The sequence below is a fragment of the Bacteroides stercorirosoris genome (assembly GCF_900142015.1).
GTDB lineage: Bacteria > Bacteroidota > Bacteroidia > Bacteroidales > Bacteroidaceae > Bacteroides > Bacteroides stercorirosoris.
This window is the reverse complement of the sequence record NZ_FQZN01000004.1, coordinates 115,344-173,014: the sequence shown is the minus strand read 5'-3', so window position 1 is coordinate 173,014 and position 57,671 is coordinate 115,344. Positions and strand designations below refer to the sequence as shown.

General features: G+C 43.6%; 45 protein-coding genes, 1 tRNA gene and 1 pseudogene (2 of these 47 cut by a window edge). 13 read left to right on the top strand and 34 right to left on the bottom strand.

All coding sequences use genetic code 11. The features are described from left to right. From BUC01_RS04880 to BUC01_RS04855, 6 genes are all read right to left on the bottom strand, one after another. Nucleotides 1-130 carry the 5' end (the start) of a hypothetical protein gene (locus tag BUC01_RS04880; protein ID WP_025831110.1) on the bottom strand. Its footprint begins 326 nt before the window's first position, so the window shows 130 of its 456 coding nt (coding positions 1-130); its start codon is at nt 128-130; its stop codon lies off the left edge, out of view. After that, on the bottom strand, nt 120-809 hold the full coding sequence (locus BUC01_RS04875; RefSeq protein ID WP_025831111.1) for a GTPase domain-containing protein: 690 nt from the start codon (nt 807-809) through the stop codon (nt 120-122). Before BUC01_RS04875 ends, BUC01_RS04880 begins: the two co-directional genes overlap by 11 nt. A 24-nt stretch (nt 810-833) precedes the next feature. Continuing rightward, nucleotides 834-1,052: a DUF6140 family protein gene (locus BUC01_RS04870; RefSeq protein ID WP_025831112.1), complete on the bottom strand. Its 219-nt coding sequence runs from the start codon at nt 1,050-1,052 to the stop codon at nt 834-836. Between the two features lie 25 nt (nt 1,053-1,077). After that, nucleotides 1,078-1,371 carry a hypothetical protein gene (locus BUC01_RS04865; RefSeq protein ID WP_025831113.1) on the bottom strand — a complete coding sequence of 98 codons (294 nt, stop codon included), beginning with the start codon at nt 1,369-1,371 and terminating at the stop codon, nt 1,078-1,080. Nucleotides 1,372-1,486: 115 nt separating this feature from the next. After that, the gene (locus BUC01_RS04860) at nt 1,487-3,046 is read right to left on the bottom strand and encodes a hypothetical protein (protein WP_148304413.1); all 1,560 of its coding nucleotides are present in this window, start codon (nt 3,044-3,046) and stop codon (nt 1,487-1,489) included. 547 nt (nt 3,047-3,593) lie between these two features. Further along, entirely contained in the window at nt 3,594-4,610 is a 1,017-nt protein-coding gene (locus BUC01_RS04855) for a helix-turn-helix transcriptional regulator (protein WP_073312925.1), read from the bottom strand. Nucleotides 4,611-4,713: 103 nt separating this feature from the next. Here BUC01_RS04855 and BUC01_RS04850 point away from each other — a divergent pair, with 103 nt between their 5' ends. After that, the gene (locus BUC01_RS04850; protein WP_025831115.1) at nt 4,714-5,886 is read left to right on the top strand and encodes an RtcB family protein; all 1,173 of its coding nucleotides are present in this window, start codon (nt 4,714-4,716) and stop codon (nt 5,884-5,886) included. 6 nt (nt 5,887-5,892) lie between these two features. On the opposite strand, the gene BUC01_RS04845 is transcribed toward BUC01_RS04850, so the two are convergent. Together BUC01_RS04845 and BUC01_RS04840 are read right to left on the bottom strand one after the other, a co-directional pair. Then, the gene (locus tag BUC01_RS04845; RefSeq protein WP_025831116.1) at nt 5,893-6,573 is read right to left on the bottom strand and encodes a response regulator transcription factor; all 681 of its coding nucleotides are present in this window, start codon (nt 6,571-6,573) and stop codon (nt 5,893-5,895) included. Between the two features lie 45 nt (nt 6,574-6,618). Continuing rightward, complete coding sequence (locus tag BUC01_RS04840; RefSeq protein WP_025831117.1) at nt 6,619-8,169, bottom strand: sensor histidine kinase; 1,551 nt, start codon at nt 8,167-8,169, stop codon at nt 6,619-6,621. 184 nt (nt 8,170-8,353) lie between these two features. Here BUC01_RS04840 and BUC01_RS04835 point away from each other — a divergent pair, with 184 nt between their 5' ends. Then, nucleotides 8,354-9,223, top strand: coding sequence for a GLPGLI family protein (locus BUC01_RS04835; RefSeq protein ID WP_025831118.1), 870 nt, complete (start codon nt 8,354-8,356; stop codon nt 9,221-9,223). 201 nt (nt 9,224-9,424) lie between these two features. Then, the gene (locus BUC01_RS04830; protein ID WP_025831119.1) at nt 9,425-11,953 is read left to right on the top strand and encodes a carboxypeptidase-like regulatory domain-containing protein; all 2,529 of its coding nucleotides are present in this window, start codon (nt 9,425-9,427) and stop codon (nt 11,951-11,953) included. Nucleotides 11,954-11,977: 24 nt separating this feature from the next. Here BUC01_RS04830 and BUC01_RS04825 read toward each other — a convergent pair whose 3' ends face one another. From BUC01_RS04825 to BUC01_RS04775, 11 genes are all read right to left on the bottom strand, one after another. Continuing rightward, the gene (locus tag BUC01_RS04825; protein WP_073312892.1) at nt 11,978-12,646 is read right to left on the bottom strand and encodes a phosphatase PAP2 family protein; all 669 of its coding nucleotides are present in this window, start codon (nt 12,644-12,646) and stop codon (nt 11,978-11,980) included. 8 nt (nt 12,647-12,654) lie between these two features. Then, nucleotides 12,655-14,532, bottom strand: coding sequence for an LTA synthase family protein (locus BUC01_RS04820; protein WP_073312891.1), 1,878 nt, complete (start codon nt 14,530-14,532; stop codon nt 12,655-12,657). A gap of 113 nt (nt 14,533-14,645) precedes the next feature. Continuing rightward, entirely contained in the window at nt 14,646-15,302 is a 657-nt protein-coding gene (gene fsa, locus BUC01_RS04815) for a fructose-6-phosphate aldolase (RefSeq protein WP_025831120.1), read from the bottom strand. 229 nt (nt 15,303-15,531) lie between these two features. Beyond that, the gene (locus BUC01_RS04810) at nt 15,532-16,164 is read right to left on the bottom strand and encodes a DedA family protein (protein WP_025831121.1); all 633 of its coding nucleotides are present in this window, start codon (nt 16,162-16,164) and stop codon (nt 15,532-15,534) included. Between the two features lie 155 nt (nt 16,165-16,319). Then, complete coding sequence (locus BUC01_RS04805; protein WP_073312890.1) at nt 16,320-16,733, bottom strand: hypothetical protein; 414 nt, start codon at nt 16,731-16,733, stop codon at nt 16,320-16,322. Between the two features lie 166 nt (nt 16,734-16,899). Then, nucleotides 16,900-18,102, bottom strand: coding sequence for a 6-bladed beta-propeller (locus tag BUC01_RS04800; RefSeq protein WP_073312889.1), 1,203 nt, complete (start codon nt 18,100-18,102; stop codon nt 16,900-16,902). A gap of 82 nt (nt 18,103-18,184) precedes the next feature. Then, nucleotides 18,185-19,510 carry a tetratricopeptide repeat protein gene (locus BUC01_RS04795; RefSeq protein ID WP_073312888.1) on the bottom strand — a complete coding sequence of 442 codons (1,326 nt, stop codon included), beginning with the start codon at nt 19,508-19,510 and terminating at the stop codon, nt 18,185-18,187. 15 nt (nt 19,511-19,525) lie between these two features. After that, the gene (locus BUC01_RS04790; protein ID WP_025831122.1) at nt 19,526-20,977 is read right to left on the bottom strand and encodes an ATP-binding cassette domain-containing protein; all 1,452 of its coding nucleotides are present in this window, start codon (nt 20,975-20,977) and stop codon (nt 19,526-19,528) included. A 613-nt stretch (nt 20,978-21,590) separates the two neighbouring features. After that, nucleotides 21,591-23,588: a type I pullulanase gene (pulA, locus tag BUC01_RS04785; protein WP_025831123.1), complete on the bottom strand. Its 1,998-nt coding sequence runs from the start codon at nt 23,586-23,588 to the stop codon at nt 21,591-21,593. Nucleotides 23,589-23,635: 47 nt separating this feature from the next. Beyond that, nucleotides 23,636-24,205, bottom strand: coding sequence for a crossover junction endodeoxyribonuclease RuvC (gene ruvC / locus BUC01_RS04780; RefSeq protein ID WP_025831124.1), 570 nt, complete (start codon nt 24,203-24,205; stop codon nt 23,636-23,638). Continuing rightward, on the bottom strand, nt 24,202-24,507 hold the full coding sequence (locus tag BUC01_RS04775; protein ID WP_025831125.1) for a DUF4286 family protein: 306 nt from the start codon (nt 24,505-24,507) through the stop codon (nt 24,202-24,204). Before BUC01_RS04775 ends, ruvC begins: the two co-directional genes overlap by 4 nt. Nucleotides 24,508-24,619: 112 nt before the next feature. Here BUC01_RS04775 and BUC01_RS04770 point away from each other — a divergent pair. After that, a tRNA-Ala gene (locus tag BUC01_RS04770) sits at nt 24,620-24,693 on the top strand. Between the two features lie 93 nt (nt 24,694-24,786). Here BUC01_RS04770 and BUC01_RS04765 read toward each other — a convergent pair. Then, nucleotides 24,787-25,473 carry an energy transducer TonB gene (locus BUC01_RS04765; protein WP_025831126.1) on the bottom strand — a complete coding sequence of 229 codons (687 nt, stop codon included), beginning with the start codon at nt 25,471-25,473 and terminating at the stop codon, nt 24,787-24,789. A gap of 732 nt (nt 25,474-26,205) precedes the next feature. Between BUC01_RS04765 and pheS the strand changes: the two genes are divergently transcribed. The 7 genes from pheS to BUC01_RS04730 all read left to right on the top strand — a co-directional run bounded on the left by pheS (nt 26,206) and on the right by BUC01_RS04730 (nt 34,877). Further along, on the top strand, nt 26,206-27,225 hold the full coding sequence (gene pheS / locus BUC01_RS04760; protein ID WP_025831127.1) for a phenylalanine--tRNA ligase subunit alpha: 1,020 nt from the start codon (nt 26,206-26,208) through the stop codon (nt 27,223-27,225). A gap of 150 nt (nt 27,226-27,375) precedes the next feature. After that, nucleotides 27,376-28,572 carry an MFS transporter gene (locus BUC01_RS04755; RefSeq protein ID WP_073312887.1) on the top strand — a complete coding sequence of 399 codons (1,197 nt, stop codon included), beginning with the start codon at nt 27,376-27,378 and terminating at the stop codon, nt 28,570-28,572. Further along, nucleotides 28,569-29,243: an endonuclease III gene (gene nth / locus BUC01_RS04750; protein WP_025831128.1), complete on the top strand. Its 675-nt coding sequence runs from the start codon at nt 28,569-28,571 to the stop codon at nt 29,241-29,243. The genes BUC01_RS04755 and nth overlap by 4 nt, the downstream gene beginning before the upstream one ends. Before the next feature lie 88 nt (nt 29,244-29,331). Further along, a complete protein-coding gene (locus BUC01_RS04745) occupies nt 29,332-30,591 on the top strand; it encodes a phosphoglycerate kinase (protein WP_025831129.1) in 1,260 nt (419 codons plus the stop codon). A 73-nt stretch (nt 30,592-30,664) separates the two neighbouring features. Next, on the top strand, nt 30,665-31,687 hold the full coding sequence (locus BUC01_RS04740) for a porin (RefSeq protein WP_025831130.1): 1,023 nt from the start codon (nt 30,665-30,667) through the stop codon (nt 31,685-31,687). An 18-nt stretch (nt 31,688-31,705) separates the two neighbouring features. Next, on the top strand, nt 31,706-32,620 hold the full coding sequence (locus BUC01_RS04735; RefSeq protein WP_073312886.1) for a glutaminase: 915 nt from the start codon (nt 31,706-31,708) through the stop codon (nt 32,618-32,620). A gap of 67 nt (nt 32,621-32,687) precedes the next feature. Then, complete coding sequence (locus BUC01_RS04730) at nt 32,688-34,877, top strand: tetratricopeptide repeat protein (RefSeq protein ID WP_025831131.1); 2,190 nt, start codon at nt 32,688-32,690, stop codon at nt 34,875-34,877. 21 nt (nt 34,878-34,898) lie between these two features. Here BUC01_RS04730 and BUC01_RS04725 read toward each other — a convergent pair whose 3' ends face one another. The 5 genes from BUC01_RS04725 to BUC01_RS04705 form a co-directional block, all read right to left on the bottom strand. Beyond that, entirely contained in the window at nt 34,899-35,480 is a 582-nt protein-coding gene (locus tag BUC01_RS04725) for a Maf-like protein (RefSeq protein WP_025831132.1), read from the bottom strand. Between the two features lie 45 nt (nt 35,481-35,525). After that, a complete protein-coding gene (locus BUC01_RS04720; RefSeq protein ID WP_025831133.1) occupies nt 35,526-36,053 on the bottom strand; it encodes a KdsC family phosphatase in 528 nt (175 codons plus the stop codon). A 100-nt stretch (nt 36,054-36,153) separates the two neighbouring features. Next, on the bottom strand, nt 36,154-36,951 hold the full coding sequence (locus BUC01_RS04715) for a Rossmann-like and DUF2520 domain-containing protein (protein WP_025831134.1): 798 nt from the start codon (nt 36,949-36,951) through the stop codon (nt 36,154-36,156). After that, entirely contained in the window at nt 36,948-37,283 is a 336-nt protein-coding gene (locus tag BUC01_RS04710; RefSeq protein ID WP_025831135.1) for a hypothetical protein, read from the bottom strand. The genes BUC01_RS04715 and BUC01_RS04710 overlap by 4 nt, the downstream gene beginning before the upstream one ends. Before the next feature lie 2 nt (nt 37,284-37,285). Beyond that, the gene (locus tag BUC01_RS04705; RefSeq protein WP_073312885.1) at nt 37,286-37,822 is read right to left on the bottom strand and encodes a nitroreductase family protein; all 537 of its coding nucleotides are present in this window, start codon (nt 37,820-37,822) and stop codon (nt 37,286-37,288) included. A 142-nt stretch (nt 37,823-37,964) separates the two neighbouring features. On the opposite strand from BUC01_RS04705, the gene BUC01_RS04700 reads away from it, so the two are divergent. Next, nucleotides 37,965-38,948, top strand: coding sequence for a GNAT family N-acetyltransferase (locus tag BUC01_RS04700; protein ID WP_025831136.1), 984 nt, complete (start codon nt 37,965-37,967; stop codon nt 38,946-38,948). Between the two features lie 2 nt (nt 38,949-38,950). Here BUC01_RS04700 and BUC01_RS04695 read toward each other — a convergent pair whose 3' ends face one another. Beyond that, nucleotides 38,951-41,308, bottom strand: a complete 2,358-nt coding sequence (locus BUC01_RS04695) for an amylo-alpha-1,6-glucosidase (protein WP_025831137.1) — start codon at nt 41,306-41,308, stop codon at nt 38,951-38,953. 15 nt (nt 41,309-41,323) lie between these two features. After that, complete coding sequence (locus BUC01_RS04690) at nt 41,324-44,155, bottom strand: DUF4961 domain-containing protein (RefSeq protein WP_025831138.1); 2,832 nt, start codon at nt 44,153-44,155, stop codon at nt 41,324-41,326. A 624-nt stretch (nt 44,156-44,779) separates the two neighbouring features. Here BUC01_RS04690 and BUC01_RS04685 point away from each other — a divergent pair. Next, nucleotides 44,780-45,018: pseudogene (locus BUC01_RS04685) on the top strand (hypothetical protein). Between the two features lie 23 nt (nt 45,019-45,041). On the opposite strand, the gene BUC01_RS04680 reads toward BUC01_RS04685, so the two are convergent. The 7 genes from BUC01_RS04680 to BUC01_RS04650 form a co-directional block, all read right to left on the bottom strand. Further along, nucleotides 45,042-45,473 (bottom strand): hypothetical protein, encoded by a 432-nt coding sequence (locus BUC01_RS04680; RefSeq protein ID WP_139261808.1) that lies wholly within the window; start codon nt 45,471-45,473, stop codon nt 45,042-45,044. A 134-nt stretch (nt 45,474-45,607) separates the two neighbouring features. Next, nucleotides 45,608-47,575, bottom strand: a complete 1,968-nt coding sequence (locus BUC01_RS04675; RefSeq protein WP_025831141.1) for an alpha/beta hydrolase — start codon at nt 47,573-47,575, stop codon at nt 45,608-45,610. Nucleotides 47,576-47,699: 124 nt separating this feature from the next. Beyond that, nucleotides 47,700-49,652 carry a SusE domain-containing protein gene (locus tag BUC01_RS04670; RefSeq protein WP_159106494.1) on the bottom strand — a complete coding sequence of 651 codons (1,953 nt, stop codon included), beginning with the start codon at nt 49,650-49,652 and terminating at the stop codon, nt 47,700-47,702. 28 nt (nt 49,653-49,680) lie between these two features. Then, nucleotides 49,681-50,763 (bottom strand): SusE domain-containing protein, encoded by a 1,083-nt coding sequence (locus BUC01_RS04665; protein WP_083595436.1) that lies wholly within the window; start codon nt 50,761-50,763, stop codon nt 49,681-49,683. Nucleotides 50,764-50,781: 18 nt separating this feature from the next. Beyond that, nucleotides 50,782-52,443, bottom strand: coding sequence for a RagB/SusD family nutrient uptake outer membrane protein (locus tag BUC01_RS04660; protein WP_025831145.1), 1,662 nt, complete (start codon nt 52,441-52,443; stop codon nt 50,782-50,784). 18 nt (nt 52,444-52,461) lie between these two features. Further along, nucleotides 52,462-55,464, bottom strand: a complete 3,003-nt coding sequence (locus tag BUC01_RS04655) for a SusC/RagA family TonB-linked outer membrane protein (protein ID WP_083595435.1) — start codon at nt 55,462-55,464, stop codon at nt 52,462-52,464. An 821-nt stretch (nt 55,465-56,285) separates the two neighbouring features. Continuing rightward, nucleotides 56,286-57,671, bottom strand: partial view of a glycoside hydrolase family 2 TIM barrel-domain containing protein gene (locus BUC01_RS04650; RefSeq protein WP_025831146.1) — the 3' portion only. It continues 1,086 nt past the right edge of the window; the window shows 1,386 of its 2,472 coding nt (coding positions 1,087-2,472); the start codon falls outside the window, past its right edge — the gene reads right to left on this strand; it ends in the stop codon at nt 56,286-56,288.

Below are 57,671 nucleotides of genomic sequence, written 5' to 3'. Positions count from 1 at the left end.
CCACAAGCTTACGATATAATTCCATATAGTTTACATCGTCCTTGTTGATAAGCACACCGTTATGGAACAGCAAATTCACATCATCTACTGATTTCGCCTGAATCCATAATATTATCTTCTCATTTTCCATCTCTAAATATTATTTTTTTCAATTCTTCAAGCTGCTCATTATTAACCATATTAATAGCAGTATACTGCGTAGTTATTGCCGAGAAAGAACGCCCACGCATTCGATTCAGCACTTTTTCTATTGCTTCCTTTGAATTTGAAACTTTATCCGCATGCGTCATTATCAAATAGACAGCCTTAGAAGGATCTTTATCTTCTTTTTTTTCTTTCCATGAAAAATAAATAAAATCCAGCCTAGAGTTTGCGTCTCTTTCATAAGCCATGCTACCCAAATACTTCTCTATATCAAAAAAGAAAAGTACGATATCATTATCCTCTATCATCTTAGAATAATATATCCGAATATTTTCTTCATTACCTCCGATATCTTTCCCTTTTTTGACAATAACACTTTTACCATCTGAAAAAGATATTTTAAATTCATCTATTTCTACAGAATCAACCGTATGCATTCCACTTCTATTCGTTTTCAAAAGATAGTCATACCATGTAGTCTTACCCGACTCAGGCATGCCCAAAACAGCCATTCCTAAATGATCGCCAGAGCCCCAAATAGATGTAATAGTTCCAATAAGAATGGCACTTCCAAGCCCTGCTAATGCGGCCCAAGCAATTATGGGTATAAACCAAAAAACAGCCTCTTGTGTCGCAACCTCACTAATTAATAAAATATCGTCCATATATTTATCTATAAAATTCAAAAACTATCCTATTCTATCCACCCTCAAATATCCCGAATTCAACATCCCCATTTTCTTTAAATCCACTCCGAACGTAGCTTTAAAGATATTATTCACCTGTTCTGCGGTTGGCAGATGGGTAATGGGAGGATACATAGAAGCGATTTCAATACTCATCCCCGGTTCGATAACCATGTTTGCCGAACGCGCATGCATTTTCACTGTGATTCGATAACGTGCCATAAATTCTTATTATTAAGTTATTCAATTAAAAATCCAAATTCAATACTTCATCGTCATTATCCAGAGCCTTGGTAAACTCAGCAAAACTCTCCAACGGATTCTGGGAAACTATAGAACTAATGCCTTTCAGAGAAGCAATAATCAGTTCTCTGTCATCAGAACCCAATGCTTGGTCCAACGTTTTATAGTGAGCCATCAATGCCGTGCTACGTTCTGCAAAAATCTGTGTCAGCACATCACGGCATAACTCATAACGCTGCGTTATCTTTTGAATCTGCACAGCACTCTGAAGTTCCAACTTCTTAATTTCCTTACTCAATTTATTATTCTCTGCCCTATATCCGCGGCCCTATTCACTATTTCAGGATTATTCCGAACATAGGCTGATAACGAACCCGCGGTTCGCAATGCAACATCTTTTGCTCCCATTTTTATTACACTTTTGATTGATTGACTTTATTATATTCACTGCTCACCAAAATAAGATGCTGTAAGTCCTTACGGAAATCAGTAGTCTTAAAAAGTTCTTGCTTTTTCTTTACACCTACCAAATACTTCCAGAACGTCGGCTCACCAAATATCTGCTTACGCAATGGTTCATATGCACAAACAAATGCTTTATTGCACTGAGTCAATGCCACCAGCACTTCCGATTGACGCAATAAGGCAGCCTGATAACTCTGAATAGCTGGTATGGCTTTCTTTATATACTCCAGAGCCTCGTTTATCTGTTGCTGCACTTCTCTGCGAGCCTCTTTGGTCTGTGAATATAAATCAACGATATTAGCAATCCCGTTAATGGCAATGGACAATCCAGCCTCTACGCCTGCCGCTATAAAGTCCCCTTTAGATAAATTGCCTTCTTTTTCTAACCGGCTACCTAAATTCTGAAGCGTAGAATCCATATCCATTCCTACAGATGACAAGAAGTTATCCCCATTAAACTGTATATCTGATGCGCGGAAAGCCACACCGGTAGCCATATTAGCAGGTACCTCTATCAGTTTAAACTCATCAACCAATAGTTTTTGCTGCTCGGAAGATATCTTCGTTTTTATAATACCTATCAACTCTTTCGACAAATAGAGGTTTCGGTATGCAGCCACTCGGGATTTCTGCAAATAGTCATAAAGTTCATCGTTATACATTTCTGTTTCGCTGATGTCCCTACTCAGATCATCACAACAACTTCCCAACAAGCGCAGACGATCCATCTCTTTTTCCAATTTAGAGGAATTGCCTAAGGTCGCAATACTTTTAAAAAAGCGTTTTACACCTCCCCACAGACTATGATCTTTATCCGGATCTTCAATAATATAGTCTTCTTCGACGTATTTATTAATATCTTCCAGTTCCTGAGTCAACGACTTAATATGAGCAGACAACCTATTATAGAATCGATCTGCCTGAACGCTCTTTCCACTCAGTATCTTATCATTCTCATAGTGTTGGCGAAAATAGCGGGCATTATACACATAAGTCCAATAAGGTATGAATATTAATCCACCGACAACATTTATCAAGAATAAATAACGCACCACTTCAACCGAATAGTTTAAAAGATAAGAACTGGGCATTGACCAGCTCCAAGTGGTTACATAAAAAGCAAACAAACCTGGAGTGTCATAGAAATACATGATTGCTGTATAATTGAATATAAACACCAGAAGAACCATTATAAAAGAAAGCCATTTCCAAATAGAAGCCAACGTATTATTGTGTTTATTCCATAAAAAGAAAATATGCCCTCCCCACAAACTTGAATAGAGCCAAACCAAATAGACTTTCCATTTAGACAATGGTTTAGCACGATCCAGATTCTCTTCCGATTCTACATAAGTCACTACCAAAGTGATGATTACATAAGCTATGAATACGAACCAGAACCAATACTTCCCAAAGAAGCCTCTATGGTCATACTTCATTACGTTTTCTCGTGCTTTCTGAAAAGTGACATCAGATATCCGATTTTCCTTTTGCAAATTTTCGAGCATAGTAATTGTTTTTTCCGCTTTCTCGCTTAGTGTTTTATCGGCAGATGAACAAGAACAAAGCAACAGGAGTAATACTCCCAATAAATACATGTTTTTCATATTTACAAACAGCTATTATTTAACCTATAAACAACAAAAAAGAGCGCGAACCCACATCCCAAATTTCTTGAAGGTTCGGCTCTGGTAAGCCTTGGTCAATGAAATAAGCGAAGCAGTTCCACGCCCTATCCGGGTGTGAACAATGCTCAGACTTATATTATTCATGACCAAAAGTTGAATTTACCAGATTTAACCTTCAGAATAATACGTCTTCGACGTTCTACAATATTTTATCTTTCGTTCTCTTTTTCGTTTTCTTTTATATTTTCTTTTTATACATAGGCAAATGTATAAAAGATTTCCGTAAAAGAAATACGAAAGAATAAAAATATTGGGAACTGCCCGCTTTTTCTCTCATTTATGGGGACAAAAATAAGGGAACACACCGCCAATAGCTGGCGGCATATTAAATTACTTTCCATTACTCCTACACCTATCTGATATTTATCTATTTCTTATAATTCTCATATCCTTCCTGATACAACTTCCGCATCTCCTTCACCACCTTCTCAGGCGATAGTACCTTCACTCCCGGTCCGAAGCCCATCAACACCGTATAGAGTTCTGGATTTAGGACTACTGTAATCTCAAAAATCATACTCCCATCTTTGCATTGCTCTATCAATGTTTGCGAAGCATGCAGAGGCTTAGTCAGGATATACGGTGACTGACGGCTATCGGCCTTAAAGCGAATGGTTGCCTTGGACAAACGTTCGTGTTTAGTCACTCCGATCACATCTTCAAAGAATATCTCGGGCCGGAAGTCTTCACTCAGATGATAAGGGATGTCATTTGCCGGAGACAACTCCCATATACGGTCCAGAGCCAGGTTTATCAATTCCCTGTCCCCAGTACGTGCACCGAACACAAACCAACGGTTACGATATTCCTTCAGCAGATAAGGATAAATATAATAGTCCTTAGTAATGCGCGATTTGAAGGAACGGTAACGCACATGCAACGTCTGCCGATACATAATAGCATCATAAATAGGATTCAGATATTCCAAACCTGTCAGATTCCTGTTCCGTTCAAAATCTATCACTGCCGAAGAATGATGTTTAGCTACAGCCACTCTATCCTGCAGACGGCCAATCACATCTGCCATCTCTGAGAAATAGTCGAAATCCAGAAACTGACGCAACAAATTAACGGTTTCCGACAATACCGCTACATCGTTCTGCGAAAGGGGCAGACGCGTAATGGTATAATCAAGGTCGGCATATCGGTAATACTTGTTTTCATACACTTCTATCGGGGCATTATATCCCAACTTCTCACTCCGCATCACCTGAATATCCATCTGCACCGCACGCCGCGAAATACCTTTGTCTATCCCCTCATACTCATACAAAGCCTCTGAACAGGCTTTCACCAAATCGTCCAGTGTCCAGCGACGATAAGGATTGCGCAGGCAAGTGTCTATCGTCTTATACCTTATTAATGCATTTCTATTGGCTGGCATATCTACTTTTTTTTCAAAAGTAGAAAAATAATTCATGCTGCGCAAAAACATTGCGCACCTTCGTACAAATCTTTGCAACATCAACCAATAAAAACTGTAAAACATGAAAGTGATTGAGATGAACAAAGTAACCGTAAAATTGTGGGCAAGCCAATTGGACGCTCACGCTTGGGAAGAGGTAAACAACCTGACTACACTGCCTTTCCTGTTCCGCCACCTTGCCCTGATGCCCGATGCACATGGTGGTAAAGGAATGCCGATAGGCGGTGTACTGGCAACGAAAGGAGTAGTAATCCCCAACGCAGTAGGAGTAGATATCGGTTGCGGTATGTGTGCCGTGAAAACAAATCTTCTTGTTGAAGAAATACCACAGGATGTACTTCGCAAAGAGATTATGCGAGGAATACGTAAACGGATTCCCTTGGGAAGAGAGCATCATAAAACCGCGCAAGATGAACAATACATGCCAACCGGATTTGACACTGACAGCATGACAGTAGTGAAGCGCCAATTAGTATCTGCCCGAAAGCAAGTCGGCACATTGGGAGGTGGTAACCACTTCATCGAACTGCAACGTTGCAATGACGGTTACCTGTGGATTATGCTGCATAGCGGTAGCCGGAACTTAGGAAAGATGGTAGGCGATTACTATAACCAGATGGCCGAAACACTAAATACCCGCTGGTATTCCAGTGTAAAGCCGGATATAAAACTCGCTTTCCTCCCGCTGCGTGCACCGGAATTCAAACAATACTGGGCGGAAATGGAATATTGCGTTGCTTTTGCTCTTGCCAACCGTAAACTTATGATGGAACGCATTGAAGAAATAATAGCCGAAGCATTGCCTAACGCCACTTTCGAACCAATGATCAACATTGCACACAACTATGCTGCATGGGAAAAGCATTTCGGAGAGAATGTCATTGTACACCGGAAGGGCGCCGTACACGCCGGTCTGGGCGAGGTAGGGATTATCCCCGGTTCGCAAAGTACCCATTCATATATAGTAGAAGGATTGGGGAATCCGGAAAGTTTTCTCAGTTCCTCACACGGTGCAGGACGTGCCATGAGTCGTTCCGAGGCAGTGCGTAGCTTGTCATTGGAAGAAGAGATAGCCCGCCTCGAAGCGCAGAATATCGTACATGCCATCCGTGGACAGAAAGATCTGGAAGAAGCGGCCGGTGCCTACAAGAACATCGATGAAGTAATGGCCAACCAGGCAGACCTGGTAAAGATTCGTACCACCTTGTCACCGATTGCAGTTATCAAAGGATGACTTTGGTCATCCTTTCAGCACATACCCTTTCTTCATCAGCGACTCGATCTTCACAGCCGGGTCGTTGCGGAGTGCCTTGCGCAAATAAGTTATCTGCACATTCAAGGCAAGGGAATTGGCGTAAGAAGAGGTTCCCCAGACCGTTGCCAGCAATGTATCCCGCTCCACAGCCAGATTCAGATGCCGGGCAAGCAAACGAAGGATATCCGCCTGACGGGAAGTGATAAGCACCTTATTATTTCCCGTGCGGATTTCATTCGTACTGTAATTAAAGACGGACTGGCCGAAGCGGTAAGTTTCTTCTTCTATTGTATCGGTAAGTTGCGCGTCAAAACGCTCGCGGATGCGGGCTATCAGTTCTTCGGGATAGAAAGGCTTTGCCAGATAATCGTTGGCGCGAAGCTGGAAACCTTGCAGGCGGTCGGCTTTGTCGCTACGGTCGGAAAGGAAGAAGATGAGAACATGCTTGTCCGTTTCGCGAATGCGTTCGGCAACTTCAAAGCCATTACAGCCGGGCATATTGACATCAAGTAATACCAAATCGGGCTTCACAAGCGGGAATTGCTCAAGGGCGATCAATCCGTTTCCGGCATAAGTCACTTCATAACCTTCTTTTTCAAGAAAGCGTTTCAGCAACATCGAGTACTTCAAATCATCGTCGGCAAAAAGTATCTTCAGAGGTTTCATATAGCTATTTGTTTTACACCACAGATTACACGGATTATCACAGATTTATTGAGGAATAACGATTTCTATCTCCGTCCCCTTACCTGTCTGGCTACTCAACGAAATGTTTCCGTGATGCGCTTCCACCAGCAACTTCACATAGCTCAGCCCCAGTCCGATACCCGGCAATGAACGGTCGGGAAGATTGCTGCCCCGGTAAAACTTATCAAACACACGGTTCTGTTCGGAAGCCGGAATACCGATACCATTATCGGATACCCGAATCGTCAGTTGATGGTTATGCAAAAGACAATCCACAACAATATGCACTGACGTGCCGGAATACTTCACGGCATTCTCTATCAGATTACTGATGATATTGGAAACATGTACCGGGTCTGCCGTCACAAGAGTTTCTTCACTGAAATGAGGTTCGATAGAAACATTTTTATCTTCGGGCACATGGTAAAGGCGGATAAGCTTCTCCAGGGTTTCTTTGATATCAAATGTACGAATGGATAGTTGTGTATGTTCATCATCCGCACGCGTCATGTCGCGCAACTTCGAGAGATAAGCTGAAAGATTATCCAGTTCGGACATGGAGTCATGAATTACTTCATCCATCGCTTTCTCGTCCGTGCGCAAGGACTTGTCATTGAGGAAAGCAACGCACATCTTCAGAGCCTGCACCGGCCGTTTCAGTTCATGTATCATGGTATTTACAAAGCTTTTCCGGAGTTCATCTATCCGGCGTTGTTTCAAGATGGTTTTTATCTGGAACAGCAGGCAGACCCCCAACAGGAATATCAGACAAAGGCTGCCAAGAAGTTGCCAACCCATACGCACCAACACAGCATGTGCCGATATCTCGACTTTAGCCACAACGAACTGATGCTTCAAGGGATTATAAGGATAGCTCACTTCAATATATGGATTCAGCAATGTACCCTCCCGCCTCATCACCGGGTCCCACTGGAAAGTGGTATCTTTGGAAACTTCCAATCTCGTAGTAAATACATGAGAATCCAAGCGCAAGGCAAGCAAAGAGTCAAATTGCTGCAATACAAAAGGTGCATCCAGCTCCAGCTTATAAAGATTGATAATGGAGTTCAAGTTAGGGACAGCCTTATCAGGCATGGAAATCCGGAACGAATCCAGAAAAAGAACCCTCTCCTGCGGTATCAGGCTATCCAGTTTAGCCCATGTCTTCTTCTTAATCGTATTCCCTTTGATGGAATCAGCCTGGTGTGTATCGGCAGAATCATTCTGATGTATTGTGATGCTTTCAATATCCACATATTTGACATCCTCTTTATCCAGATTTCTTCCTTTCAGCGCGCCAAGTATCAGTTCGTTGATGGTAGTCATACCTTTCAGGTCCGTATACGTATTCAAATTATAAAAGAACATATTTGCCTTATTGAATACCTTTTTAGGCTGCGGAGCACGGATGGAATCATATTGCCCGGCTGTCTGCAAAATGCAGTTATAGACGTCGTCAATCTGCTCATCATTCATATACTGATACTGGTTACGCAACCAATAAAATTGTCCGCCTGTGATAAGTAGCATCGCTACGATAGAAAGCATCCAAACTATTTTAATCCGTCGTTCCATAAGCTTATTATTAGTACCGGCAAAGGTAAACGTTACCTTGCAAATATAAGTACACGCGAGGCAGATATTATCCGCCGCGTAATATTTCAGTAATAACTTTCGCCCCCACCGGAAGCAAAATCCGCATAGATTTGCAGCACGAGAAACTGATACCGGAATGTAGAACCCTAAAAAGTAGAAACGTATGAGTACAAAAATTATTTTCCTCAGTTTATGTCTTGCAGCATTGTGCGCACCGCAGGCAAAGGCACAGATTATCGTCTCTGACGGGACCAAAGTAGTGAACGACACCATCGGCGAAGCACAACTTCTTGTGCAATACGAAACACGCTGCATCCCCAATCCGGAGAAGCCGGAAAAGGTGACAGAAGAAACCATGATGCTGGAAATCGGCAAAAACCTTTCCAAGTTTTACAGCTACACCAAGTATGTGTGCGACTCCGTGCTGGCAGTGGACTTCGCCAACAAAGCCTCGCAGGAAACCATCAACGAACACATGAAACAATACGGAGGAAGCAAACTGAGCGAGCGTACCTTCAAAGGGTATCCTTCGGGAAAAGTAACAACCCTCGATGAAGTGGCGGGCATGACGCGCCTGCGCTGCGAAGAGAACGAAGAACGCCCGCAATGGAAGATACTGGCTGAAAACGACAGTGTACTTTCCTACCTTTGCGGAAAAGCCGAATGTCAGTTCAAAGGGCGCACATGGACGGCATGGTTCACGGCAGAGATACCGGTCAGTGACGGTCCCTGGAAACTCTGCGGACTGCCGGGGCTGATACTGAAAGCCGAAGACAGCGAGGGGCATTACTCGTTCACGGCAATGGGAATGGAGCAATGCCACACGTACAGACCCATTCTTTTTGACGGAAAGAAGCATGAGCCGATGAACCGCAAAGCGTATGACAAGGTACACGAAAGATATTATGCCGACCCGGTGGGGTTCATCACGGGAAGTATGCCTAATGTAACCGTTACCATACAAGACGAGCACGGCAATGCAACAAAGAACCCGAAGAATGTGCCTTATAATCCATTGGAACGGGGAAAATAAGTAAACCCGGCCACCGCATTATAAAATTCGTATCACATTAATAAAGAATCACTCTCTTATCTCTTAAAGTTTCTGTTACCAACACCCGGGTGTCAGGCATACCAACACCCCCATGTAAGTAACACCAACATCCGGGTGTTGGATGTGCTTACACCCGGATGTAGGTAAGTGTATCTTTTAACCTTTCACTCACTTTCGTTTATGAATAAAGTACTTCCTATTATAAGTTGCCTGTTTCTTCTTTGCTTCTCCCACTCCATGCAGGCCCAAATACTGAGCGGCACAGTGACCGACGCGGAGAATAATCAACCGCTGGAAGCAGTCATGATCAGCGTGATGCGTGGAAACATAACGATAGATTACGCCTTGACGGATGCCAAAGGGCGTTACAGTCTGGCATGGAAGCACAGCGGCACCCTGCAACTCAGCGCCTCCCTGTTGGGTTACAAAAGGGAAGTGCGAGACATCAGTACTGCCGGAACCCAGAATTTCAATCTGCAATCGGAAGCAATCGCATTGAAAGAAGTACAGATACGTCCCGGACGCATCCATACGCGAAAAGACACCGTGAGGTACGACCTTGCCCAGTTCGCCTCATCCAAAGACGTGCACATAAAGGATGTACTGAAGAAACTTCCGGGTGTAGATGTAGACGAGAACGGGCGGGTAAGCTACAAAGGAAAAGCCATCAACCACTACTTCGTGGAAGGAATGGACGTGACGGGCGGACGCTACAATCAGATTAATAACAATCTGGATGCAAAAGCGGTGAAGACAGCGGAGATTATGGAGAATTATCAATCAGTGAAAGCCTTGAAAGGAAAGATTAATTCGGACGAAGTGGCCCTGAACCTGAAACTGGATCCGAAAGCCCGTGACCAATGGATAGCAAACGGCACACTAGGCGCAGGAGGGAGCGATGACGGCAACAAGCTGTTGTGGGAAGGCAGTTTGAATACCCTGCAACTGGGCAAGGGGAAACAAAGCGTCTATAATTATAAGACGAATAATAACGGCAAAGATCTCAGTACGGAACAAATGGTATTGGCAGGAACCGCCTGGCAACAAATCCCGCTATCCGCCTTCCTGTCCCAGCCGGGCATCAGTGCGCCGCTGGACAAGAAACGGTTGCTCTTCAACGAAACGCACACTCTGAACGGCAACCGGATGTACAAGTGGAACGATGACCGGAGCCTGCGTCTGCAAGCCGGATATACGCATGACCTCATCCGCCAGCAACGTGGAAACACCCAAATCTATTATCAGCCGACGGACACCATACGGATTGATGAGACCTATCACTACCGCCTGACAAGCGATGCAGCCAATCTGGAACTGCGCTACGAGGACAACAGCAGCCGGAACTATATATCCAACCGCTTCACCGTGGACGGAGAACTCAACCGCGGCCGTTCGGAAGAACTCCGGCAGACTCTGCGGACTTCACAACTGAATGCAGGCAATTTCTTTAACCTTATCCGGAACGGGAAAAACGGAACGTGGGAGTTCCTTTCGGCTACGCGTTATGCTTATCAGCCGGCATCGCTCTTGCTTGAAGAAGGAAAAAGTAAATTCGACCAGCATAGTTTCTATACGGATAACAGTGCGGCATATCTGAAGAAGTATAATGGTTTCACCCGGCAGTATAAGGCAGGGGTACAAGGGGAATGGGCGGCAATAAAATATCAGACAGCAAACTTCAACGCTTCAAACCTGTCCCTGTACCTTACTCCTTACTTCCAATTGGAACGCGGTAAATGGTCATCCAGCCTCTCCCTGCCTCTGAAAGCCCAGCGATACTTCTCGCAACAACGTTCGTTCCTTTTCTTCAACCCTTCATTGTACACGCGTTATCAGCTGGATTATCACTGGAAATTCTCCCTCTACGCCAATCTGAAACGTTCAGCAGGAGACATCACCGACCTATACCCCGGACTCTACCGCACCGATTACCGCACCTGGCGAAACGGAAACGGCCTCTTCCCTACCAGTACTCAGCAGACTTACAACCTTTACGGAGAATATAAAAATACGGTACAGGAATTCTTCGTTACCGCCTCACTGACCTATAACCACAGCAACCGGAATACGCTTCTTGAGCAAAGCGTTTCCGAAGACGCCATCGTCTACACCCGCCGCGAGCATCCGAATCATACCGATAGCTGGACCCTCAGCAGCACCCTGTCCAAAGGCGTATATGACTGGTATCTGAAAACTTCCCTCACCGTACTGCTCAGCCGCAACAACGGCGAACAACTCACCTCACTGCCGGGAAGTGACGGCACATCGCAAAGCCTTCTGCAAGCCTACCGCTACGATTATCTGAAAGTGGAACCCAAACTAATCTGGTCGCCTGCCGAAGTCTTTGAAGCGGAATATCATGCTACGATGGGATATGGCGGCAGTAAGATCGGAAGTGATACCCACCTCACCCCGTTACTGGATTTTGTGCAACGGTTACGCCTCATGTTCAGCATCGGACAAGTGGACTTATGTCTTTCCGGCGAACACTACCGGAATGACCTGGGTGAAGGTACACATCTCAACACAGTATTTGCAGATGCATCCCTTATCTATAAAACAAAGAGATGGCGGTTTGAGGCAAATCTGAATAACCTGTTCAATAAGAAAGAATATGCCTATACGACCTATTCGGCTACACAAAGTTATACTTCACGACTGAATATACGTCCGCGGGAAGCAATGATAACAGTGAATTATCAATTCTGAAGAATAATTGTTGCGTTCTATAAACTACAGTATCATGACCGTGGAGTATATCAGTATCCCCACTATCGTCAGCCCTCCTATTAATATAGGTGCATTGATATGCAGCACTTTCTTCATGGTCTTATACCCGCTCACTTTCATAAAAAGAAGGTAGACCAGATATGCCGCCAGCAAGCCAAGAAGCGCACCTGCCAGCAAATCGCCCGGATAGTGCACCCCCAGATAAATGCGCGAATAACAGGTAAGCAATGCCCAACCCATGATGAACACCGTGAGCCATCTCTTCCGGAAAAGAAACCAGACAAAGAATGCCAATCCGAAGGTATTGGCGGCATGGCAGGACGGGAAACCGTAACGCCCGCCACGGTATCCGTTTACGATATGTACCATATCGGAAATTGGATTCTCCAGATTGGCAGGACGAAGGCGCTCCACATAAGGCCGTATCAAGGTAGCTCCCACCTGGTCGGCAATCGTAATGGTAAGCGCCAGAGCAATCAGGCAAAACAACATCACTTTCCAATGAAAATTGCGCAACATCACATACCAAATGGCAGCATACATAGGCACCCAAATCCATTTACCACTAAAAGTGCTCATGAAATAATCAAAGAACGGACTATGCATCCGGTTGATGGAAAGAAATAGATTGGTGTCTATATTGACTACCTCATTCAAGACTTCTGATATCATAAATTGCCTTATCTTTTTGCTATATCATCGTATAATTTCTGTAAGTAAGCCTCACCCGGAAGAAGATTCTTCCCTTTCGCCGTACCTTCGTCCACTGCCGTAGCATTGGCTTCGCAGTTAAACATCAACTGATTGTCCGGCGTCACCATACCAAAAGCATCTGGAACGGTGAAGAATGCAAAGTGAGGAGAAGCGGGATTCAACATATCTTTACTAAATGTAAATTCCTGATGGGGCAATGATAATTGAGCCAGCAAAGTAGCTGCAATATCGTGCTGTGAAGCATAGACATCGATACGCCTCGGCTCGGCAATTGCACCGCCTATCAATAACAGAGGAATCTGGTAACGTTCTATCGACAAGTTATCCAGATATTCAGGATATGCACCCACATGGTCAGGCACCAGTACCATTACTGTATTTTCCCATTGCGGTAATTCGCGGAAACGCTTCACAAAGTCGCCCACACAACTATCCGTATAGGCAAAAGCATTCAGACGGTCATTTGCCAGACGACGGTATGGAACTTCAAAAGGCTCGTGGCTGCTGGAAGTCTGCAACACTTTAAAGAAAGGACGGGCACTCTTTGCGGAAGCACTGTCCGCTGGCTCGGCTTTGATATCTTCCAGAAGCCGGTTGAAGACAAGGTGGTCGTGTGCCCCCCATTTGCTCAAACGCTCTGATACAGAAAAGTCTTCATCGGAAACGATACCCTCAAAGCCTGAAGAAATCAGATAAGAGCGCATATTGGTGAAGTCGGCATCGCCGCCATAATAGTATTTGGTCTGATATCCGGCATCACGCAGACTACCTGCAATGGCGGGAAGATGCTGTGTTTTGCGGGGATACTTCATGATACTCGTAGTGGGCTGTGCGGGAAAACCACTCAAGACGGCCACCAAACCACGGTCTGTACGGAAACTATTGGCATAGAAGTTTGTAAAGAGCACCCCCTCTTTTGCCAGGCTGTCCATGTGGACAGCGATATCCGGCTCGCCTCCCAAACTGGTCATCAGTCTGGAAGAGAAGCTCTCCAATATGACGAACACCACATTCGGACGTTCCGTCTTGAATAAAGCCGTACGCAAAGTATCGGGAATGACAGCCGTACTATCCAGCACCATCGGGTCCACCAGCGTCTTCATCAGTTCATCCGCCTGTGCCGCTTCCATAAAACGGTATTGACTGCCAAAGTCTTTCTGTTTTGAAAGGGACTCCATCAGGCTGAAAGCCGGATTGATAGCTGCATGATTCAAGCGTTGATTAGAACTGAAATACACTTTACCCGTATTCATGGTGGAAACGGTGAAACCGCCACGGATGGGAATAAAAAGCAAACCGGTCAGCAACAGCATCACACCCGACACCGACAAACGGCGATATGGCAGCTTCATGCTTTTCCAAGTGCCTTTCTGTACCCACAGGAATATGACATATAGCAACGATGCATACAACCCCATAGCAATTATTCCTCCCAACACCTGCCATATGCTGATACTTGCCAGTGCATCTTTAGGAGAAGAGAAAAAATAGAATAGCGGTGTAGCATCCAAGCGGAAGCCCCAATATTCATATAATCCTAAATCAACAATGAAAATGACAGCGAGCAGAATGGAAATGAAAAGATAATAACCGCTCCAGATGCGGCGGAGTGTACTGGAAAGCGTCCAGGCGGAAGCGATAAAGAGGAATCCGGGAATAGCCGTCAGATATCCGGCAAGTGAGAGGTCAAGAGGCAAACCATTCCACATAACCCGGAAAGGGTCTGCCCAAGAAGTACCTGCGTACAAAGAACTGTAGTAAAGTATAAATAACGGTTTCTGTAGTATAAAGATACAGACGAAAAGAATATACGTCTTTATCAATCCTATAAGCCTTTCTTTCATCAGCTTTTTCTCATTTTATATTCATATTGAGCGCAAAAATAGTTGTTTTATTCTATTTTTCGCCAATATTATCCAAGAAATCCGTGAAAGATAGGCTTATAGAGTATTTTTTATTATCCGTTTACACGTTTATAGTCTTCAAGGAATTTTTTCAGTCCGGCGTCCGTCAAAGGGTGGTTCAGTAATCCTTTGATGGCAGAAAGCGGGCAGGTTGCCACGTCGGCACCCACTTCAATACACTGCACGATGTGCGCCGTGTTGCGGATGGAAGCGGCAAGCACCTGAGTGGTAAAACCGTAATAACGGTACATTTCCACAATCTTGCCTACCAACGCGATGCCGTCTTCACAGATGTCGTCCAGGCGTCCCACGAAAGGAGATACATATGTGGCGCCCGCTTTGGCAGCCAGCAATGCCTGTCCGACGGAAAACACAAGTGTACAGTTGGTACGGATGCCTTTGGAAGTGAAATATTTAATAGCCTTGATGCCGTCGGCAATGCAGGGCACTTTTACTACAATATGGGGATTGAGGGCGGCAAGTTCTTCGCCTTCTTTAATCATGCCTTCATAGTCTGTAGCGATTACTTCGGCGCTGACGTCTCCTTGCACGATGTCGCAGATTTCTACATAGTGTTTCCGCTGGTTTTCTACTCCTTTGATACCTTCTTTCGCCATTAGCGAGGGATTGGTTGTCACTCCGTCAAGAACGCCCATATCGTAGGCTTCCCGAATCTGGTCTAAATTTGCAGTGTCAATAAAGAACTTCATGGCATAAACAGTTTTTTGTGATTAAAATAACGGGGCTGCATCAAAAGTATAGCACTATATGTCGGCAAATGATTATTCGCCCGGAATGCACTAAGTGACTTTTGACGCATCTCCACATTATATAAAACAGATAAATTCGTAAAATGTTTTCTATTAATGCCGTTTTATCTCTATTAAGTGTCATTGAGATACTTAGCTCAAAAACAGGTTAATAGTCCAATATGTTTGATTATTTAAGCTTTGCCCGTACCACCTCTATAACGGCAGGCAATATGGAAATCACGATAATGGCTACAATCAGCAGTTTCAGATTCTCCTGCACAAACGGGAGGTCGCCAAAGAAATATCCGGCATAACAGAAAAGCGCTACCCAAAGAGCACCACCCACCAGATTGTAAAGCATAAAATAGTAATAGTGCATTTTACCCATCCCTGCCACAAATGGTGCAAAGGTGCGGACAATGGGTACAAATCTGGCTATAATGATAGTCTTGCCACCATATTTTTTGTAAAAGTCATGTGTTTTATCCAGATAACTCTGTTTGAATATTCTGGAATCGGGATTATTGAAAAGCCTGCGCCCGAAGAAATGCCCTATCATATAATTGCAGGAATCTCCCAACACAGCGGCCAGGAACAATACTAATACAAGAATATTCACTTCAATCGGCATTCCGGGCAGTGCAGCTATCGCGCCACCTACAAAGAGTAAAGAATCCCCCGGCAGAAAAGGGGTAACGACCAGTCCGGTTTCGCAGAAAATGATCAGGAACAATATCACATAAGTCCAGGTGTGGTACTCCTGCACAATACTTATCATATACTGGTCAATGTGGAGAATAAAGTCTAATAGAAATTCCATAATATATTGATTATTAAATACACAAACCACACATACGCCCCACAGTAAAGACATAACTTTCCGGTTATTCCTTACGTCAGGAATACGTATGAACAGAGTAAATGAAGGGATGTATAAGACATGGGACTGCCTTATAGCGAAAAAAAGAAGAACATTTAAATAATAATACGCCTCAACGCATAGATATAGTATCTGCTGGAATATTGAGTTAAAGATATACAGGATGGAAAAGAGACTTTTTTTTCTTCGGGAAGGGAAACTTTTAAGGACTTGACTATTTTAGCAATGACGGAGGAAGTGTTGAATCGGAGAAGCTGGGAGGAAGGAAGGTTGCAACGTGAGACTGAAGTTACTACGTTGCCAATGGCTCTGTCTGTATATTCCCCGCCATAAACAATCTTTCTACATTGCTCCGTATCTGCCTTAGAGAAGTTGCATTGCGTTTCTGCCTGTTGTAAATCTATCGTACTAAGCGCCTTGTGTTCCTTCATACCGTCGGATGCAGAGTCGAATCCGGACATGAGGAATACACCTAACAACGCGCAAAATAAAAGTACATACTTCATCATAACGGCTGCAAATATAATAAAATTATAAATGTGGCAACCGTTTCTGTTTCTCTTATTTATTTTCGGGCAATGTGTAGAGAAAAAGCGGATTCTTCTCCGCCCGCGATTTGCAGGCAGAGAAGAATGACAAGGAGGATTATATGACGCAGAATAAGCGTTTCATCACTTATCTCAATTTAGCATACAAAATATAGTTATTGTCATTTTCGTGAATACTATCCGCCAGCTTTTGCATACGTTCCCGGTCGGCAGTGGAAATGTCTGTTGCTCCTGCCAGATATTTTTCAAGCATTTCTTTCAGGGTAGCCGGTTCCATATTGGCTGCATAATACCCGTTTGAACAATTGTAAGGGAACCATTGGATAGGAATATTGCCCAAGTAGTCATTCTCCACCTTATAGAATGCACCTTTCAAAGTTCGTTTGTCCATAATGAAATCAACAGGAACTTCAGTTGTGAAATGCCTTTCATCAAGTTGTTTTTCCACCGACGTACTGCCCAGAAAATGATACGGCAACTCTTTGTAGTCATGAATTGGAATCTCTTGCTTGCCAAAATCCAGAGTGAAACGAGGATTCAAACGCCCATTGGCATAATGATAAAGGCTATCCGGACGGCGCCCCCAGAACACAAAGAGAGAAACATCAAAGTCTGCACCATTCTTATTACTATATACCTCATTACTGAAATCCGGTTTTACAGCCAAATACCGCGAAGGTACGGTATCCACTATTTCGCCGTTGAACTTCTGTGTCCATGCCACGTTAGGCAGATATTCGAAAGGTAGGAGAAAAACGGAAAGCAAAGAGTCTTTCGTATTCGCCTTGAAAACACCTTTCGGCACTAAAGTAGGCAATGGAATGCTCTGCACGGGCTGTCCTTTCATGTCATAAGCCAACAGGGCTTTGGCATTCCAGGGAAGCAGATAGATTCGTCCGCCCGCCTCATCGACCTGAGCGTCATATATCAGTTTATACTCACCGGGGCCTTGCCCGACAGAACCGACATTGCAAAGGAATTTACCTGATTTGTCGAATAGCTTGAAAGGAGTCTGGTCTCTCCCCCATACCATAATATAATTGTCGGATATCACCACATTACGCACAGGCACCAATGCCTCATCCCGGTTGTCCAATTTTACAATCTGCAATTCTTCAGCAAAACAACTCAGCGGAAGCACTGCGGTATCTTTTATGGCTGCAAGGTTACAAACCCATACAGAATCTCCATTCACCATTTCTACCGAACCGACTACCGGCTGTGCGTCCAGCGCATAAGTTTTACGCCCCTCGTTTGTGCAGGAACTCAGACATAAACCGAACATCAGGCCTGCCACCCATCCTGTTCTTTTCCATTGTTTGTTTTTCATGATTCATTTTTTTTCGTGTGAAACAATGGGACAAAGGTAGGCTTGCAGAGAGGAACAGGCAAATAATCATATAGACAAAAACCTAAAAACGGCGCAGGAAATCATCCAAAGTCTCATTGTTTTCCGTCAGTCCCAGTTTGTCCCGTTTCATCCGTTGCTTCTTCCTGCTGATAGAGGTGCGGCTGATACAATAGATATCGGACAGGTCTTTAATACTGACATTGATTTTCACCAGACAACAGAAATAGACGTCTTTCATATTCAATCTCGGAAAAGACTCCCGCAGACGCACTGAAAAATTCTCATAACTACCATCCACCGTCTGCCGTATATCTTCCCACTCCTCGTCGGACAATGCTATGCGACGGTTCTGGCTGCCATTCTCTTCTTCCAACAGTTCGTCTTCTTTTTCCAAAGAAGGAATTTTATGGAACGACTTCATACGGCGGAACAACGATTCACGAAGTAGATTCTCCTTTTCACGCAGTTCACTCAATTCTTCCGATTGCTTCAGGAGCTGTTCGGTTTGTTCCAATCGCAAGGACTCTTCCCGCCAGAGTTGTTTGTACATCTGCCGTTTGCGGCGTTGCCAAACAATATAAGTCACTGCAAACGCCATCGCACAGCAAAGTCCCAAAGTCAGAAGTCCTATCTCTCGCCTTTGTTTGTCTATTTTCAGGCGATTCAATTCATTCTCCAACTTTGCTTTCTCATACATCGTCTGGCTCTTGATAGTTTCTTCCCGCCGCAACTCTTTCATAAGTTGTTCATCAGCCAAAATTGCCGCATTAAAAGCCTGCTCGTCTTTTCCCAGGGAAGAATACAGATATTGCAATCGCCGGGATGCAATGGCAGTAACCCAACGGTTTAGCGAAGTAGCTGCAATACGGTAACTGATAACGGCCGAATCGTATTCGCAAATCCCTGCCCACAGATTTCCTTTTGCCAAATGATAATAAGGCACTGCCCGGCGATTATCCATTATCTTTCGGATAGAATCCAGACCGGCTATCCCTTCCCGGTAGCGTCCGATTCTTGTATAGAGATTGGCTACTTCCTGGCAAATATAGCCATACTGCCATTCTTGTGCTGTACGACTGGCCTTTAGGAAATAATCAATAGCTTTGTCCGATTCATTTCTTCTCACATAAACAGTACCAATGTAGTGGTTTACCTGCGCCTTATCCGCATCTTCTTTAAAGAAGCGTTCAGCCAGCCTCAGGTAAAACAGTGTGCTGTCTATTTTCGAAGAATCACCGGCAAGCAATCTTCCTTTTTTGAACAAAACCCTTCCGATAGAGGTAGAGTCAGGTTTTATCTGCGGCCTTTCGATAGTTGCGATTTTTTTCTCCCCGTTGCAGGAGATGAGAAGGCAAAGTATCAAAAAAGGAAGTAACAGTTTTCTCATTATCCGGGTGGGGTATTAGCGGTTACGTTTCAAGAACAGGCGATTGGTTATGTTGGCGGGAAGTTCCGTTTCATAGTGAGTGACCATAATCATAGTCTTATCCTGACGACGGCAGAATGCCTCAATTACCTTCTTCACACGGCGGCGGTTGTAGGTATCCAGTCCATGAAGCGGTTCATCCAGTATCAGCAATTCCGGATCCTTTACGAAAGCACGTGCCAGAAGTGCCAGGCGCTGCTCACCACTGGACAATTGCAGGAAAGCTTTGTCTTTCAGGGCAGCAATACCGAAAATATCCATCCACCACTCGCAGACAGCCATTTGCTCAGCCTTCGGACGTTTATACAGTCCGATGCTGTCGTGCAAACCGGAAGCCACGATTTCAATAGCCGGCAAGTTTTTCAGATAAGCGCGGTGCATCTCAGGGCTGACATATCCGATATGCTTCTTTATTTCCCAGATGCTCTCGCCCGTACCCCGCTTTCTTCCGAACAAACTGATATCACAGGCGTACGACTGAGGATTATCGGCACAAACCAGACTGAGCAAAGTAGATTTTCCCGCGCCATTCTCACCACTCAATGCCCATTTCTGACCACGCATCACCGACCAGTCCAACTCTTTCAGAATGGTGCGGTCACCGTAGCGGATGCTTACCTTATTCAGTTTCACCACTTCATCAGAAACGTAGTTGGTATTATCGTAAGGCAAATCAATAATGCGTTGCTGCAAATCTTCGGGAGCAGGCACGTCTGCATTCCGGAATATAGTAAGATATTGATCGCGCTGCATCATCTGTCCCACCGTACGATTAGCTACCGGCAGCACCTTACCTATATAAGCGGGAACATCATCCATCATGGAGAGCACAAGAATCAGCTGTACGGCAGAACGTTTTGCCAAACCTTCCAGCAAAGTATTCAGTAACTCACGGGTCTGTGCATCCAGGCCGATAAAAGGATTATCCATAATAAGAACACGGGGAGCCGTCAGCAAAGCCTTCGTCAACTGAAACTTACGCAGTTCGCCACTGGAGAGTAGAATCATCGGCTTGTCCAGCATCGGTTCGATGCGGAACGACTCGAAGAGTTCCTGCTTCAACATTTCATCCTTGATTTCTCCAAGCATATCCCTGACCAGCGGCACATCGTCATGGTCATGGGTATTCCAGCGTTGCTGATAATAATAATTGGCATCAGCCGAACCGTACGTATCACGAAAAGCAATATACTTGATATTGTCATAAACCGTCTGCGAAATGGAAGGAGAAAAGTCATAAGTCAAAATTCCTTCCTTCAACGGATACTTACCGATCAGCATATCCACCAGAAGACTTTTACCGGCACCGTTGGGACCTACGATAGCAATGTGTTCATCTGCCGGAAAAGAAACTGAAACGGGTGCAGCTAAACGAACAAGCGGATTACGGGCTACACCTTCCGCCAGACATATAGTATATGGTTGCATCATTTTAGACGTATTTTGCTTAGTAATATACCGCAAAGATACCAAGTTTTCCCTTTATTCAGGCAAAAAGAGGGGTACTTTCATCAAATATCCCATTTTTAATCAAATCGTATGAAAAATAATCCATATATTGGGAAACAATTTCCGAGAAAAATCTGTTTTATCTAAAGACATGTATCAATAACATATTAATAAGGATGGGCAAAACACTCATTAAAAGATATTGGCCTGCAAGCGTAGGTACAATAAGTATGGTTATAGACGGCTGCTTCTGCCAGAAGTATGTCGGTTTTGGTGCGCGTATTTGCCAACCATCCTCTTCCCCATCAATCAAAACAGTAAAATCATTTATTAAGAAACAATCAGTATCTCCTGAACAGGCATTAGCAATATAACCGCCCCAATGTACCAACTTTGAATTAGTAAATAAAGCGAAACAATCTGAAAAGCGGATATTGCTAACGAATAACACAAACTGTAATATAAATGCCCGAAACTCTCACTCTATGTATCACGGGCTATAATGATTCGCCCCTACAAGTTTTGCGACTTGTAGGGGCGACAATTATTTCATGGGTACCGGAAAATCCGAATAGCCTGTGCGATATACACTTTATTTATAGATAATCAAAGCCGATTGAGCGGGAACGATCACTTCCGGACCATACAGCATACCCAATCCGTTTTCACTGATGAAGCCATCTTTGCAAACCACTGTGTACTTACCTTCGGGAACTGTCAGCTTAGCCGGTTCCTTACGTGAGTTCAACGCTACAATGATATCTTCCCAAGCATCGCTATTGGCATTTTCTTTCAGACGGTAAGCGATCAGATTACTTCCCTCTACCGGAAGGAATTCCAGATGTTTACGTACCAGTTCGGCATCTCCCATACGGAAAGCCGGATGATTCTTGCGCAACTGTATCAATCCTTTATAATAAGCAAATACATCCGCATGTTCGGCCTTGCGTTTCCAGTCGATGGCATTGATGGAATCGGGACTTTCATAACTGTTATGCACGCCTTTCTTATCGCGCATCACCTCTTCACCCGCATAGATAAACGGTATACCTTGTGAAGTGAATACAGCCGTTTGCGCCAATTTATCCAATTTAGCCAACTCCTGCGGAGTAATACCCGGAATGCTTGCATTCAGCCTGTCTACCAGGCACATATCATCGTGACAAGAAACGTAACTGATCATCTGTGTAGGCTGTTCCGCCCAGGAAGCCTTGCTATAGTTCACCGAGTCATTATCTACTTGCGGATGCTTGATGGCACCGACAATGCCGAACTTGATACTCTCTTCCCCGCCCGGAACTCCTGCGAGGAAAGCGCCCTGATGATTATCATTGAACGGGCCACGCAAACCGTCACGCATTTCATCGGAGAATGCGGCGATACCCGGCATACGGTAAGTGTTTGCTTTCATAGCCAACGAATCTTCCGGCATCTGGGGAGCCTTAGCCGCCCAACCTTCACCATAAATAATGATACTCGGGTCAACCGCCGTAGCTGCTTTGCGGATTTCATTCATGGTCGTAATATCATGGATGCCCATGAGGTCGAAGCGGAAACCGTCCAGATGATACTCGTTGAGCCAATGCAATACGGATTCTACCATATATTTCCGCATCATGGGGCGGTTACTTGCCGTTTCATTGCCACATGCAGAACCGTCAGCGAAACTTCCATCGGGCATCTGACGATAAAAATACCCCGGCGCCGTACGCTCAAAATTGCTTTCAGCGGTATTGAAAGTATGATTGTAGACCACATCCAGCACTACACGAATACCAGCCTTATGCAATGCCTGTACCATTTGCTTGAATTCTTTGATACGGATAGAAGGATTATAAGGATCGGTAGAATACGAGCCATCAGGCACATTATAGTTCTGCGGGTCATATCCCCAGTTGTATTTATTTTCATCCAGTTTCGTTTCGTCTACAGAAGCGTAGTCGTATGACGGCAGGATGTGTACGTGCGTCACACCTAATTCTTTCAGATGATCGATACCCGTTGCCAGCTTTTCAGGGCTCAATGTTCCTTCTTCCGTCAAAGCAAGGAACTTGCCTTTATTCTGAATACCGGATGAAGGGTCTACAGAGAAGTCACGGTGATGCATTTCATAAATAATTGCATCTGCCGGAGAAGCCAGTGCCGGACGTTTGTCATTTGCCCAACCTTCGGGATCGGTCGCTTCCATATCAATGATGGCGGCACGTTTTCCGTTCACCCCTACTGCTTTAGCGTTGATTCCCGGAGTGTCTCCCAACCATTTATCATTGATTTTCACATTGAATGTATAGAATTTCCCCAACAGGTCTTTTTCCACTTTTGCAGTCCAGGTTCCTTCTTTGTCGGGCGTCATCGAAATAGTTTCGTAAGCGTGACCGCCATCGCCTGCATCAAACAACATCAGGCGTACTTCATCGGCAGTGGGTGCCCATAACGTAAAGTTCGTCACTCCGGGTGTATACTCCATTTCCGTCAGGCTACCCGAACGGACGGGATACAACTCATAAGACGCGTACTCATTCTTTGTCGGAGCACAGCTGGTCACTGTAGCTGCGGCCACTCCAATCAAGGCAAGTTCATTCAGTTTCATGGTAGTTATTTTTATGATTAATTGTTCAGTGATTAGTACCGGAAGATTCATTTCTTCACTTTGTCGGGATTCTTGGCGATAAAGTCTTTCCAGCCATGATATCCTTTCTCCACCGTGGGACGTCCCATTTGCAAGAAGTGACAATAAGCGGCGGCAAGACCGTCCGTGGCATCCATGAAAGTAGGCATATCCTCTTTTGCAAAGTGGAGTATGCGTTGCAGCATGTCCGCCACCTGTTCTTTGGAAGCCTGTCCGTTTCCGGTGATAGCCATTTTTATTTTCAAAGGAGCATATTCAGTGATAGGTATATCCCGGCTGAGGGCAGCAGCCATTGCCACGCCTTGCGCACGTCCCAGTTTTAGCATCGACTGCACGTTCTTTCCGAAGAAAGGGGCTTCAATAGCCAGTTCATCAGGCAGATAACTCTCGATGATACTCAATACCCGTTCGTGTATATGACGCAGTTTAAGATAGTGGTCGCCGAATTTACGCAGGTCGATAATCCCCATAGCTATCATTTCGGGTTTTGTTCCCCGCACACGCAACACACCATATCCCATAATGGTCGTACCGGGGTCGATACCCAGAATTATCTTTTCCTTAACCGGCTGTATCACTCTATCACCTCCATCAGAGTCGGGAAACCGACCACTTTATCTTTGAATATCTTCACCAGCTCTTCGTTCAGTTTAGTCCCCTGCTCCAGATGCCAACGATGCAGTATACCGGAGTTTTCCACTTCAAACTGAAGGGAATAACAAGTGCTCCCCTCTTCACGATGGCTCAATACACGAACCATACGTGGTGCGTGCAGCGAACCGGCCTTTTCCACTTCGGGAAGATAAAATTCTTTCATCCAGATCAGGAAGTTATCTTCCTGTCCCTCTTCTACTTGATAGGTTGTATTATAGATCAGCATATTTTTTTCTTTCACTTTGTTTCGCAAACATAGCAATTATTTCAGAATAATGCATTATATTTGCGCCACCAAAATGTGGGAATTACCGCAAACGTTGGCAAAAGAATGAAACGGGGCGTTAGCTCATCTGGCTAGAGCGCGACACTGGCAGTGTCGAGGTGATGAGTTCGAGTCTCATACGCTCCACAAGTTCATATCATACTGATACACAAAAAGAGATCGTCCAACTTTAACAATTAAAGTCGGGCGATCTCTTTTCTCATGTATTAACAACTTTCACTACTGCAATTTGAACGTAACGGGAACCGTAAATTTGCAACGTACAGGAACGCCACGCTGTTTACCCGGTTTCCATTTCGGCATAGAGGAGATTACGCGAACGGCTTCTTTGTCCAGATAAGGATCGATACCCTTTGCCACCTTAACATCCACAATGCTACCATCCTTGTTTACGACAAACTGCACAGTCACGCGCCCTTGTGTACCCGTTTCCTGAGCAACGGTAGGATATTTCATATTATCCCGCAGATAACGCATCAGTCCCATCATACCACCATCGGCGAAATCAGGCTTTTCTTCCACCACTTCAAAGATTTCATCCTCTACAGGCACATCCTCTTCTACGGTAACGGAGATGTGTTTTATCTCCACATCTTCACCTGTTTCCTCCGTAGATCTGAAAGTGGTTTCTTCCACTTGGGCATCATCATCAATGATTGTCAAGACATCGTTAATAGGAGTAACCTGAGGTGGTGGCGGTGGAGCCAGTTCATGTTGCGTGGTAATAGGAATTTCCATGTCCTGCTCAAATACATTCTCGATGATACCGCCGCTTGTGTCAATCCGGATATCACGCGTCCACTCGAATGCAATGAACATGAAGGCCAATACAACTACATAACCTATAAGTAACCAAGTCGGTTTCTTACTTTCCAGGTTCGCTTTGGGTGTTTTCTTGATTTCCATAGTTTCAAATTAATTACCCTACAATGTTTTTGTCATAGACAGAACATTATACAGATATTGTTAGTAATATGAAAAATACTTGTGGCCACTAGTTTCTGTAATAAAGATAGCTGAATAAGTGTCAAGTTGTTATCAGAGAGCCCCATTAATATATTTTTTTAATATCTATTCGAAAAATTTGCTTATACAAAAGATTATTCACGATGTATTTTTAAGAAATATGTTAAAATCAACATTTTTTCTCATATCAATGCCTTCGTTCTATGATATCAGACAGTTATTTTCAATGCATATAATTCAGCATACACACTTTTGCTTTTGTGTGCATTTTCCATAAACGCCCACACCCCAAAGAACTGTATTTCTTTATATTTTTTATAGCCCTTGTTACACACATTTTATAATAATAGGTAGCACCCCCTACCCCCTATTAATACAAATGTGTGTAACACAAGTACTGAAAAAAGTCGGAAAAATGCAAACCTGACACAAACCGGAAGAGTTGCTGACCACAATCAGATATATTGTTATCTGTCATCACATATATTGTTATCCTGCATTACATATATTGTTGTCCCGGTTCCCATATATTGTTATCCCACATTCCAGACACCGGCATTTTCCTCACAACCGATTTATTTTCTTAGAGAGTTTGCAACCGGAATCATGATAAAATTGTATCTTTGCACCGTTTTATGTATTTTCGGAATAAAATAATAAACAAAGATATATATGATAGCTAAAATCAACCAGCTTCTGCAAGAAGTGGAAGCACTGAAAGCTGCCAATGCCGAGGAACTGGAAGCACTCCGCATCAAATACCTCAGTAAAAAAGGGGCAATCAACGACCTGATGGCAGACTTCCGCAATGTGGCTGCCGAACAGAAGAAAGAAGTCGGCATGAGACTGAATGAACTGAAAAACAAGGCTCAGGAAAAGATTAATGCCTTGAAAGAACAGTTCGAAAGTCAGGATACGGGTTGCGATGACATCGATCTCACCCGTTCGGCTTATCCGGTAGAACTAGGTACACGCCACCCGCTCACCATCGTAAAGAACGAAATCATCGATATATTCGCCCGTCTTGGTTTCAGCATCGCCGAAGGCCCGGAAATTGAAGACGACTGGCACGTGTTCTCCGCATTGAACTTTGCCGAAGATCACCCCGCACGCGACATGCAGGATACTTTCTTCATCGAAGCGCATCCCGACATCGTGCTGCGCACGCACACTTCATCCGTACAGACCCGTGTAATGGAAACGTCACAACCCCCTATCCGCATCATCTGCCCGGGACGTGTATATCGTAACGAAGCCATCAGCTACCGCGCACACTGTTTCTTCCATCAGGTAGAGGCATTATACGTAGATAAGGATGTATCTTTCACTGACTTGAAACAAGTGTTGCTACTCTTTGCCAAAGAGATGTTCGGTGAAGATACCAAAATCCGTTTGCGCCCGTCATACTTCCCGTTCACGGAACCAAGTGCGGAAATGGATATCAGCTGCAACATCTGCGGCGGAAAAGGTTGCCCTTTCTGCAAACACACCGGATGGGTGGAAATCCTGGGTTGCGGTATGGTAGACCCCAATGTACTGGAAAGCAACGGAATCGACAGCAAGGTATACAGCGGATATGCCCTCGGTATGGGTATCGAACGTATCACCAACCTGAAATATCAGGTGAAAGACCTTCGTATGTTCTCTGAAAACGACACGAGGTTCTTGAAGGAATTCGAAGCCGCTTACTAATAATTGATGTATACCGGGCGAATGATTATTCGCCCCTACAATGATACACTGTTCCGGATTTCAAGGTTACCATTCCGGATTTCACAAAGTATGTAGGGGCGAATAATTATTCGCCCGGATATATTTCCCGTATTCATCAAGCTGCCCATTATGAAAGATAGACTTGTCACTCCCAGCTATTGCTTTATTCTTGCAGCCAACTTCCTGCTGTACTTCGGCTTCTGGTTGCTAATACCGGTACTTCCTTTTTATCTGTCCGAGGTGTTCAGTGCGGGTAATTCTACAATCGGCATCATTCTTTCATGCTATACGGTAGCCGCATTATGCATCCGTCCCTTCTCCGGATATTTCCTGGACAGCTTTGCACGTAAACCCCTATATCTGATGGCTTACTTCATCTTTATGACGATGTTTGCCGGATATATCATTGCCGGTTCACTGACGCTGTTCATCATGTTCCGCATCATACAAGGAGTATCATTCGGAATGGTGACGGTGGGAGGCAACACGGTAGTCATCGACATCATGCCCTCATCACGGCGCGGCGAAGGACTGGGGTACTACGGTCTTTCTAATAATATCGCCATGGCGGTAGGACCAATGTCCGGATTGTTTCTGCATGATGCGGGAGTGGATTATACTACTATCTTCTGCTGTTCGTTGGGCTCTTGTATCGCCGGTTTTGTTTGCGCAAGTCTGGTGAAAACGCCCTATAAGCCCCCCGTAAGGCGGGAACCCATATCGCTCGACCGCTTCATCCTGCTGAAAGGTATTCCGGCAGGTATCAGTCTGCTACTGCTTTCAATCCCCTATGGGATGACAACGAACTACGTAGCTATGTACGCCAAACAAATCGGCATCAATGCCACTACCGGTTTCTTCTTTACTTTTATGGCGATAGGTATGGCCATTTCACGTATCTTCTCCGGAAAAATAGTAGACAGGGGAAAGATTACGCAAGTCATTTCTGCCGGACTATATCTCGTTGTGTTCAGTTTCTTCCTGCTTTCAGCCTGTGTATATCTTATCAATTGGAACAACATGCTATGCACCGTTGTTTTCTTTGCAGTAGCACTGTTGTTAGGGGTAGGTTTCGGAATCATGTTTCCAGCTTACAACACACTGTTCGTCAACCTGGCGCCCAACAGCCAACGCGGTACCGCCACTTCCACTTACCTGACTTCCTGGGATGTAGGCATCGGTATCGGTATGCTGACAGGAGGATATATTGCGGAAGTCAGCACTTTTGATAAAGCCTATTTGTTCGGAGCCTGTCTTACCATCGTGTCCATGCTCTATTTTAATGGAAAAGTAGCTCCACATTACCATAAAAATAAATTGCGATGAGAAAAAAAGAACGTTACGAGAAAATCCTCGCCTGGTTTCGGGAGAACCGTCCCATAGCCGAAACAGAACTGCACTACAACGACCCGTTCGAACTGTTGATAGCGGTTATTCTCTCCGCCCAATGCACAGACAAACGGGTAAACATGATTACTCCGCCATTGTATCGCGACTTCCCCACCCCGGAAGCCCTCGCAGCCAGTACGCCCGAAGTAATCTATGAGTATATCCGCAGCGTATCTTATCCCAACAATAAAGCGAAACACCTGGTGGGAATGGCAAAGATGCTGGTGAAAGACTTCAACAGTGAAGTGCCCGGTACTCTGGAAGAACTCGTGAAACTTCCCGGTGTGGGACGCAAAACAGCAAACGTGATTCAGTCCGTCGTATTCAACAAAGCTGCAATGGCGGTAGACACCCATGTGTTTCGCGTCAGCCACCGCCTCGGACTGGTGTCGGATGCCTGCACCACCCCGTTCAGCGTAGAAAAAGAACTGGTGAAAAACATTCCGGAAGCCGACATCCCCATTGCCCACCATTGGCTGATTCTGCACGGACGATACATCTGCCAGGCACGTACACCGCAATGTGACAACTGCGGTTTGCAATTGATGTGCAAATATTATTGCGAGAAGTATAAAGTTAGCAAAGAGAAGCCGAAAGATAAAGAATAAATGACGGTTTCATAGCAAAAGAAAAGAAATAAACATTATCTTTGCGCTCACGAAACGAAATCAGTAACACTTTTAAATAAAATAGAGTATTATGACAATTGATCAATTCAACTTTGCCGGTAAAAAGGCATTCGTCCGCGTGGATTTCAATGTGCCCTTGGACGAAAACTTCAACATTACAGATGATAACCGTATGCGTGCTGCTCTTCCTACGCTGAAGAAAATCCTGGCTGACGGTGGCAGTATAATTATCGGTTCTCACCTCGGTCGTCCGAAAGGCCCGGCTGACAAATTCTCTCTGAAACACATCCTGAATCATTTATCTGAATTGCTGGGTGTTGAGGTACAGTTTGCTAACGACTGCATGGGCGAAGAAGCTGCTGTGAAAGCTGCTGCTCTGCAACCGGGTGAAGTGCTGTTGCTCGAAAATCTCCGTTTCTATGCTGAAGAAGAAGGCAAACCCCGCGGTTTGGCTGAAGATGCTACGGACGAAGAAAAAGCTGCTGCCAAGAAAGCTGTTAAGGAAAGCCAGAAAGAATTCACCAAGAAATTGGCTTCTTATGCTGACTGCTACGTAAACGACGCTTTCGGTACTGCTCACCGTGCACATGCTTCCACAGCTCTGATTGCTAAATACTTTGATAAGGACAACAAAATGTTCGGCTATCTGATGGAAAAAGAAGTGAAGGCTGTTGATAAGGTGTTGAATGACATTAAACGTCCGTTCACTGCTATTATGGGTGGTTCTAAAGTTTCTTCCAAGATTGAAATCATCGAGAATCTGCTGAACAAGGTGGACAACCTGATTATTGCCGGTGGTATGACCTATACCTTCACTAAGGCTATGGGTGGCAAGATCGGTATTTCTATCTGCGAAGATGACAAACTGGATCTGGCTCTCGACCTGATGAAGAAAGCAAAAGAGAAAGGTGTAAACATGGTATTGGCTGTTGACGCTAAGATTGCCGACGCTTTCTCTAACGATGCCAACACGAAGTTCTGTCCGGTAGACGAAATTCCTGATGGTTGGGAAGGTCTGGATATCGGTCCTAAGACTGAAGAGATCTTTGCAGACGTTATCAAGAACTCCAAGACTATTTTGTGGAATGGCCCGACTGGTGTATTCGAATTCGAAAACTTCACTCACGGTTCACGTGCAGTAGGCGAAGCTATCGTAGAGGCTACCAAGAACGGTGCTTTCTCACTCGTAGGTGGTGGTGACTCTGTAGCTTGCGTTAACAAGTTCGGCTTGGCAAGCGGTGTTTCTTATGTTTCAACAGGTGGTGGTGCATTGCTCGAAGCAATCGAAGGAAAAGTTCTTCCGGGTATCGCTGCTATCAACGAATAAGAATAAACATTATCATACGGAAAGGCAGCTCTTTTTTCCAAAGAGTTGCCTTTTTTTAATCTTATATTTAGAAATGAAACGAACTCTGTTATCCTTTGCCTTCTTGCTCTCCGCCTTGATGGCAACCGCACAAGATGCTTGTTTGAATGACGTAGTAAACACACTTAAAGACCGTATCAGTCTCGCCGGATATGCACAGGTGGGATATACCTACGACGACGCAGATGGAGCAAGCAACACATTCGACATCAAACGTGTCATCTTCATGGCACAAGGAAAAATTACCGACCGCTGGACGTGCTACTTCATGTACAGCTTCGCCAATACCGGAAAAATTCTCGAAGCATACACCGAATACAAATTCTTGCCGCAACTGACCGCCCGCATCGGACAGTTCAAAACCATGTACACGATTGAGAACCCGATGTCTCCCTGTTATGTGGAACTGATAAACTGTTACTCACAATCCGTTAACTATCTGGCGGGAATCAACGGCAGCGACCCGTTATATGGCTCTTCCAGCGGACGCGATATGGGATTACTGATTTACGGTGACCTGTTCGGTAAACTGGTCAATTATAATTTTGCATTAATGAACGGACAAGGAATCAACCTGAAAGATAAAAACAACCAGAAAGATATTGTAGGTAACCTGATGGTAAATCCGTTGGACTGGTTATCTGTAGGCGGTTCTTTCGTGAAAGGAAAAGGATGCGCAGTAGCAACTTCCTCCCTCAATCCGGATATACAGACAGGTGACAATTACACCCGTAACCGCTGGTCGGCAGGTGCAGTCATCAAGACCAAACCGGTTGACGTACGCACGGAGTATCTTGCAGGAAAAGACGGGCATGTGAAAAGTGACGGTTACTATGTAACTGCCTCCGCCCACGTATTCCCCAAGTTTGACGTAATAGCATCTTACGATTACTTCAACAAGAGCAAGGTGCTGGATGATAAACAAACCAATTACGTAGTAGGTCTGCAATACTGGTTCTATCCCAAATGCAGGGTACAAGCGCAATATACATACTGTAATCGCCACATCGGAGACAACAGCAACCTGCTGCAAGCACAGTTGCAAGTGCGCTTCTAAAGAAAAACCATCAATACCATGAACTACAACCAAATCCTGAAAGAGATATACGAGGAAATACAACCGTATGCCCAAACTGGTGAACCGGCAAGTTATATTCCGGAGTTGCTGAAAGTAAACCCCGACCGCTACGGCATCTGCCTGCGTACCATCGAAGGAAAAGAATATGCCCAGGGGGACAGTGATGAGCGCTTCGCTGTACAAAGTATTTCGAAAGTTTTCTCCCTTGCCATGAGCTTCGGCCGGATAGGTAACGAACTCTGGAAGCGCATAGGTGTAGAACCGTCCGGCAACGCATTCAACTCCATTTTCCAACTGGAAATGGAACGGGGCATTCCCCGTAATCCGCTGATCAATGCAGGGGCGCTGGTAATGGCGGATGTACTGCTTTCAGTACTCGATTATCCCGAAAGAGAATATCTTTCTTTTGTACGGAAGCTTTGCGGAAATGACATGATACAGTATAATGAAAGTATGGCAACTTCCGAACGGGAATACGGTTATCTGAACGCTGCCATCACCAATATGCTGAAGTATCACGGCAATATAGAAAATGACATCGAACGGGTGCTTCGTTTCTATTTCCGCCAATGCTCCATAGGCATGAATTGTCGGGAACTGGCACGTGCTTTCCTCCCCTTTGCCGACCACACCAGGCCCTTCAGCTTTGACGGCATTGAACTGACCACTTCGCAAGTGAAGCGTATCAACGCCATTATGCAGACATGCGGTTTCTACGATGAAGCCGGGGAATTTTCTTATCTGGTGGGTCTACCCGGTAAAAGTGGCGTAGGCGGTGGCATTGCGGCTGTTTGTCCGCGCAAATACTCAGTAGCCGTATGGAGCCCGCGACTCAACCCGAAAGGTAACTCCGTGATGGGCATGAAAGCTCTTGAACTACTGACAACTAAAACAGCCATCAGTATTTTCTGAAAGGCCGAACCTTTTTGGCACTATTTTTGTACCTTATATAAATAAAGTATTAAAGAAAGGCCTGAATATGAATGAACAATCCATCCAAAAACAATATAACCAAATTATCAGTCTACTGGAAAACAAACGGTTGAAAGAAGCTCTCGTTCACCTGGATGCTTTCCTGTACAATGGTAACGACTGGACCCTCCGCAACCGGTTGGAACAAATCCAGACTTCCTATCAATATATGTTGCAATACATGAAGTTGGGAATGACGGACCCGGAACGGCAGAAACTATACCGCCAGCTATTAGCTGACACCTGGGAGATAGCCGACCAAACACGCCTTACCCTGCTGGATGAGGTGTCTACCCACTATTACCACTCTTTGCGCAGAAATCCGAACCAGCTTCCGAAAGCATACGACCTCTCTACTTTCCAAAGGATTCTGGAAGGTTTCACAGACGAAATGGCTGTATCGCAATTGGCAAACTACCAGGGACTGGATGCTATTCTGAAACGGCATGAAGAGACCTTGCAAGTCATGTTCCTCACTACATGGAGCAACAGCAGCTGGACCGTAGAAGAAATGGTGCAGGCAGAAAGTATGCTCCGGTCGGAAATCGTACCGGTCAACGATTTATGCCTGTTTGTCAGTGCTGTCACCCTCAGCCTGATGGAATGTTTTGATGAGCGCAAAGTTAATTGGCTGCTCGACGGCTTACGTCACGTCAATCCTCAGGTAAATCAAAGAGCTTTGGTGGGACTTGTCATCACTTTGCATCTCTATCCCTCACGCATTGCGCTTTATCCGGAACTGGAAGCACGCATATCACTCTACAAAGAAGACCCGGATTTCAGCAAACAGTTGAACCGTGTCTATATTCAGTTGCTCCGCAGCCAGGAAACCGAGAAGATTGACAGGAAAATGCGGGAAGAAATCATCCCCGAGATGATGAAGAATGTGAATATCATGCGCAACATGAAATTCGGTTTTGAAGAAACGGACGAGAACGACCGCAACCCCGACTGGGAGCAAGCATTCGAACAATCGGGATTGGGAGACAAGATACGTGAAATGAATGATTTACAATTGGAAGGAGCCGACGTATACATGAGTACCTTCGCACAACTCAAAGGATATCCTTTCTTCCGCGAACCGCATAACTGGTTCTATCCTTTCGACCGGATGCACTCCAGCATCATTCATCAGGTCGGTCTGAACCAGTCAGGCGAAAGTTCCGTTCTCTCCATCATCCTTCAATCGGGGTTCTTCTGCAACAGCGATAAGTATTCATTCTGCTTCACCATCGCACAGTTGCCACAGACACAACGGGATATGATGTTGAGCCAGATGACTCCCCAAGACCAAAGCGACTTTATGGAAGAGAAAAACAGCGCAAGTCTGAAGCAATATGCCGAACGCCCCGATGTTATCAGCAACCAGTATATTCATGACTTATACCGTTTCTTCAAGTTGAACCAGCGCAGATATGAGTTCCACAATATCTTCCAGGAAGAGATAGCTTTACATCGTAACCCGGTGTTGAAAGGTTTGTTGAGCGATCCCGAACTGCTGACTGCCGTTGCCGACTTCCACTTCCGCAAAGAACATCCGGCAGAAGCATTGGAACTTTACCGGATGCTGATTGACCGGAAACAGGCTAATGCCGATATTTTCCAGAAAACAGGTTTCTGCCTGCAAAAAGAAAAACGGTACCAGGAAGCCGTGGATGCCTACATGAAAGCTGATATGTTGAAACCAGGCCACCTGTGGACGCTCCGCCATCTGGCTACATGTTATCGTCAGATGAAGAATTTTGATGCAGCATTGGAATATTATCACCGCGTGGAAGCCATCCAGCCGGAAAACCGGAATGTATTGTTCTACACCGGTAGTTGCCTGGCGGAACAGAAAAGGTATGATGAAGCTTTGCAATATTTCTTCAAACTGGACTTTCTGGAAAATGATTGCACGAAAGCATGGCGTGGCATCGGCTGGTGTTCGTTTGTCAGCGGCAAGCACGAACAAGCCATGAAATACTACGATAAGATTCTTGCCGGAAAACCGCTCGCAACCGACTACCTCAATGCCGGACATGTGGCATGGGTGCTGGGCAGTATAGAAAAAGCGGCCGGACTGTATGGCAAGGCTATGGCAGAGAGCGGCAGCAAGGATGCCTTTCTGGAAATATTCGACAGAGATCGGAAGAGTCTCCTCAAACAAGGAATTGCAGAAGAGGATGTTCCGTTGATGTTGGACATGATTGAATAAAACGATCAATCAAGATTTTATTTACACTTTCAATAGCTCCCTGTACAGTTTCTGCACAGGGAGTCCCATGATGTTATAGTAACTTCCCGATATATTTTCCACGCCGATAAAGCCAATCCACTCCTGTACTCCATAGGCTCCGGCTTTATCCATAGGCTGGAATCTATCTACGTAATAGGCTATTTCGTCTTCACTCAAAGTAGCAAAACGCACCTCAGTCTGTGCTGTGAAACTTCTTTGCCACTCGGTAGTGGTGATGCATACGCCCGTAAAAACTTCATGGGAACGTCCCGACATAGTACGCAACATTCGCAAGGCATCCTCACGGTCTACCGGTTTTCCCAAGACCTGTCCATCCAGCCAGACAATGGTATCTGCCGTAATCATCAGTTCGCCGGGTTGCATCATGGCAACATAAGCGTCCGCTTTTTCTTTAGCAATATACAAAGGTATATCCGCACCCTGCAAAGTCTCAGGATAAGATTCATCCACATCGGGCAATGTCCGCACCTCATAGTCCACCCCCAAACCTGCCAGCAACTCCTTCCTCCGGGGAGAATTACTGGCAAGTATCACTTTATATTTCTTCAAATTATCCAACATCGCCTCTTTGTTTTTTAATCATTAATTTTCAATTTGCCTGTCATCCTACCATCCGAATGCCTTATCATCCATCCAAAGCCCCTGAACTTTCAAGACTTGTTCCACAACATCCCGTCCACATCCATAGCCACCATTGGCATGGGAGATATAACAGGAAACATCTTTCACTTCCGCAGACGCATCTTTGGGGCAACAGGGCAAACCACACTCACGCATCACCTCTATGTCAGGAATATCATCGCCTACATAAAGGATTTCTTCATCTTTCAGCCCATGACGGTTACGGAAATCATGGTAATCATGGATTTTAACAGAAGAGGACATGTAGATATCCTCGGAAGGAATACCCAAAGCCATGAAGCGTTTGCGTACCGCTTCGGAACGTCCACCGGTAATGATACCCAGTATCATCCCTTGTTTGGAAGCGAGATGAAGAGCATAGCCGTCTTTGATATTTACGGTACGCATAGGTTCTCCTTCCGGACTCATTGGTATAACGTTGGCACTCAAGACGCCGTCAACGTCAAACACGAGAGCTTTTATCTTTTTCAGATCATAATTAATGGTACTCACTTCAACTATTTTTTATAAGATTATTCGTTAAAAAACAATGCTTGTCCTACCCCGAAACATTGCTTCTTATAGGCCAAAACATTGCTTCTTACGCCCACAATCATTGCTTGTTTTGCAAATGATGTATGTTCTCGCTTATCAACCGGTACAATTCCTGCATCTCCGGTTCATCCGCCAGCATCTCCACATGTTTATTGATTACATTCTCATCATAGCGCACAGCCGGTCCTGTCTGTGCCTGTTTTGGTTCCAGTTCATGCACCTTACGTGCAGTCTCATCAATCAAAGGCAACATCACATCAAATGGAAGATTATATTTCTTCAACAAATCAGCAGCTAAGGCATACATATGATTGGCAAAATTACAGGTAAACACCGCTGCCAGATGCAGACTTCTCCTTTGTTCGGAAGTCGCCTCATATACTTTCTCCGAAAGCACCGAAGCAACCGCTTTCAGCAATTCCGTATCTTCCGGCGAATTACTCTCCACAAAGAAAGGTATCGCATGGAAATCCACAGCACGTTGCTTACTGAATGTCTGCATAGGATAAAATACTCCATAGCGCGATGCTCTCCCGTCCCAGATACTCATCGGAATACTACCGGCCGTATGAACCAACAATGCATCTCCCTTACCGGCAACGATTTCCGGCAATAATTCCACGAAAGCGTCATCCTTCAGAGAAACGATATAGAGCCTGGCTTCTTTTGACACTTCAGAAAGTTCAGTCGTATATTCCGCTTCCACCGCCTGCGCCAATGTACGGGCAGCATCGGTAGTACGGCTATACACCTGAACTATGCGAAAACCATTCCGGTATAAAGCCTTAGCCAGATTTGTCGCCAGGTTTCCGGCACCGATAAAGACTATCGGCGTATCTTGCACACTTCTTTTCATCTTGTAGCCAACCAATATAAAATAATTCCAAGAACCAGCAGGGCCACCGGCAACAGATAAGCAGACATCGTGCCGAGCAGTGCCGTTATCAATCCGAAATTCAATACCAGCCACAAGCCTATCAGCACCAGTCCCACCGATTTATCACGTTTGAAAATAAGGAATATAATCGCTGTGTATAGCAGAAAATTATCCTTATTCATCACCCACGGCAAGCCGATACTGGAGAAATGAATCAATTTATCCACTAAATAAAGTATACCGAAAACAATCAATGTAATGGCCGTAGCCTTGTAAGTATCGCGGTTATTGTTTGCTTTTGTTGCGGCCACCGTTACTTTCCTCCAAATTTATTGATATGAACCTTTTCCCATTGCAGATGTTCTTCACTGAAAGGCTTACGCTCCATGCCCTTGTGTCCGACAGCAATGACACTGAGCACCTGCAACTGCAAGGGAATGTCGAGTACTTCACGCACATATTCATCGGACGGCATTCCGGTAGCGGTGGAACGTTCACGCACCTGTACCCAACAACTGCCTAAGCCCATATCTTCTGCCTGTAACTGTATAATAATCGAAGCAATGGAAGCATCTTCAATCCACACATCGCTTGCCAACGGATCGGCCGTCACCACAATTGCCAACGGAGCATCGGCAATGAACTGCGATGACTGCGCTTTGCAATGTGATAGTTTTTCGAGCAATTCCTTATTGTCCACCATAATAAACTGCCATGCATTTGTCCGCTTGGAAGTGGGTGACATCAATGCAGCTTTCATCAAAGCAACAACTTGTTCCTGTGTCAACTCTTCATCCGTAAACTTCCGCATGCTACGGCGAACTTTTAGTAATTCACTGAAATTTTCCATATCTATTAAGTTGAGTAACTACAAGCTACATGCTACAAGTGTTTATGCTATCATACCGCAAGGTACCCGTAGCCTGTAGCTCGTAGCTAAATTATTGTTTAATAGTGCAAAGATACAAGATTATTTTTTAAATTTGCAGTCAATGCCTCTGAAACTAACGACATATTACCACGGGAATGACATCCCGGAACTACCGGGCAAAAATACGTTTCACTCCATCGAGTTGTTTCGCATCTATGAAGCAACCACAGGTTACACGCCCCTTCTCATCGTTGCATCCGAAGGCGGAAAACCCGTTGCCAAGCTATTGGCAGCAATACGAAAGAGTGTCCGCCTGTTTCCTCCTGCCATTATCAAAAGGTGTGAAATCTATGGTACGGGAGAGTATTTTGATGAAACGGCAGACAAGGAATTTGTCTTTGGCGAGATGTTGCAACGGCTGACTGACGAGGCATTGCGGGAAGCATTCCTCATTGAATTCCGTAATCTGGAGAACTCACTATTCGGTTATAAATCCTTCCGCAAGAACCACTATTTTGCCATCAATTGGCTTCAGGTACGCAACTCCCTGCACAGCAGGGAATATGTAGAAGAGCGTTTCAGTCCATCACGCATCCGGCAGATTAAGAAAGGATTGAAGAATGGCGCAGAAGTACGGGAAGTCCACAACACAGAAGAGATACAGTCGTTCTCCCAAATGCTGCACCATGTTTATTCTTCAAAAATACGCCGCCACTTTCCCAGCAAAGAGTTCTTCCAGCATATGGAAAAAGAAATGGTGCAAGGAAAACAAAGTAAGATATTCATAGTTACGTATAAAGATAAAATCATCGGTGGCAGTGCCTGCATCTATTCCGAGGATAATGCCTATCTCTGGTTTTCAGGTGGGATGCGCAAAACTTATGCCCTGCAATATCCGGGTATACTTGCCGTATGGCATGCCCTCACCGATGCCAAGAAACGGGGCTACCGCCATCTTGAATTTATGGATGTCGGTCTCCCCTTCCGCAAACATGGTTACCGTGACTTCGTTCTACGTTTCGGCGGGAAACAAAGTAGCACCCGCCGCTGGTTCCGCTTCCGCTGGGAATGGCTGAACAGACTGTTGAACAAGATTTACGAATAGCCTTATTCTATACTCTGATACGTCAATGGCGGATCAAAATAGCGTGACATACTCTTTATATTCTCCCTGTAAGAAGGCTTTGCAAAGTGAGTATCGCTGAAATAAGCATCTTGCAGTTTTTTCTTTTCTACTTTGGCAGCATCCGGCTCTACAATGTGATTGGCTGTCTTCTTACCGGAAGCATCAGATACTTCTACAGTCATGCACGCTCCATCCGCTTTTGCAGTAATCAAACTACCGGTCGATACCGGAACATCCAATGTCTGATAAGAATCAATATCCAATTTGAGAGTTACAGGAGCACCATTCCATTCATAACGATATGTTCCATTGGCATTCTCTTTAGAGATAATCATGTGAAGTATGCCATCCCCAATATTTACCCGGCTGTCCACCTCTTTCAAGTCGGAAGGAAGCTGCGGAGCAAGGGTGATAGAGTGATTGAGCATATCAGGACGCACTCCCAGGAAATACTGATTCCATACCCGGATATGCTCGCTATTGCTCCATGCTTGCAAGAAAGTCCCGCTACGCCGCACCCACGTCTGTCCGGCACGCGGCCATGCATCCGCATTCTCCGACAGACTGCCGACAGCACCTTCGGCAAGAGCCTGGCGGTTCATATTCCTGAATAAAGTATAAGCGATGTCCGCTTGTCCGTTCTCTATCATCCGTTGCATTGCCATACCATTGTTCCAAAGCCATATCGTACCGTTATGATAAGCATCGTCTTTATGATAACGATGCCACTGCTCATGATAAGGATGGAATTGTTCGTCATCCTGATCGAGTGACGACACACCCCAGGGATATACCAGACGTTCCCAAACTTCTTTGGTTTCATGCATCTTTAAGTTTGAATCAGAAATCAGATCCAGTGCATAGATAGCATTGGGACGAATTTGCGTATCACCGGTACCGTCTGTATTCAAATGATCGTAAACAAATTGAGTGGCAGTATCTACAAAATCCCGTTCAAAGTTTGAACGAAGACGTGCCGCCGCATCATTCCAGCGCCTGGCATCCTCTTCCCTATTCATATAACGGGCAAGATCCGCAGCATTCATCAACTGGGTATACCATAGAGCTTGCACATCTACAGCACGGTTGCCACGTGGCGAACAAGGATATTTACTTTGGCGCTTGGCATCCATCCAGGTGTCCGCATCGGCATGAGTGAGATAACCTTTCTCATCGGTATACAGACGCAAAGAGGCATCTGTAGCAATCTTTACCGAAGGATATATCTCTTTCACAAAAGCCGTATCACCTGTATATTTCAGATAATCGTGTACTTGCATCACAAAGCGGGGCGTTCCATCGGTGGTATTATACAGAACACCTTCCAGATTCAGGCGGTTGGGAATACGTCCGTAAGTGGGAGAAGTGGAAACAGTGTCCTGATAGCGGGCAAAAGATGCAAGGATATCACGTGCTGTCTCAAATTGTCCGGTGCAAAGCACTGCACCCGGCATAGAGATAAACATATCCCTTCCCCAGAAGTCCGTAAACCAAGGCAAACCGGCATACATGCCGTAACCGCCATGTTGATAAGTTATCAGCTGGTCGTTAGTGAGCATAATCCAGGCAAGTGCATGATCCAAAGAATCCAGATTCGTTTTCAAAGGATTATGATTGAGCAGAGATTGTATACGCCGACTACGTTCTGTCAGCCAATTCTCTCCTTCTTTACGGAAACCCTCTATGGCTTCCCGACTGTCTTCTTCCGTACCAAAAGCAATTAGGAAACCGCCTGAAGAAGCCGGAACAGTCATTATGCTATCATTAAATTCGATGGCTACTCCATTAGCCGGTGCCATACGCACCACATTTTCGGGTGATTCTTTTGCCGTATAAACTACTGAATTGCCGTCTTTCCGGGCATCAGTCACATTCTCTCCTTCCAACATCAAGGAAACGAGTTTTCCTTGTATGCTATCCATACGTACATATAGTAAGCGTGGTTTATCCAACAAACAAAATGTTTCTACTGCTTTATCATAATGACGCATCAACCTGTCCGGATACACCCTTACATGGGCATTCTTCCGAAGCAGTCTTTCGCCATCCACATACAAACGGTAGTCAGCAAAAATGCGTTTCGCATTTACGTTCCATCCTGCATACCAGTCCCCCCAACTATCCGTGGAAGTCATTCCATAATAAAATCCTCCGCTCTTATCGGTATAGGAGTATTCACGGGAATGGCCGCTGGGGATGGAAACACCTAATTCATCGATACTTAAAGGAGACAATTCCTTCATATTCTCACCACAAGAAACTACTAAAAGAGAAGCAGCTGCCAGCAATATACCGGCAGCTTTCTTCCAAAAACACAAACAAACTCTATTATCAACCATTTTACAACAACTAACCTATTTCATAATTTTACAAGCCTGTACTCTTCCATCTTCCAGATAAGCCCGTGCCATATAGTAACCAACAGGCAAAGCGGATAAACCTACAGAAGTACAGTTCTCCTGTGTCATAACCAGCATACCATTGACAGAATACACTTCTACGCGTTTAGCTTCTCCGGCAGGCAACACTAAAGTATCTATCCCCTTATTATAGTATATCAAAGTCTTCTCAGCATCCGGAGTAGTTGTTTCGATATCCGTCAAAGTAGGTTTAAAATTGGTGAAAAGACGGAATTCATGAGCCGGAACATCAACCGTCTGCGTCGTGCCCGATACAGTCATTTGTTCATTATCCTTCAACAATTCATACCAAGTACCTGTCTTGGGGAACGAAACTGAGAGGTTTTTGTCTGCCAGTGTAAAGTTTCCGACTACGACAAGAGATTTCTCTCCATCAGCAGAAGTGGCGGATAGGGTACGTCCGCTGTCCCAATTAGAAATGCCGACTTTCCAGCTAAACTTTGCGTCTGAAGCAAACAGTTCAGGATAGGAATGGCGTAAATCTAACAAAGTCGCATATGTTTGGTATAATTCTTTCCGGTCAGCATCTTCAAAGTAATCCCACTTGATTGGTTTAGGGTCTGTACGATATCCACCCTGCTCATCATATTTAGTACCGTCACTATTGTTATTGATAGAGAAATCATATCCTAACTCACCAAATTGCCAGATCATCTTTGGTCCGGGTACGGTAAGGAAGAAGGCCGCATTGGTGGCTAAACGTTTGGTACGGGTCGAGAGATTAATATTACTTCCTGTTGCAGGGCTCATTCCGGTATTTGTACTCGTAGTTGATGCTATTACTCCGGTATTTCCCCATTTCCAGGCTTTAAACCCTGTACGTTCTTCATCATGACTTTCCATATATCCCACTAAACTACCGGCAGGCATACCGGATGTCCCTGCAAACAAACCAGAAAAATCGGTTTTTGAGCCACTCCATCCCATAGCAGTTTCACAATATGCTTCATTTTTATTACGCCATAGCAAGATGCCCGCATCTCCTAACTGCTTTTCTTCACTGGTAGCTGCCAAATGTTCAAAAATAACATAAGCACCCGGTTGCCGTTCCTGTACAGCAGCCGACATACGTTTCAGATTGGCAATACGTGCATCATCCGGACCATTTGCCCAATCACTCGTTCCGTAAGGAGTATTGGAAAATCCTTTTGTAAAGTCATAACGGAAACCATCGATTTTATATTCTGACATCCAGAAGCCGGCTACGCTATCTACCAGAGCACGCGTATATTCACTCTCGTGATTAAAATCATATCCCCATGAAAGACTCGGATTCTTGATATTCGACTCCTGATTATACCACGGATTATCAGCAGAAGGTTTTCCATCCGCATCCCTATATAGGAGATAGAAAGGAGACTGGCCAAAGCTATGATTCAGCACAAGGTCGATAATGACAGCCATCCCCTGATTATGACATTCATCCACGAAAGCTCTTAAATCATTTTTTGTACCGTAATACTTATCTACGGCAAAATAGAACGAGGGATTATAACCCCAACTCGTGTTTCCTTCAAATTCATTGATGGGCATCAGTTCAATAGCATTTACTCCCAGATTTTTTAGATATTCCAGTTTTTCTTTCGCAGCATTGAAGGTATGTTCCTCGGTAAAGTCACGAATCAGCATTTCGTAAATAACCAACTTTTCAGAAGCAGGGCGCTCAAAGTTCTTCACTTTCCAGTTATAAGCAGCCTGTCCTGTTTGCAGGACGGAAACAATACCTTCCGCTTTTCCGGTCGGATAGGCTTTCAAATTCGGATATGTTGTACTCTCGATATACTGGTCATTCCAAGGATCCAAAACTTTATCTGTATAGGGGTCCGCCACATAGATAGAACCATCTACCAAATATTGGAAAGCATATTCTTCTCCTTTAGTCAATCCTGAAAGAGTTATCCAGAAATATTCACCGTCTTGTTTCAGTTGATAGTCTGCTTTAGGCGTCCAATCATTAAAGTCACCTACCGCATACACATACTTTTTACCCGGAGCCTGCAACACCAAAGTTACTTCCGTATCACTGACATAGTTAATACCGGGACGTACTCCCTTAGGCATCGTTTCCGAAGTACTTGTTCCATTCAGTACTGTTACTTTTTGTGTTGCGGATTCTGTTTTACCATTAGCAGTAGCCTCTACTTTCAACGTATAGCTTCCGGCTGTTGAGAATGTATAAGATTTGGAAATAATAGTAGCATTAGTTGCAGTAGCTATTTCGGTAGCGTTTACATAAAGTTTCAAATCGGAAGCCGTAGAGGCAGAAGCTTCAATTGTAAGAGGCGTACCGATAAGTATATTTTCTTTTTCAGCAGGTTGGTCGAAGCGAACGGTTAAACCGGCGGCATGTACATCAACAAAGATATCTTTGCCACCTGTTTCTTTTCCTTCTTTCGATTTATCGGCACTACGAAACACAAAAGCTAACTGCGTTACAGTTTCGCCACTCTTAACGCCATAATATTCACGAATACTGGGAGTTAGCTTTAATTGCCATTTATCATTTCCCAATGAAGTCATTTTATACTTCGCCGAGTTATCTCCCCATGTCGGAGCATATTGCCAGGCTGTGCCCCCAATTGTCACTCCCGTATGTGCATACACATCCCCGGTGAAGCCTTTCAACCCTGCCGTACCTTTCGTTGCATCAAAAATAATGGTGACTTCATCATTCTCCGTCGGAAAAGCCGGAGTAGTGGTTACTATTTGCGCTTGCATGGCAACCACTGCCAGCAAACAAATAAAAAAGGAGTAAAGTCTTCTCATGCGGTATCAATTTATTGGTTAATGGCTCAAAAGTACACCAGTTATCCCGGATTATCAAGTACTTGAAACAGAAGCAGGAAAAGAAGTAGTGCAAACGGTTGCATGAATCAAAGCATACATTCCTGATCAACTGGTTTCTGTCGGCAAAAATATAACGGACCGGAAATCAGCTTATGGGATTTGGTGGGTTTCATCGGTTTTATTAGAGAAATATTTTTTTCCAGTTGGAGAAATATTTTTTCCCAAGTGAGAAAAAAAAGAGCTCTGCGAAACTTGCAAACTTGCAAAACTTGCAGCCCCCTCACACCCACACACGCGCACGTATATAATAAGGTGAATTTTGACTTTCAATTGGCTCGGCCTATCACCTTTCTGAAAAAGATAAAACTATCATCAATAATCTGTGCCGCTTGCAAGGCTTTCACAAAGCGGCACAGATTCTTCTATTCCTTGAGTAAAAGAAGGGATACTTATTTTGGTGAGTTTGCCCTGCTCACCGGTACTTTCCGATCATTTTCGAGTTTTATCATCGTTCGTTTCAATTCCTCTCCTCGCGCGCGTACGTGTGTGGGTGTGAGGGAGCTGCAAGTTTTGCAAGTTTGCAAGTTTGTAAAGTATAGGATTATGAATAAAGTAACAAAAGAACAATACGAGTTTGCATTAGCAAGAGTGGAGATGCTTCTACCATTGGTTGATGATAATACCCCTGCAAACGATAAGAATGCAGTGGAACTCACCGTTATGTCTGATATAGTGATTGCTTACGAAAAGGAACATTACCCAATAGAAAAGCCTACGGTTGCTGAACTAGATTACTTTGCCGGGTACTGAACATTCCTCCAGCTGCAATGTTAGGATTTTAGGGATGGGCTATGGCAGCCTTTACCTACTGAAGCTCCTTATCCTTTACTACAACCTCCTTATCACCCTTTACTAAATAAGTATGGCAACAGTTTGCTGAAACAACATAGTTTTCAGTAACTACTGTTTTTTCTCCTATTTTACCAACAAGCTGCAACTCAATCTCTTTTCCAAAGAATTCTTCTCTATCAAGATCTGAAGCGATGGCATATGTGTGAAAAACTTCCCCCCAGTTAGGAACATCCCGCACTTTTCCTGTAGCAACTTCTATAACTTCATAACTATCCAATACGACAGGTGTATCATCTTCGTATTTTATTGTAATTGGAATACTCAAAAACGCCATATCGCAAATTACATCAGAACAATCCTCTGCTCTATCATTATTTTTATCACTACTACACCCTGTATACAAAATAGCCATACATAAAGAGGCAAAAAATAATAAGTTTTTCATAAGTAATATATTTTAAGGTTTCTACTTATATAGTAAATACCTAAAAACTGAAATACTGCATTCTATAAGCAAGAAAATACTATTTTCACACTTACTTTCCTGCCTATAGAATGCATCTATTCCTACTTCCCACTTCATTGGACGTTTTCATACCTCTTTTCAATATTCATGAATTCTGTCACTGTCTCCCAGTACTGCCTTTTGTTCTGTGGACGCGGATGCCAATCCGGATCAGGGCTATTACGAACAACCTCTTCCCAATTTCCGTCATTCATAAATTTATAATCAGTAGTGCAGGAAGATAATTCCTTTATAGGTTTAAGAAATATATATCCATCAAATAAATCCGCTAAAGTAAAGTCTGTATGCCCCATTGAGTAGTAACTATGATCACGTAATTCTCCTATAAGCGACTCCTTCAAATCAAAACCAACAGGTTTATTGTTGTACTTACTCATTACCACTTCCAATTTTCCTGCTGCTGGAGAAACCAATGCAGGCTGATGATTTGGATAATTAAAGAAAGGTTGATGTAAAGCCACAGAAACTACTTTCGTATCATATTTTGAATAGAGCAAATTTCCTAAGAAACGCTTTTCATAGCGCACAAAATCAGGAGAAGTATAATCATAATAAGGAAAAAAATAAGATGTAAATGCATGAATTGTCCCTGTCAAAACCAATATTTTCTCATGGCAAGACAACACTTCACGTTCTAAAAGAGCACATCTGAAATCTTCCGTATTCCCCAAAGGAAAAACTTTTTTCATATTTTCCGGTGTTCTCACCTTTTCAAACGCTTCCCAATTATACCGATAACTGATATTCAGAATACGGAACCTTCTCGCTTGCTCCGGTAACGAATGATTCCACTCCCATGCAGCCTTATAAATATTCATATACTCGACGATAGCCCATCGGGTATTATAATTAAACATCAACTGACGAGCCAATTGTTCATCATACTTTGGTGCATTTATCAATGAATCTAATTGTCTTTGATCTTCGTATGCCCCGAACTCCATTCCCAACATATAAATACCATTCTCATACAATTTAGGTATCATGTTTCGAACAAAATCCAAATTCTCTTTCACCCCATGATCTTCAGCCAACAAAACAATGTCTGCTTCCTTAAATTTAGATATCAAATAATCATCAGGTGAAAGGTTCTTATCGTGATTATCACAAATAGCACTCTTCTTTTCACTTCCCAAAAGAAATATCAGCGGATTATCCAAACGCTTATTCCAATCCTCCTCCGTATGTCCGGCTCCCGGAAAGACCTTAGATATCCACATGGGAGCTTTCCAGCCCTTCCTTGCCATCAAACTATCCAGTTTATCTTGATAAGGAGGATAATAAGCATCTAAAGTGGCATCCCCCCTATCCATATAAATCATACGGCTGTTAGCTTTTGGAAGGTTCCTATCAAGATAATTCCGAAAAGCTTCCGACCATTGGTCCGCTTTTTCTTTAGAGAGTTCATTGCTTAATATCATAGGGACATGAGTTGACATACAAGCAGCCCCTCCAAACACTTCCGGGTATTCGCATAGTGCATATAGTGAAATTAAGCCCCCCATACTGGAACCCATCACAAAAGTATGCTCGACACTTTTATTCGTGGAATACTTTTTATCAATAAAAGGCTTAACTTCTTCTACCAAAAAACGAAGATAGTTATCCGCATTAAACCCCACATCACCCGGAACCACACTATCCGGTAAGTTCTTCAATGCTTTTTGAGGAAAGTAGTCTGCATATCTCGTTTCCGGGATGTTTGCCACTCCTACAACAATACAGGGTTTGATCTTCTTTTCATTCAGGAGTTTTCCTACAACTTCATCAATCCCCCATTCTTGCTTATTCCAAGTGGTATTCGCATCAAACAGCATTTGACCATCATGCATATAAAGAACATCATACTTCTCTTTTGAAGAATAATCAGAAGGTAACCAAACAAAGACATCACGCGGGGTGACAATTGAAGAGTTAAAGCCAGGATACTCTACAAGTTGTCCTAAAGAAACGGTTTGCTGCGCAATACCATAATGACATAGCAGCAGAGCAAATGCTATAAAAAGGAACCTCATTTTCATTGTATTACATATTTAGCTATTACCGATGTACAACTTACTACAAATACGATTTAGAATATTTAAAAAGGCTGCCTGTAGAATAATTCCTCCAGACAGCCTTTATTTTTATAAAAATCAACCTATCTTATTTCTTTGTCATTGTACAGTACATTACATCAGAATCCGTACGTTCCAAATACAATTCAATATCATAAGTACCTGCACTAACGGACAAGTTATCTCCTCCGAAAGAAAGATCATCAACCTTTCCACCGACATTAATATCCCACCCATCATTAGCACGGAATTTCATAGTTCCGTCAGTCAACGTAAGAGTAGCCGTCCAGCACTTCTTATCTGAATCCCAAGTCATATTCTGATCAGAATTCCAACCGTCAGCAGTAGCATCACCAATAATACCCCAAGTAGTAGCCGTAGCTGTAAGTTCACCATTCATTACATCAGCAACAATATAATAGAAACCAGCCGTCGGCATATTTATATTACTACCATCGGTACTCGGTGCAAGTCCACCCTCGTAAGTAGAGAAGTGACTACTGTTGTATTCACCATTATCCCAGTTACGTTGCTTCGTAAATTTGAAATCACCATTCAAATTACTGAAACCCTTATAAACTCCATCAAAATCACTTGTACGGAGAGCCTGAGCTACTGCAGGATTCCAACCTTGATGATTACCCGGAATATAAATGAATTCTTCTGTCGGGAATGCCGTACTCAACACTTTCACTGTAAACGGATGCTTGTTCACATCAACAATCACTTTATATTCACCGGTTTCCCCTTCAAATTTAAAGTTATCACCTCCATCTCTAAATATACCATCTGCATCAATTGCATATCCCCAATTGTCGTTAGCACGAGGTTTATATTCACCATCTTTCGTCAATGTAGTAACCACAGAATATGTATTAGCCACGGCATCATATACCAATGGGGTTTCCTTATCCCAGCCACCTACTGTAGCAGAACCAATCAGCCCCATAGACTCTATTTTCACAATCTGAAGGGTATTAAACTTCATGCTTACACTGATACGATACGTTCCGGCAGAAAGAGATATAGCTGTATTACCGCCTATAGTGCCGTTTATAACCTTGTTTCCTTTATCGTCGGTAGTAGCTTCAGCGTCGTCACTTCCAACTTGAGCTTCAGAGTCCGGATCAAGTAATTTAAAGTTCGCATCAGAGTCAAGAGTTACAAAACACTCAAACAAACCTTTGGTTAATGTACTTTGTGGAATCTTCTTATCCGTACCGGTAAGTTGTATGTAAGCCGGATAAGTTGCCTTATAAGTAGTAACCTTCACTGTTAACGGTGCAGAAGGTACACCATCAGGATATGTCTCCGAATATGCTGTTACAACAAACTGCACATTAGCAGGCACAGCTTCGGGAGCACCGGTAGCTACAACGAGTTCATTCCATTCGTCAACGGTCTTCGTACAAGTGGTTCCTGTCAAATCTTTAGCCACTTCAACAGCCTCTCCACCATCGTAGGATACGGAAACGGCATAAGTGATAGCCTCGTTATAAGTTAGCCGGGCAGCTTCCCAACTCAACAATTGCACTTCACCAGCAGGATCATTCATGTCAAGCACTAACTCTGAAACGGAAGCAGCAACTACTGCTGACACCGCATCACCATAAGAATATACTTTCATTGACTGCTTAGCAGACTCATATTTACCATTAGCATCCGAAGCCACTACATAGAAAGCGAGATCAAATGAGTTATTTTCAGGAATACCAGAGATTCCTTCCAGTAAAGTGTGAAAATCAGTCTTTGTTACTGTAAGGCTCAAATCTTTCGTAGTAGTTCCTACCTGCACAGCAGCAGTGGTACCATATTGTGCATAAAGTGCATAGGAAACTTCACCTTGCATAAAACGGGCAGCAGACCACGCCCATGTAATAGACTCTGACATTGTATTCTTTGTCATCAGAATCATTCCATTGTTCACAAGTTCAGGTGCCGCAGGCTCTTTTGAAAATGTATCTTCCCAATCCTCCTGGCATCCGGTGGCAGCTATCATTACGATAGCTGCTACGAACATATATTTTAAATATTTTATCATAATCATTCAATTTTAAGATTATAACTTATTACTGCTTAATTAGTTCTACAACAAAAGGAGTACGATTGGCATGAAGCTTGATAATATAAGTACCCGCATTATCAACCTTAATATTATCCCCACCATTGGTTACGAGTTCAAGACCACCAGGTATAGCGATACTTGAATTACCACTTGCACCATACTTATTATCATAAGTTGAATTAAGACGAATCAAGAATTCACCTCCTGCCTCAAAAGTCAAAGGTTCAGAAAGCCATGCGTTTTGAATAGGATCATAAGTCAAAAGACTTGGAGCATCAGCATTCCAACCATTACATGTGCCTACAACATCAACGGCTGAAACAGGAGTAGCATCAATTGACATTGCAGTTCTGTTTACTGAAATCTTCCAGAATCCGGCAGGCAACTGTAAATCACCACCAGCAATACCAGTAAAGTGGCTATCTACTTTGAAAGCATCGTAACCCCAGTTACCTCCGCTCCAGCTACGCTCGGAAATAATTTTGAAAGCTGAATGTCCAGATGTACCATCTTCAAAGAAATCATAGAGACCTTCATAAACATTAGTACCTGCACTCGTTTCCCAGATTTCAACAGCTTCACCTTCTTTCCAACCATTGAAGAAACCTACTACATACAGATTCTTCAGCGGAGCTGCATAAGTAGTCACCTTAAAGGAGTTTGAAACATTGGATTTAATCGCTTCATACTCATCCGTTCCTGCAAATCGAGCTGTAACATAAGCCTGAACCTCTGCTGTTTCGTTAGGATTAACACCAAGACCATTGATTACAACTCCATTGATATCGCCTTTAGCAATAGCCAAAGAAGTAGTAGAAGAAGTACCCACCAAGGCAGATTTATCGCCCTTAGTTAAATAAACAGTATAAAGCACTTGTACAGGTAAACCAAAGTCAGCGGCTTTCCAAGAAAACACAACTGTTTCATCCTTAGAGTTGTCAGCATTCACAATAATATCACTGCACTGCCCAATAACAGGAGCAATATATTTATCGGAGCTATTTACTTGAGGCGTATCAATGTCTGTTTCGCAAGCAGCAAACAGCACGACAGCCATCAATAGCATTATATTTTTAATTAGTTTCATAAATCTCTTATTTGGGTTTTAATTATTAGATTGATAACCTGTATTCTGCACTAAGTTTGGGTTTTCACTCAAATCAGATTGAAGCAGAGGATAAACAGTACGATAACTAGGCAAAGCAACCTTACCATCGGGTATACCACCCTTATACGGCCAAGGATACGACATTGCCGTAAAGTAACCATAACGAATCAAGTCTGTACGACGGTGACCTTCCCACATTAACTCACAAGCACGTTCTTTCAAGATAAAATCCAAATTGATGGATGACGGAGTCGTCACACCTGCACGATCACGTAATTCCTTAATATAGCCCATTGCCTTAGAATCTGTTGTAGTTCCACCGTCCAAACGAGCTTGCGCTTCCGCATAAATCAAATACATTTCTGCCAAACGGAACATCGGGAAGTCAGCTGATGAGAAGATAGTATAATTATCGGTAGAATAGAGGGTACCATCTGAAGCCCTACTATTGAATTTCCAGCATCTCCACCCCGAATTAACATTTGCCTTATCATAAGCTTCCACACCGCCTATATTATAGAAGAAAGCACGGCGATCACTTTTTTCACGATTATAACCGAACCCACTTTTTGCCTCCCAATCTACACCAACGAGGTCAAAGTTCGCTACATATTCATTAGGAACATGATAACCATTCCACTGGTCACGACTAATCTTAGTACCTGCCGGATAGCCTAATGCAGCAGCGATACCATTATTGGCATCCTCACCCAAAGAAGCATTGATAAGAGCAGTTGTTCCACCATAGCTCTGAGTTTTATCACGATCATAAGCTATCGCAAAGATAAATTCATTACGAGCATTCAGATTCTCCGTATTATCTTGCATGAAGAGTTCTTCATAATTCGGACACAACTTGTAACCCATAGCAATCACAGCTTCTGCAGCCGCTTTGGCATCAGCCCAGCGAGCCGTTCCTGTATACACTTCCGCATTCAGATACATACGAGCCAAGACGGCTTGAGCTGCGCCTTTATCTGCACGGGGATAGGCAACACTACCTTTATTCGGGAGAGCTTCGCCACCTTCACCTGAAATGATAGCTTTCAACTCTGATTCAATCCAATTGAACAAACCTTCACGACCTATTTGCGTAGGCAAAACACCACCTATGTTTTCGGGTAAGGCAAAAGGAGGATTTCCAAAGAGATCAAGCAAAATGTAATATCCTAACGATCTAAGGAAACGAGCCTCAGCACGAAGTTCCTTAATACCTTCCATATCTATTTTCTTATCACTCTGCAACAAAAATTCATTTGCACGAGTGACAATCATCATACAACGTGTATAAACGGCAATCAAAGCATCATTAGGTGCAGTCGTCCAAGAGTTATTCTGCAGGTCAGCTACATAAGCATCTCCCCAGACACACTTCAATGAACCCACTGACATTTCGTTCAACACCATATACTGACGTACCAATTCACTGGCACCGGCATCACCCACATTGATATCTGCCGAACCCGGATCACTCTGGCTCACCAAAGAGAAAGATCCATAAATGTAAGCCAAACCTTTTTCAAAGTCACCTAAGGTGACATAGACCTGTTCAGCTGTCTTATCCGTTTCATTCAATGGCATCGTATCCAGGTCTCCGATACAAGAGTTCAATGTCAAAGCTGACATTGCAATTGCCAAACTATAAATATATTTTTTCATAATTTATCCGTTCTATCATTAGAAATTAATACTCAGACGTACCGTATAGAGACGTGGACGAGGAACAATATTATTGTCTACGCCATCTGTCGCTGTAAGTTCAGGATCCAATCCACTATATTTAGTGATAGTAAATACATTCTGTACAGAAGCACCTACACGGATATTACCTTTCCAATGAGCAAATTTATCGAAAGTATATCCCACATTGATGTCATCCATACGGAAGAATGAAGCATTCTCCAAAAACATATCAGAATATTTTTGCTCTGTTGAGATAGCTCTTGTCCAGCCAGTCTTCAATACGTTAGTAGATAAGTTATTAATATATCCCTTTGTATAGTCATCAGAGAAAGCGGAAGAATTATTCATCGCTACCCGATTCAAGGCATAACCGCCAAATGAACCATGAGCGTTGAAACCAAAGTCCCACTTCTTGTAAGTAAACTGAGAACTAAGACCGAAGAAGAACTTAGGTGTAATGCTCTTACCTGTTACGTAACGGTCAGCTTCTGTAATGTTTCCATCACCATCGCGATCAACCAATACATTCTGAATAGCCTTGCCATTTTCATCATAAGCCTGCTGGTAGAGATAATAAGTGTAAGGAGCATATCCCACACGGTGAAGTGAAGTATAACCACCGGTACCACCCATATTTGCACCAGTTTGTACCCCCAAATAAGTGGAATCATCATTGGTCAACTTCGTAATTTCTGTCTTCTGATAAGTACCGTTCACGTTGATAGTCCAGCGCATATCTTGCTTCTCGATAGGAATGAAGTTAAGGTTGAATTCAACACCCATATTCTTCATATTACCTACGTTAGAAATCACAGTATTTGAGAAGTTATTACCCATAGGTGTCGTGATATTGTTCAGCAAATCAGAAGTCTTACGATAATACGCATCTACATTACCATTAATACGTCCACCAAAAATACCGAAGTCCAAACCAACGTTGAAAGTTTCAGTAGTTTCCCACTTGATGTTGCGATTGTAAGCATTAGGAGCCAAAGTAGTGATGTAACCATCTCCCCAAGGAATCATTGTAGTAGGAGATGAAGACTCTGTATATTTGGCTTGATAAGGATAGAAGTTGTCGCCTATATCCTGCTGACCAGTTTGTCCCCAACCGAGACGAAGTTTCATACTTGAGAAAAATGAATTGTCCTTTAAGAAATTCTCTTCAGCCATATTCCAAGCAAAAGCTGCTGACGGAAACAATCCCCAACGGTTGTCCTTAGCAAAACGGGAAGAAGCATCATCACGCAAAGAGAAAGTGAACAAATACTTAGAATCAATAGAGTAATTTACACGACCAAAGAAAGATACCAAATAGTATTCTTTGCAGTTTGTCGGAGTGTGATTATAAATTTCAGTCCGGTTATCGTTATAATAAATAATCTTATTGAATTTTTCGTAATAATGTTGCCATGAATAACCGCCCATTACATCCAGATGATGAATTCCGAATTCCTTGTTATAGTTAGCATAAAACTCTAACAAAGTATTTGAGTTCTGATTACTGTAATCTTCATAGGTATCAGGAGAAGCTTTTTTAGCCATAAATGAACCCAGTTCATTATACTTGTCACCTGTGGTACGAGAAAAATCATAACCCAAGTTCAAGTTAAAGCGAAGATCTTCGAATCCATGAATCTTATAATCCAATTGTAAATTACCCATTGAACGCCAAGTATTATTCACATTATAAACATCTTCTAACAGTGACAATGGATTGATACCTGAATTTGTATTAGCAGCACCATCAGCATACACCCAGTTCCAGTAACCGTTACATTGGGTTCTGTCAATACTACCATCAGCATTAGTAAAATAAACGGGCACAGTCGGATTGAAAGAAATAGCAGAACCAATAGCACCGTTATCAGGATAATTAGCACGATTATAGATACCTTTTGCATTCACATTTACCGACAGATGATCCTGAAAGAATTTGGGAGACAAACTAATAGAAGCATTAGCACGTTGATTGTCACCGACTTTTAATGTACCTTCGTTATAGTTATAACCTAAGCTAGCTCTGAAAGGAAGACCACCTTTATTTCCATACACACTAATGTTTTGATCTGTAGAAAAGGCTGTACGATAAATCTGGTCTTGCCAATCTGTATTGGCATTTCCCATCATACTCTTAACAAGTGTCAGTTGTTCGCCTGTATACACCCTTTCCACTGTTTCACGATACTGATCAGCATTCATTACATCCAACGTGGAGGTATTCTGCTTGATACTGTAGCTTGAGTTGTAACTCACCTGAACTTTGTCGCCCTTACCTTTTTTAGTTGTAATCATTATGACACCATTGGAAGCGCGCGAACCATAGATAGCAGTTGCTGATGCATCCTTCAATACAGTGTAAGATTCAATGTCATTCGGATTAACTGTTGATAAAGGATTAGCCATACCAGCACCGTTACCTGCAATAGGTATACCGTCAATTACAATCAACGGATCATTACTAGCTGTCAAAGAGGCAGCACCACGAATACGGATAGTAGCACTACCAGTAGGGTCGCCGGAAGCCGGAGTAACCAACAAACCCGGTACTTTACCTTGAAGCATCTGATCAGGAGAAGTAATAGCACCACGATTGATTTCCTCAGCCTTAATAGCGGTTACTGATCCCGTCAAATCGTTCTTTTTAACCGAACCATAACCAATTACCACAACTTCACCCAGTAATTCAGCATCATCTTTCAGCTGAACAAGTACCATCGGAGCTGCCTTCACTTCTTCTGTTTTATAACCGATAAAAGAGATAGTAAGCATAGCTCCCTGCGGAACACTCAACGTAAAGTTTCCATCCAAATCAGTGATTGTACCATTCGCAGGATTTCCTTTCTCTACGACATTTGCGCCTATCACTTCCAATCCCGTGGCATCTTTTACATGCCCTTTCACGGTGATGTTCTGTGCATAAACGCCTACAGACAAGAATAACCCTACTAATAGGGGAAGAATCATTCGATAGATTCTAAGATTAACTTGCTTCATGCATTTAAAAAATTAAAGTTAACAATATTAATTACCTATATTTATTATTCGAAATTATCTTTCGATTGCTTTTTCTTTTATAAGGTATCTATAACATGACGCAACAAAAATATGCTTTATATAAATATTAAAATATAAGAAACATAAGAAATATGCAATAGCAACAGTGCAAACGATTGCACGGAATTGCGCAACTACAGCCAGATAAAGAATCTATATTTCAAAAGAAGATCTGATAGATATAGTAAGCATTTTCAAATAGAAAAACTTCATGAAATATCAAAAAGAAAACCAATTTCACAATTTGTTCTCACAACGATTACATTTGCACATATTCCATAACACGAACAAAAATTCAAGACTGCATTCCGGCATATTCCATGAATAAACAAGGAATAAAAATTCGTCATTATTGCATATACTTACTATTATAAAAGCTATTTATGCAGAAAAGGGTTACTACTTATGGGCAATATGGTTACTACTTATAGGTGATATGGTTACTACTTATGGGCAAAAGGGTTACTACTTCCGGCTGAAGCACTTATTTGCATCATGCTTTTCACTTATAAGAGTAACTTTCAAGGGATATTCTACTCCAGAATAAATGTAAGTATTTCGATATTCCTCAATCAATCTGCCACTTGCTTACTTTCATTCGCATCTTTCAGCTTTCACCAGCATCAGGACAGAAACAATGGATTCTCAGCCAACTTAAAATACAATTTGTCAAATAGATACTATTCATCCCCACCGTGCATTTGTAATAAATACAATGCATAGTGGGGATGGAAGATTTTCTTAAATCAGATGTTACACAATTATTTTAAAGTTCTCAGCACAATCTTACCGGATTTCACCCCCTTAGCCTTAGCCTCGAAAACGATTTCGCCGGGTTGTTCAGCCGTTTGAACAATTGCCGTTAACTGACCGCTGAAGGCGGGCATCTTCAGTAAATGGAATAAGTCGAGCGAAGTAGCATCGCCATTGGCAGCAGCACGATAACGACCGGCACCTTTCACGGAGAAATTAACAAGCCGGTTGTCAGCGGGACAAAGATTGCCGTCTTTATCAACTACACGGACGGTGATGTAAGCCAGATCTTTACCATCGGCTTTCAGCTGACTGCGGTCGGCAATCACTTCCAGATGATGAGGTTTACCAGCGGTACGGATTACTTTTTCCTCTACGGATTTGCCGGAAGCATCGTATGCGACCACTTTCACTTCACCCGGTTCATAAGGAACATCCATCCACATCAGGCGGTAACGACGCTGCAAAGCAAGAGCATCTTTCCCCTGCAATGCTTTACTCTCTTCGGCAGTGAGTTTACGCTGCTTGCCGAAGCTCTTACCATTAACAAAAAGCTCGGCCGACGGATAGCTCGTATAGACAAACACAGGGGTGTTCTCCCCTTCCCTACCCGGCCAAGTCCAATGAGGAAGAACATGAAGAGTATTAGCCTGCTTATTCCAAAGACTGCGGTAAAGATAGTAACGGTCTTTAGGCAGACTGGCAAGGTCGATGATGCCAAACAGCGAGCTATGACTCGGCCAGGCATCCGTATCGTATGGTGAGGGTTCACCCAGATAATCAAAGCCTGTCCAGACAAACTGCCCGATAGTCCAGTCATAATCATCGGCAAGGGCAAAGTCCTCATCAGGCACATTAGACCAGGAGCAATGTTCCAGATCATAACCTGAAGATTGATGATCCTCATACTTTGCATCGCCGCGTTTCTCTACAGGGAATTTATATACACCACGAGAACTGACAGTAGAAGATGTCTCGGAACCCAGCACTATATTTTGCGGCAACTTCTCATAGGCCTCCAAATAGCGATGTGCGCGATAGTTGAAACCGGGAACATCAATCATGGCGGCAAAGCCGTTCTTCAAGACACAAGTCACCTGGTCCATACCACAAGTTACGGGACGCGTCGGGTCTTCGCGGTGGCAGATATCCTGCAAGAAAGAAGCCACCTTATAACCTTCGGGGCTACATTGGGTAGGAACTTCATTGCCAATGCTCCACATCACAACACAAGGATTATTACGATATTGATGCAACATATTTATCATATCACGCTCCGCCCACTCGTTGAAATAACGGTGATAACCATTCTCACATTTGGCAATGTCCCACTCATCGAAAGGTTCCAGCATCATCATGAATCCCATTTCATCACAAAGTTGCACCAATTCCGG

Coding starts and splice junctions, on each gene's coding strand:
- BUC01_RS04875 (WP_025831111.1), bottom strand. CDS start 809: ATGGACGATATTTTATTAATTAGTGAGGTTGCGACACAAGAGGCTGTT.
- BUC01_RS04870 (WP_025831112.1), bottom strand. CDS start 1,052: ATGGCACGTTATCGAATCACAGTGAAAATGCATGCGCGTTCGGCAAAC.
- BUC01_RS04860 (WP_148304413.1), bottom strand. CDS start 3,046: ATGCTCGAAAATTTGCAAAAGGAAAATCGGATATCTGATGTCACTTTT.
- BUC01_RS04855 (WP_073312925.1), bottom strand. CDS start 4,610: ATGCCAGCCAATAGAAATGCATTAATAAGGTATAAGACGATAGACACT.
- BUC01_RS04850 (WP_025831115.1), top strand. CDS start 4,714: ATGAAAGTGATTGAGATGAACAAAGTAACCGTAAAATTGTGGGCAAGC.
- BUC01_RS04845 (WP_025831116.1), bottom strand. CDS start 6,573: ATGAAACCTCTGAAGATACTTTTTGCCGACGATGATTTGAAGTACTCG.
- BUC01_RS04840 (WP_025831117.1), bottom strand. CDS start 8,169: ATGGAACGACGGATTAAAATAGTTTGGATGCTTTCTATCGTAGCGATG.
- BUC01_RS04835 (WP_025831118.1), top strand. CDS start 8,354: ATGAGTACAAAAATTATTTTCCTCAGTTTATGTCTTGCAGCATTGTGC.
- BUC01_RS04830 (WP_025831119.1), top strand. CDS start 9,425: ATGAATAAAGTACTTCCTATTATAAGTTGCCTGTTTCTTCTTTGCTTC.
- BUC01_RS04825 (WP_073312892.1), bottom strand. CDS start 12,646: ATGATATCAGAAGTCTTGAATGAGGTAGTCAATATAGACACCAATCTA.
- BUC01_RS04820 (WP_073312891.1), bottom strand. CDS start 14,532: ATGAAAGAAAGGCTTATAGGATTGATAAAGACGTATATTCTTTTCGTC.
- fsa (WP_025831120.1), bottom strand. CDS start 15,302: ATGAAGTTCTTTATTGACACTGCAAATTTAGACCAGATTCGGGAAGCC.
- BUC01_RS04810 (WP_025831121.1), bottom strand. CDS start 16,164: ATGGAATTTCTATTAGACTTTATTCTCCACATTGACCAGTATATGATA.
- BUC01_RS04805 (WP_073312890.1), bottom strand. CDS start 16,733: ATGATGAAGTATGTACTTTTATTTTGCGCGTTGTTAGGTGTATTCCTC.
- BUC01_RS04800 (WP_073312889.1), bottom strand. CDS start 18,102: ATGAAAAACAAACAATGGAAAAGAACAGGATGGGTGGCAGGCCTGATG.
- BUC01_RS04795 (WP_073312888.1), bottom strand. CDS start 19,510: ATGAGAAAACTGTTACTTCCTTTTTTGATACTTTGCCTTCTCATCTCC.
- BUC01_RS04790 (WP_025831122.1), bottom strand. CDS start 20,977: ATGCAACCATATACTATATGTCTGGCGGAAGGTGTAGCCCGTAATCCG.
- pulA (WP_025831123.1), bottom strand. CDS start 23,588: ATGAAACTGAATGAACTTGCCTTGATTGGAGTGGCCGCAGCTACAGTG.
- BUC01_RS04775 (WP_025831125.1), bottom strand. CDS start 24,507: ATGCTGATCTATAATACAACCTATCAAGTAGAAGAGGGACAGGAAGAT.
- BUC01_RS04765 (WP_025831126.1), bottom strand. CDS start 25,473: ATGGAAATCAAGAAAACACCCAAAGCGAACCTGGAAAGTAAGAAACCG.
- pheS (WP_025831127.1), top strand. CDS start 26,206: ATGATAGCTAAAATCAACCAGCTTCTGCAAGAAGTGGAAGCACTGAAA.
- BUC01_RS04755 (WP_073312887.1), top strand. CDS start 27,376: ATGAAAGATAGACTTGTCACTCCCAGCTATTGCTTTATTCTTGCAGCC.
- nth (WP_025831128.1), top strand. CDS start 28,569: ATGAGAAAAAAAGAACGTTACGAGAAAATCCTCGCCTGGTTTCGGGAG.
- BUC01_RS04740 (WP_025831130.1), top strand. CDS start 30,665: ATGAAACGAACTCTGTTATCCTTTGCCTTCTTGCTCTCCGCCTTGATG.
- BUC01_RS04735 (WP_073312886.1), top strand. CDS start 31,706: ATGAACTACAACCAAATCCTGAAAGAGATATACGAGGAAATACAACCG.
- BUC01_RS04730 (WP_025831131.1), top strand. CDS start 32,688: ATGAATGAACAATCCATCCAAAAACAATATAACCAAATTATCAGTCTA.
- BUC01_RS04725 (WP_025831132.1), bottom strand. CDS start 35,480: ATGTTGGATAATTTGAAGAAATATAAAGTGATACTTGCCAGTAATTCT.
- BUC01_RS04715 (WP_025831134.1), bottom strand. CDS start 36,951: ATGAAAAGAAGTGTGCAAGATACGCCGATAGTCTTTATCGGTGCCGGA.
- BUC01_RS04705 (WP_073312885.1), bottom strand. CDS start 37,822: ATGGAAAATTTCAGTGAATTACTAAAAGTTCGCCGTAGCATGCGGAAG.
- BUC01_RS04700 (WP_025831136.1), top strand. CDS start 37,965: ATGCCTCTGAAACTAACGACATATTACCACGGGAATGACATCCCGGAA.
- BUC01_RS04695 (WP_025831137.1), bottom strand. CDS start 41,308: ATGGTTGATAATAGAGTTTGTTTGTGTTTTTGGAAGAAAGCTGCCGGT.
- BUC01_RS04690 (WP_025831138.1), bottom strand. CDS start 44,155: ATGAGAAGACTTTACTCCTTTTTTATTTGTTTGCTGGCAGTGGTTGCC.
- BUC01_RS04680 (WP_139261808.1), bottom strand. CDS start 45,473: ATGAAAAACTTATTATTTTTTGCCTCTTTATGTATGGCTATTTTGTAT.
- BUC01_RS04675 (WP_025831141.1), bottom strand. CDS start 47,575: ATGAAAATGAGGTTCCTTTTTATAGCATTTGCTCTGCTGCTATGTCAT.
- BUC01_RS04670 (WP_159106494.1), bottom strand. CDS start 49,652: ATGATAAAATATTTAAAATATATGTTCGTAGCAGCTATCGTAATGATA.
- BUC01_RS04665 (WP_083595436.1), bottom strand. CDS start 50,763: ATGAAACTAATTAAAAATATAATGCTATTGATGGCTGTCGTGCTGTTT.
- BUC01_RS04660 (WP_025831145.1), bottom strand. CDS start 52,443: ATGAAAAAATATATTTATAGTTTGGCAATTGCAATGTCAGCTTTGACA.
- BUC01_RS04655 (WP_083595435.1), bottom strand. CDS start 55,464: ATGAAGCAAGTTAATCTTAGAATCTATCGAATGATTCTTCCCCTATTA.